Origin of the sequence: Maribacter chungangensis, from assembly GCF_042676845.1 — a bacterium.
GTDB classification, from domain to species: Bacteria; Bacteroidota; Bacteroidia; order Flavobacteriales; family Flavobacteriaceae; genus Maribacter; species Maribacter chungangensis.
In genome coordinates, this window is the sequence record NZ_JBHTHY010000014.1 from 288358 (window position 1) to 346028 (window position 57671).

Sequence of the window (57671 nt, forward strand, 5' to 3'; positions counted from 1 at the left end):
GGCCCTGGAAATACCACCGTAAAATATCCTTTACCTCGTAAAAAAGGTGAGACATCCACTTTGGACATGACCTTACTTTTCTTTGGGGATTTTAATGAAGAAAAAATAATGACGGGTATGGATCTCCAGTTTTACTACAATTCATGGTCTCTCTGGAACAAGTCTTTACAAGCGAAGCAACTAGTACCCGTAGTTATGGATACGCTAAAAAAATGGTATCCTGGCAATGATTTTTTAAAAGTACCCATAAAAGGCGATAGCCTTTATCTTTTAGTAAAAGTAGACGGTAATCGGCGAATTACTATACCACCAATAACAGACCAAAGAATCGTTACAGCTAAAATAGATGACCTTAGATATGTCTTGGAAGAAAAATAAGAGATCAATAGGATTGTCCTATCGACCTACACTACTTTTATCCCTTTTGATTAGTACTGTTCTTTTAAGTTGTTCGGATAAAAAAGAAATGGGGACATCCGCTGTGCCCTCGCCCGTTTTTAAATTAAGAATGGCCTCGGAAACAGGTATCAATTTTCTTAACGAGCTTACATACGATAATGAATTCAATGTATATAGATATCGAAATTACTACAACGGCGGTGGTGTGGCCATAGGCGATATTAATAATGATGGCCTACCCGATGTTTACTTTACGGCCAACGAAAAACAGAATAGGCTTTACTTGAACAAAGGGGGTTTTACCTTTGAGGATATTACCGAAAGTGCCGGTGTGGGAGGAACACGGCCATGGTCTACAGGGGTAAGTATGGTAGACCTCAATGCAGACGGATATCTTGATATCTACGTCTGTAATTCCGGAGACCTAAAAGGGGAGAACAAACAGAACGAACTTTTTATAAATCAAAAAGACGGCACCTTTAAGGAAATGGCCAATACGTACAACCTAGATGATAAAGGGTTTTCTACACATGCCTCTTTTTTTGATTATGACAAGGACGGTGACCTAGATGTATATATCCTAAACAACTCCTACAAGGCCATTGGCGGATTTAACCTTAAACTGAACCAGCGCCAAAAAAGAGACGTTCTTGGTGGAGATAAGCTCATGGAAAATGTGGACGGAAAATTTGTTGATGTCAGCGAAAAAGCAGGGATTTATGGTAGCGTTATCGGCTTTGGACTTGGGGTTACCGTTGGCGATGTTAATAATGACGGATGGGAGGATATTTATGTTTCCAATGACTTTTTTGAACGTGATTACCTGTATATAAATAAGCAAGATGGCACCTTTTCCGAGCAGTTGGAGGATCAAATTGCATCTACCAGTGTAGCTTCTATGGGTGCGGATATGGCAGATATCAACAATGATGGTTATAACGATATTTTTGTAACGGAAATGCTGCCCTCGGAATATAAAAGGCTAAAAACGGTAACTACCTTTGAAAACTGGGACAAGTATCAACTCAACCTAAATAGTGGCTATTATCATCAATTTACCCGTAATACTTTTCAGCTGAACCAAAGGGATAATACGTTTAGCGAAATTGGGCGACTCAGTGGTGTTGAAGCTTCCGATTGGAGCTGGGGGGCACTTTTTTTTGACATGGACCATGATGGACATAAAGATCTGTTTATTGCTAACGGAGTCTACCAAGACCTTACCGATCAAGATTACCTGTTATACCTCTCCAATGCAGAAATTCTCCAGTCCATGATCAGTAATGATACTGTAAATTATGCAAAACTGATAGACATTATTCCCTCCAACAAGGTTAAAAACCATGCCTATAAAAACCTTGGGGATTTAAAATTCAAAAAATACGAGGCGTCAGGACTCCTAAAGGAAAGTTTTTCCAACGGATCCGCCTATGGCGACTTGGACAACGACGGCGATTTGGATTTAATCGTAAACAACCTAAACATGGAATCCTTTGTGTATGAAAACACAACAATGGAAAGCCCGGAACACTTTTATTTAAAACTGGACCTAAAAGGTGAACTCCAAAACACACATGCCATAGGTTCCAAAATTGAAATACTACCCTATAACATTTCCATAGAAAACCAACCCGCAAGGGGCTTTCAATCCAGTATGGATGTTCGCCCTAATATAGGCCTCCCGTCGGACAAACCGGTATCGGTTAAGGTTACATGGCCATCGGGCAAGATTACCCAATTGAAAGACGTAGTCGTAAACCAAACCTTGCAACTGCATGAAAAAGACGGGCTAAGCTTAGAAGTGCCGTCCCCAACATCCACTAAAAAATTATTTGAACGCATATTCCCGGATTGGGATTACGTTCATCAGGAAAATCGCTTTGTAGATTTTGACCGAGACCGATTATTGAATCACATGGTCAGCACAGAGGGCCCAAAAATGTCCATGGCCGATGTAAATAACGACGGACTACAAGATTTTTTTGTGGGCGGATCCAAAAACACTCCGCCAAGTCTGTTCTTAGGGTCGGCAAATGGTTTCGCACGTTCAAAAACAAACAGTTTTGATGTCCATAAAAATTCAGAAGACACGGCCAGTCTGTTTTTTGATGCTGACAATGACGGTGATGTAGACCTCTATGTGTGCAGTGGCGGCGTAGAATACTCCCAATTCTCCACCGATTTTTTAGATCGTCTATATTTTAACGATGGAAAAGGAAATTTTGTTGATTCCAAACAACAACTACCTCTTAAAAGCAGCTTTCACAGTACGGCGACCGTGCAAGCTTCGGACATAGATGCGGACGGTGACCTAGACCTTTTTATAGGAGAGCGTGCAATACCTTTAAAATATGGAACACCTTGCTCCGGTTTTATATTAGAAAACGATGGCAAGGGAAATTTTACTGAAAGTACCAAAGCATTAGCCCCTGAACTTGAAGGTATAGGTATGATTACGGACGCTACGTTCCAAGACCTTGATGGAGACGGCGATGATGACCTAATCATAGTTGGGGAGTTTATGGGTGTTGAACTGTTCAGAAATGACGGCGGGACCTTTACAAAACTGGAGGACACCGAGATTAGCAACTATAAAGGCTGGTGGAACGCCATTACTACAAGTGACTTGGATGGAGACGGCGACCTAGATTTCGTTCTTGGCAACCATGGTCTAAATAGCCGTTTTAAGGCCAGTAAGGAACGGCCCATCACCTTATATTCAAAAGATTTTGATGGTAACGGTTTTATGGATCCAATACTAACGTTTAGAAATAGTGACGGTAAAGATTATCCTTATGCCTTACGTCATCACCTCATAGAGCAGATAAAATCCCTTTCCAAAACATTTCCCAGTTACGATTCTTTTAAAGATGCATCTATAGCTGATATTTTTAGTCAACAAGAACTAAACGACAGCCATCAACTTAGTGCCAACATGTTATCGAGCGTTGTTTTGATAAACCAAGGCAACTTTAATTTTGCATTACAAGAACTCCCTGTAGAAGCACAATTTTCTACCGTATATGCAATTCTGGCCCATGATTTTGACCGTGACGGTGATAACGATCTGGTTCTTGGGGGCAATCTATACAACGTTAAACCAGAAGTAGGCAGGTATGACGCTTCCTACGGGCTTTACTTAGAAAACACGGGAAAGGGCACATTTAGAACATCTAAATCTCAAAGCGGTTTTAAACTCAAAGGAGAGGTGCGGGATATGCTTCTGGACAATAATCAATTCATAGTTTCTCGCAATAGGGATTCCTTGGCTATTTTTAAGTTTTAATCATGAAATACCTATTACCCATATCTTTTATTATCCTTCTCGTAGTGGGATGTAACACACAAACAGAGGACACCGCTGCACTTGAAAAAGCCGATATTTATTTTAAAGAAGTCCCGTCGGATAGCACTGGAATTGATTTCTCCAACGATTTAACACACTCTGGCGACCTCAACATTATTGAGTATCTCTATTATTACAATGGCGGAGGCGTAGCCCTAGGCGACATAAATAATGATGGGCTAGATGATATCTACCTAACCGGTAACCAAACTACGGACCGTTTGTACTTGAACCTAGGTAATTTAAAATTTAAGGATATTACAAGTTCTTCAGGGTTGGATACAGCCACTTCATGGTCTACTGGTGTAACTATGGAGGATGTAAACAACGACGGCCTTTTGGATATATACGTATCTAAAGTAGGTGCTTACAAAGACCTTAAAGCTCACAATCTTCTATATATCAACAATGGGGACAATACATTTAAAGAAAGTTCAAAGCGTTATGGACTTGATTTTTCGGGTCTCTCTACACAAGCCGCATTCTTTGATTATGATAAGGACGGGGATATGGACATGTACCTCATGAACCATTCATTACATACACCTAGAAGTTACGGTAAAATTGAACTGCGCAACGTTCAGGATTCCATAGCGGGCGATCGGCTTTTTGAGAATAAATTAAACGAGGGAAAACAACATTTTGAGGACGTTACCCAGGAATCCGGAATCTACAGTAGCGCCCTTGGATACGGCTTGGCATTATCCATAGCCGATATTAACCAAGATGGCTGGTTGGATATTTATGTAGGCAACGATTTTCATGAAAACGATTATCTATACCTTAATCAAGGTGCCACATCCAGTTCGGGTATTGTTACTTTTAAGGAAAGTGGTTCTGAACTAACGCACCATACAAGTCGTTTTACCATGGGTGTGGACATCGCGGATCTTAACAATGACCTGCTACCGGATATTTTTTCCTTGGACATGATGCCTTTTGATGCTGAAATCTTCTTAAAATCTGGAGGAGAGGACAGCGATAATGTTAATTTAATAAAAAAAAGGTTTGGTTTTGGTGAACAATATGCCCGCAACACCTTTCAATTGAATACCGGAAAAGGCGCTTTCAAGGATGTAGCCCTAATGACCGAAACCCATGCCACGGATTGGAGCTGGTCTCCCCTAATACAGGATTATGACAACGACGGGAACAATGATATTTTTATCACCAACGGAATTTACAAAAGGCCAAATGACCTAGACTACATCAATTATATTTCTAATATTGACTTTGCCCAATATGAAAAAGATAAGCAAGATGAGATTGAAAAAAAACTCATCGCCCAAATGCCCACGGTAAACATTTCTAATATTGTGTTTAGAAACCAAGGCGATTTTAATTTTGAACACTTAACCACAACCGCTGGCCTACAACCCTCTTATTCCAATGGAGCGGCCTACTCAGATCTGGATAATGATGGTGATCTGGACATTGTGGTAAACAATATCAACCAAACAGCGTCTCTTCTAGAAAACCAAAGCAACGATAAAACGACTCATAGTTTTGTTTCATTAAGGCTGGTAGGAAACGAACGAAATAAAAATACACATGGGGCAAAAGTAACCCTATTTGCAGAAAACCAAAAGTGGGCCAAGGAGCTTACCGTAGTTAAGGGATTCCAGTCCTCCTCCACACACCGGTTACATTTTGGATTGGGTAACATTACAAGCATAGATTCGGTACAAGTTACTTGGCTAGACGGCAGCACACAAACAGAAAAGGGAATCAAAATCAACCAACGGCAAGAAATAGTAAAAAAATCAGGACTCCCACAAACCGTTACGCATCCTAAAAATAAAAAATCCCCGTACGCCTATTTTAAATTTACGCATTTAGAGAACACCTACCGGGACTATGAAAGAGAAGTTCTAATGCCGGAAAAACTATCTTCCGAGGGGCCTGCTCTGGTAAAGGCGGACTTTAACGGCGATGGGCTAGAAGATCTTTTTATAGGCGGGGCAAAATACCAATCTTCAGCGGTATTCTTTGGAAAGGCCAATGGCGAGTATGAAGAAGATAAAACAAGCATTATAAGAAAAGACATTATTTATGAAGATGTAGATGCAACGGTCTTTGATCTAGAAAACGATGGAGATTTAGACCTATATGTTATGAGTGGGGGCAACGAACTTACAGAAGGCCATCCCAATTTGGAAGATCGTATTTATGTGAACAACGGTAAGGGTATATTCACACGCTTACCAATTCCACTGATAAAAACAAACGGCGGCAGCGTATCCGCCGCGGATTTTGACGATGATGGCTACGACGATTTGTTTATAGGTAACCGATCTATGCCGGGCGGCTATGGCCTATCGCCGTTCAGCTATATTCTAAAAAATGACGGCACCGGGAAGTTTTCAGTACTACAACAGGAACGTGTGGGCATGGTAACGGATAGCCAATGGGCAGATATCAATGGAGATAACCTCCTGGATCTAGTCATCGTAGGAGATTGGATGCCGGTTACGGTACTGATCAACCAAGGTAACGCAACCTTCTTGAACGAAACCGGCAAATACGGGCTGGAACATACCCGCGGTATGTGGAATACATTGGAGATTACCGATCTGGACACTAATGGCCAACAGGATATTTTGGTCGGAAATGTAGGAGAGAACTTTAAATTAAAGGCCAGCCTAGCACACCCCATAAAACTCTATATTGATGATTTTGATGAAAACGGCCAGCCAGACCCCATTATCATGTATAACTTTTTTGGCCAAAATGTTCCGTTTGCCTCCAAGGACAAACTCATGGCGCAGTTACCGGAACTGAAGAAAAAATTTCTAAGCTACACGGACTTCTCTAGAATAAAAAACATCACGGACCTTACTGGAAAGCAAGAGAAAGACATATTGGAAATCCGAACCCTAGAGGAGTTACGTTCTATGGCCTATATGAACATAGGACCCCAAACAAAAGCCATACCCCTGCCCAAAGAAGCCCAAATGAGCTCTATAAACGACTTTGAGGTATCGAAAAACGGAACCGTGCTTTATGTAGGCAACTATTTGGACTATACTACGGAATTAGGTCAAAGTGCTTCCAATTCGGGTGGCTCGCTTATATTGAACACCAAAGGGGAACTAACTGCCGGGGAGTCCCTTCCTTTACCAAAAACCTTAAACGCAAGACGTGTTACATCCTTGGGAAATGACCGGTTTTTAGTTTTAGTGAACGATGACAGGTCTTTTTTGATTACTTTGGAACTTGACTAAAAAGCACAGAAACAATACCCCTTAACGCTAATCCTCTGAAACATCCATAGTGCAATACATAAGGCCTCGGCAAAAGTAAAACGTAATTTTCACAATTTAATCCAAAACATTTTAGGGACAATAAATACTTCCCAAAGTAGCCCCATGCTTGGATTAAGTTCTATGTTCACTTTAAAACGTATACCTCCCGTATCAAGCTGTTAAGACCTTGTTATTATTGTGGTTAAACATAAAATTAGCGTAATTTTGTTTTCTGGTTATTGAACGCAATAAAGAACAAAGTACGTGGTGATAGCGACCTTATCATCTTGACCCTATTAATTTGTAAGAGAATGAAACGAATATGTATTACCCTGATCATCTTAATTGGAATAGCTTCCTGTAAAAATGGAGGAAATTCCAAAGTAGAAGATATTAACATAAGTCCCGAAAATCTGCACGCCGTTGTAGACAAGGTAACGCAAATCATGATCCATGATATTTTCTCCCCTCCCGTGGCCAGTAGAATCTTTGCCTACCCTAATGTAGCGGCTTACGAAATTATTGCGCAAAACAACCCAAAGTACACATCGTTGGCCGGCCAATTAAATGGCTTAACCCCAGTGCCAAAAATGGATACCATTTCCGATATTAATCCTACCTTATCGGCGCTTATTGCGCATATGACCATAAGCAAGCAATTGATTTTTTCAGAAGATAAATTCGAAGTTTTACAAGACAGTCTTTACCTAAATTGGCAAAACACCAATGCGGAGCAATTTGAGGCTTCTAAAAAATACGGACTCTCCGTTGCAGCACATATAAAAGAATGGATGGACAAGGACAATTATAACCAGACCCGAACCATGCCTAAATTTTCGGTAAACACGGACGACGAGTCCAGATGGCAACCGACACCACCGGCGTACATGGACGGTATTGAGCCACATTGGAACAAAATACGTCCGTTTTATTTGGATTCCGCAGCCCAATTTAAACCTGTACCGCCTCCGCCGTTTTCACTGGAAAAAGACTCCGATTTCTATAAAGAACTTATCGAGGTATACAACATTAGCAATGAGATTACCGCCAATGGGGATGATTCCGAAGAAATACAAATTGCGCAGTTTTGGGATTGTAACCCTTATGTATCGGTTACGCGCGGTCATTTAATGTTCGCCACCAAAAAAATTACACCGGGTGCCCACTGGATCGGCATAACAAAAATTGCTAGTAGAAAAACCAACAGCGACTTTGATGAAACTTTATACGCTTATACCAAAACATCATTGGCGCTTTACGACGCCTTCATCAGCTGTTGGGACGAAAAATACCGCAGTAACCTTATACGTCCGGAAACTTTGATAAATCAGTACATAGACGACAGCTGGGTACCCATTCTCCAAACCCCTCCGTTCCCGGAATATACGAGCGGCCACAGTGTGGTTTCCGGAGCTGCGGGCATTGTCCTTACCGATATTTTTGGCGATAACTTCGCTTTTGATGACGATACCGAAGTGCCGTACGGACTACCTGTTCGCAGCTTTACGTCTTTTAATGCAGCGGCTGACGAAGCCGCCATAAGCAGAATGTACGGCGGTATTCATTATAGGGCTGCCGTTGAAGTTGGCGTAGACCAAGGCAGGCAAGTTGGTAAGCTACTTCTTCAAAAAATAGAAATGCGTACCGATGGTTAATATCTGCTTTTTTTAAAAAGTCCTTTTAAAAATGATGTCGAAACCGAAAAGAGCCGAGTTGTTCTAGCGGCTTACTGGAAACGACCAACCCTAATGAACGTTCATTAAAAAAGTAGCCAAAAAAATTTATGCGTTATGGCGAAATCACTCTGTATTTTTTCCCTATTTCTAATGCTTTCATGTTCAAATTTTGGACAATTGAAATACATTACAGGTTTCCCCTTCGCATTGGACGAAGTTTCGGGTATCTTACATACCCAAGATAGTACGATATGGGCGCTCGAAGATGGTGGCAACAAAGATGAAATCTATAAAGTAGATTATAAAGGAAAAATTCTTAAAACCCTTGAGATTAAAAATGCCAAGAACAAGGATTGGGAAGATATGACCAAGGACTTTGATGGCAATGTATATATCGCCGATACGGGCAACAACGATAACGAAAGAAAAGATCTTGTCATCTATAAAATTCCAAATCCGGATAAGGAAAAGGATGACAAAATCAAGGCTGAAAAAATCGAATTCCACTATCCTGAACAGAAAAAATTTCCACCAAAAAAAGCTAGCCAGTTCTTTGATGCGGAGGCGATATTCCACACAGGAAACAGATTATACTTGGTAACCAAAAACAGGGCGAAACCCTTTAATGGCCAAGCATTTATCTACAGCCTTCCAGATAGGCCAGGTAAGTACACAGCCGATTTGGTTGGAACAATTACCGTTTGTCCAGATAGCAAAACCTGTCAGATTACAGCAATTACCATTTCTCCTAACAAGAAAAAAATTGTGGCCTTGGGATACGGTAAGCTATTTGTGTTCACGGATTTTGAAATCAACGATTTTTCTAAAGGTACCATGGCTACCATAGACCTCGGTACCAGAACGCAGTTGGAATCCGTTTGCTTTATGAACGATACTACATTGCTATTGGCAGATGAGGTATCCCATGGTAGCGGCGGCAACCTGTACCGTTATAAATTATCGGATCAACAGTAAGAACTATCAAAAGGCAAAACCCAATCCAAAGGTAAGCCTGGGCCCTTCTACACTATTAAAAACAGCTAGGTTGGCCGAGAGAATATCCGAAGCGTTTACAAAAAAACCTCCGCCATAGGAGGTATGCCATAGGTTTGAAGCATTATTGGGCAACCACACCCTACCGTAATCGTAGCCCGCGAACATACCAAAGGCAGTGGGTATAATCCTTGTTTTCATTTTACGTAAACTAAAGCGTATGTCCGTATTTTGATAGTAAGCTGTTTTACCATTAAACCGTTCGTTTCTAAAACCGCGTAAGCCATCGTCCCCTCCAATACTTGCCGCTTGGTAAAATTCGTATCCGTTCCCGATATTAAAATGTCCTTTCCATTTCGTAGCCAAGACCAGTCGCCCATTCGGTATTAGTTTGTACGTAAAGGACAGACTGGGAATTACGTATCCAAAATTCTCACCATCAATACTTAAATTATCCTTTACGCCAAACTGGATAGAAGTGGACATACCCATGGTGGGAAAAGCAATATTGTCCTTGTTTTCGTAAGTATACCCGCCATGGACACCAATAAAATTATTTTGTGTTTCTTCTCCGTTTTGCTGATAAAAGGTAGTTACAAAACGATTGTTGGTCTCCTCAACTTCAATAGCTTCATAAGAAAATCCAGCTTTAAATTTTGCCCCTAGTTTTCCTCGCCAGATCAAAGCGGGTGAAACTTCAAAACTCTGGATTCTCACCCGATTAAAATCCATCCCCAAATCGTCATCTAAATTCTCCGTATCATTACCAAAACCAAAAAAGTTTCTGGCAAAATTTGGACTTGTAAACCTTGAATCGACTACCAAATTCCAATTTTCAAATAGTTCTGCAAATTCTCCCGAATAAGAAACATCAAAACCGCTGGTAGCAAAATAATAGGATGCTTGTACGGTATGTTGCCGTGTAAACGGATTTTGCCGAAAACCATTATAGGTATAGGTATTGGAAAATCCTAACTTTATACCATCGTCAGGATTAAAACCTACTGTTGGTAATAATTGATTGGTACTGTTCCGTATGTTCTGAGGAATATAGGTGTTTACGTTGTAGTCATCGGTTCTTTTTACTTTGGCTCCGTTCAATTGCTTAAACGTATTGGGTTTGCTCTTATGATCATAAATGGCTATTCCTTTTCCATTTCTTATCTCATACACATCATTGTTCTGGCCTCCTATCAAACGTACTTTTATTCCGTTATGGTTCTGAGCGTTTTCCACTTCAAAAATATCATCATCATCTAGCCCATAGGCCCAAATTTCTTTTGTTTCGGCGGCATCAAAAATTTTACTAAAAAACTTCTTTTTCTTTTTTCCGTCGATAATCCTGAAAACCTCAACCTTTGTCCTGCTGGCATCCAACCGCTCAATCTCGAACCAATCGTCCTTGTCCGTTCCGGTAACCACGGCATATTTGTTCAAAATAGTATAATAGGCATGAGCCGTACCATCGATACCTGCCAATCTGGACAGTAATATGCGTTTGATTTCGCCCACGGTTTCGTCCTTTACTTCCTCCGGGAAAACCGCCAACGCTTCATCTATGGCTTTCTCATCTAAATTATCCTGTAGGTAATTTGCCTCTTTTATCCAATCTTCTTTAGTGGTTCCAGATAGCAAAGCCAAATCCAGTACATAGGTTTTAGGGGAAGAATTAAAGCCTTTTACACTTCTTATTTCTTCGTTAAAACCTTCCATAAGTCGTAAACCGGGTATGGCTCTTGTTGCAAAATTCATGAATGCACCATCACCCATCTTGGAGAAGGCCTGATCTCTATCCCTAGGTACCGGTCTGTATATAATTTTCTTTCCTTCTTTAAATTCTGCCCATCGCCATTGGTCAACATGCCGATCCCAATCTCCGATTACCATATCAAAAAGTCTGGCACGTATATATGCTTTGGAATCTACAGCGTACTTTTCATCGTCCCGTAAATCTTCCAACATACTATTCGTACTCTTTAAATCGTTGGAAAAACCAAAACTGGCCAAGTCACCATGGCCATCTCCGGTATGCTCCTCTATCATATAAAGTTCATCCCCAAAAATATCGTTATAGTTTCCAAGCGTATTTTGTTTGGGAACATAATATAGGATAGGATTGGTGTGATAAATACCCACCGGATCAGAAAGCTTTCCAATAACAAATGGCGCATAAGGGTGAGAGCCTGTGTAAAAATCTTCCAAAATCTCTTGTGTGTAGGTGTCCTTAAGGTCGTCCAACACATATTGATCTTGAAAGGCCATGGACTGCAAATAGAGTTCGGCACTCTTTCGTAAAGCCCGCATAACATACTCCTTCCCTTCCTTATCCCGTAAACGAAGTGATTTGGATTGATGCCCTCCACCTTTTTTTACAGGGGTCAAACCCCCGAACAAAGTGTCCAACCGTACTGTTGGCGCAGTCACCTTTGTTCCATAAAACTTACGATACCGCTCTCCCCATACCCATTTAAAAAAAGCACTTTTATCTATTTCATCATCGGAATACACCGAAGCTGCTACTTCTTTGGGAAAATCCTCCTCATACAATTCTGTTATATTTTTAGTGTCTTTGGGCAATACTTCGGAGGAGTATAAAAATGTCTCTTCTTCCTGTTCGTCAACACCAAAAAAGCGAACCCTGGAAGAGCCATCGGTATAAATCTCTAAGGTAGCGTACCCCATCATACCCGTAGAAAATTTACTCCCGTTCAATAGTCTTGACACTCCTCTTTTAGCCCCTGAACCACTCACAATTTGAGGGATGTTGTTTTCAACGATATATTGAAGGGTATGCTCATGACCCGATGCAAATATAACGTTGTCGGAATATTGTGCCAATGTAATTACCCGCTTAGACAATTCCCTATAAAGCTTATTCTGCAAATCGGCATTTGACGCGCCGGACGTTCTTCTTAACACGTTCACAAACGTACCCAGCACAGGTACAGGGACTGCCATTTTTGTAGGATAAAACTGTTGTTTTAATGAATATTGCCCGCCATGGGGACCATAACTGGTCATAGGGTGGTGAATAGCTATTACCGTTGTTCTTTGTCTGTTGTCCTTAATCGCGTCTTCCAATTCCAAAAAAAACGCTTGCCTACTTTTTATAGCACACTTATCATTGATATTTGGTCTTTTGTCCCAATTGGTAACATACCACTGTGAATCTATTACGATAATAGCCAATTTATCGTTCACTTCTACGACCTCGATAGGACAACCATTCTCGGGAAGAAATGAATCCTTATTCCCCAACATTTCTTTAATATAATTTTCTTGTCGTTCCAAGCCCACTAAACCTTCGGAGTACCAGTCATGGTTTCCTGGTATAAAGAGTGGTTCACCTTTAAAATTTTCCAATGTTCTAAGCTGTGCATCAAGATGGTTTTTAGCTTCGATATATGCCTGGGTAGAATCTATTGGATCGGGCAACCCGGCAGGGTAAATATTATCGCCCAAGAAAATTGCGGTACTGCTCTCATTGGCAGTATCCAGCCGTTCTTTAAAAAGTTTTAGAGCAGGGTTCATGCCTCCAATAGGGGACAAACCGGCGTCACCTATCAAATAAAGTGTGTGCAGCACTTCTTTGTCCTCTACCCTATCGGCTATTGGCCGTGCTTCACTATATTTAGTCGTGTAAGTAGCACAACTGGCCAATGCCAATAGTAGTGCCAGAACACTGTACTTTTTTTTCATATCGATGTTCCTACGTTTAAATTTTCGTAATTTGGAATTTTATTATACAGTATGTCGGATATCTTAGAGAAAACTAAAAATTTTGTAGTAGAATTATTATCGAATAATTTAAGCCAAGATTATTTGTACCATAATTTACGGCATACCCAACGTGTGGTTAAAAGTACTAAAGAATTATTGAACTCCGAATCTCTAACCGATGAAGAAAAAGAAGTCTTAGAATTGGCAGCTTGGTTTCACGATACAGGATATACCAAAGGTAGCAAGGACCACGAAACGAGCAGTAAAAAGATTGCCGAAACCTTTCTAGCTCAAGAAAAATACGATGCTTCAAAGACACAAAAGGTTGGATCCTGCATTATGGCTACCGTAAGATATGCAGAACCGACCAATGTACTCGAAAAAATTATACGAGATGCAGACGCATCTCACTTTGCCCAGAAAAGTTACCTTGAAACCTGTGAGCTACTGCGAGAAGAACTTAGTCTTTTAGGGATTGCCTCGTATACACACAAGGAATGGCTAGAGGCCAATATCAAAATGTTTCGGACGGAACATCGTTTTTATACGGATTACGCCAAAGAAAACTGGGAACCCGGAAAAGAAAAGAATTTAAGGCGCTTGATAAAAGAAAAAAAATCGGAAAAGGACATAGCAAAAAAAGAAGCGTTAAAAGCTAAATACAAAAGCGAAAGCCCGGATAGAAGCATACAGACCCTTTTTCGGGTTACCATCAAAAATCATATTACCCTGAGTAATATTGCCGATACCAAGGCAAATATTTTATTGTCCGTAAATGCGATCATTATTTCCGTTGCCATTTCCAACCTTATACCAAAACTCGACAATCCTTCTAACGACTATCTTATCTATCCAACTTTTATATTTATCCTGTTCAGTGTGGTGTCCATGGTATTGGCGGTCTTGGCCACGAGGCCTAACGTAACCAGTGGATCATTTACGAAAGACGATGTTGCCAAAAAGAAGGTGAATCTATTGTTCTTTGGGAACTTCCATAAAATGAAATTACCCGATTTCGAATGGGCCTTAAACGAACTTATAAAAGACAAGGACTACATTTATTCTTCCTTGACCAAAGACCTGTACTTTTTAGGACTTGTGCTGGACAGAAAATACAAATTACTGCGTTGGACGTATACCATTTTTATGATCGGCATGGTAGTTTCGGTCTTGGCATTTGCCGTATCCTTAAAGTTTTTTGGGCCGGATAGGATGATCTAAGGACTTTTGAACCTCACTATTCCTTTAGCGTATTTATTAAATCTTGGTAGGTGTAGGTCTTTTTGGCAGATCTATCCGTCTTATACAAAATTTCCGCGCGTATGGCCTTTAGACCGGATACGCCCTGCAAGCCTTCCAGCTCCACAATCTCTACATTATCTGTAAAATAGCCTTTGTATTTTAGAAATTTTATATATCGTAGATATTCCAACTCATCCTTTTTTTGTGAGTAAACAATGGTCATTTTACCAGCTTGGGTGAGTCGTTCATCAGTACCCTTAACAAATGATTTGTCTATCCTCTTTTTTATAACCTCATAACGGGCATTATAGGTACCGTCTACATCAAATTGTTTTTCATCCATTCTAAACCGTATGGATAGCGACGTGTTATGCACTAATATTAGGGAAGCCGTATCCAATGGAACGGACAGTTGTGGTTTTAAGCCGTAATGCTCATTTTCCATATCGCACATCACCTGCAACTGCCAAAGTCTGAGGTTGTGCAAATACAACGGGGCAAAATCCTTTTTTCCGGAAATAGCATCACCGATGTACATATTATGTTCCACGCCATCGGTTTTGTACCGTTCAAAATAGTGTGGAAACATGGCCTGCGCTTCCTCCTGCTTACTATCGATCACCGTAGCCAATTTTTTATTGATCAACATTACGCTCTCATCATAGTTCCTTCTATGATCATAATAACTATCGGTTCCCATATCTATTTTAGACCTGTAGGAAAGAATAAGCTTGTCCAGCTCCGGGTCTGTTTTTTTTAAATGCGAAAAAATGGGTGTAATCTCATCTTTTACAAACTCAAAAATCGCCTGCTCACTATTGGTGTACAACATTTCTTTTATACTTTCCAAGTGATTGTTCACGCGAAACATTAATTCCTCATAAATAGGAAGTCTGTTTTTGGCATATACCTGTTTTAAGACATCATAGATCATGGATAGTTGGATCATCAGATCTCTTTGTATGGCATTATTTCGTGCCTTGGAAGAATCTTTTATATCTATTTGACCGTACAGGGGGAAAACGTTGTTAAACACAATTTCCTTAAAGGAAGGTTGCTTGCCCTCCAATTGGTCCTTAATAAACGATTTGGCTTCTTCTTGAAACTTCCAATACACGGAAGAATGTACCGAAGTGCACTCATTCTGTATAACGGCATCTATCAGATTTTCTTCCTCTGTTTTGCTTCGTACAACCGCGGCAACGATATAGGGCATAACATCGTCCAGCTTTTTTGCATTTACCCCGTTCAGTACATTTTTAGTCGTAGAAACTACCTCTAGGACTCCCAGAAGTTCTCCATTAAAGGCAATTGGGGCAAAAATAGCACTCTTATACCCTTGTTTCTTTAAACTTTTATAGGGGTCTATCAGGTTGAATTCCTCTCCATATTTTGTTACATCGGAAATGGTAAAATACGTATGTTCCTTTATCAGTTTTGCGTAGGACTTTTGACATAAGGCCTTGCCACAACTTTTCACTTCTGACCCATTAAGTATAATACTACCAATATCTTTACCGTAAACAGGCTGAAATTGATCATCCTTAGGGTCGTAATTAACGAAGCCAATTTTGATATCGGGTACTCTAAAAAAGGAACTAAAGGTATCCTGCAATTCTGAAACAAAATTGGTGCTTCCTCTTTTATCACTGGAAATCAATTTAGACTTCATCTCGGAAATCGTATGTTCGGAGGTAACGTCGAACATATTGGAGATGACAAAACCTTTGGTGATAAAACTATCCGGTGGTATTTTGTCCATCCATAAGGCTACATCATTGGGGTGATCAAGCAGCTCGTCTACATCGTTTTGGCTTATCTCCTTTACTTTGTCCGTAGGTATGATTTCCAGAAAATCGGCATTGTACAAGATTCGATAATGTTTCATTACCCCGCTCGCATCTGGAATGTCGTAAAAAAACGGCCTACGGAAATCGAGTTGATACCCATAGTGAAAATTAAGGATTACGATACAGGCTAGAATATAATCGATACCTATTTCTTGGTTTCTGATTACAGGAACAAAGTCCGGCCCGGCATCGTTGATTATTTCTTGGAACCTATTGGTGGTATTAAACAATATATTGTAATATGGTAAAGCAGCCGCCTTAATTTCATTATCACTTAACAAGGGTGAAAAAACATCCTGTAAAATAAGACTTATGACCTCCCTATGGGTATCCAAGAGACTAACATCTTCAAAACCATCTCTAAGTTCCGGGAATGGTTCCTGTGCTTCGAGTATTTCTTTGGCTCGTTTGGCCAATAGTTTATCGTCCCCAGTTTTAAGCGCATCGTACTTTTTTAATAGTTTGTCAAAACTAATAATCGGTTTTAATGGCATTATTTTCTCATTCCCTTCCATCTTGGCCTTTTCTGTCGCTAATTTGACTATAAAATTACAAAACTATGAACAGCTATTTGTTAAAAGTTCTAAAGCCATATTAGACACTTTTTCGGATATTTATAAAAAATCAGAAAATGTCGTCCGCCAAAAGACTTTCAAAAGCATACAAGAACGCAAAACGTATTACTTTCGATGATAATTCAAAATTTATACTCTTCAGCGATTGCCACCGGGGCGACAATAGTTTTGCCGATGAGTTCGCCAACAATAGAAACATCTATTTTCATGCGTTGAACCATTACTACAAAGAAGGTTTCCACTACTGCGAACTTGGAGATGGGGACGAGCTATGGGAAAACCATAGTTTTGAGTCGATTTTTCAAGCCCATAAAAATGTATTTAAATTACTTCGTGAATTTCATCTAGAAAAAAGGCTGCACATGATATGGGGCAACCATGATATGGTATACAAAGACAAATCTTATGTAGACAAACACCTTAGCAGCTATTTTGAACCAATAGACAATACGGACAAAAAACTTTTTGAAGGCATTACCTATAGCGAGGCTATTGTTTTGGAACACCATAAAACGGGACAAGAACTACTATTGACCCATGGACACCAAGCGGACTGGTGGAACTATACCTTTTGGCGCTGGGGCCGCTTTCTGGTGCGTGTATTATGGAAACCATTACAGGTCTGGGGAATTGCGGACCCCACAAGTCCCGCAAAAAATTACACCGAACTTATAAAGATAGAACGCCGAATAAAGAAATGGATCGTACAGAACAATTTTTTAATTACTATAGTGGGGCATACGCATAGACCGCGTTTTCCAGAACCTGGAGCTATTCCCTTTTTTAATGACGGTAGCTGTGTACATCCAAGAAGCATTACGGGAATTGAAATAGAAAATGGACAAATCTCTTTGATCAAATGGCAAATAGATACTACTACGGACGGAACCCTAAAAGTAGTTCGGGTTCTTTTGGAAGGACCACAATTGATTTCCGACTACAGCGAAAAAAAATGTTTAGTAAAAACGTGACTCAATTTTATATTCAAGAAACCACAAAAGTTTTGGACACCTTTAATGCATTACAAGACAGGTAAAGGCATTTTCTGCTAACTATTGAGATAAGGCCAGCTTAAATTTTAGGCTACCCTTTGTATTCGTTAAAAATCAAACACAACACTTCAAAATTTAAACCCTTCTAAAAGTTCTTTTGTTTTTTTAAAGGAAACCCTACTCCTGCATCAATACTATTATTATTTCTAAATAGTCAGAAAATGAGTGACTTATCAAATCAAAGTGTTTCTAATTTTATAATCATCCTTTTTCCTTTTTAGGATATGCTAGGGTGAAATTCTATTTAATTAACCTAAACTATTTACAGATGAAAAAATTAATAGCAGAATTTATTGGCACATTCTGGCTCGTACTGGGCGGATGTGGAAGCGCGGTACTAGCCGCCGGATTTCCCGGACTGGGAATTGGTTTTGTTGGGGTATCGCTTGCCTTTGGTTTAACCGTTATTACGATGGCTTATGCCATAGGTCACATTTCTGGTTGTCACTTGAATCCCGCGGTATCTATAGGACTTTGGATGGGTGGCCGTTTTGAGGGAAAAGACGTTTTTCCCTATATTGTTGCCCAAGTATTAGGTGCAATTGCCGGCGGTCTTATTCTATATTTAATCGCCAGCGGAAAGCCAGGTTTTGAACTAGGCGGCTTTGCGTCTAACGGTTACGGCGAAAACTCCCCAGGAGGATATGGCATAATCTCAGCACTGGTAATCGAAGTAGCGATGACCTTCATTTTTTTGTTCGTTATCCTAGGGGCAACACATTCAAAAGCACCTAAAGGCTTTGCCGGTTTGGCAATTGGCCTCTGTTTAACACTAATTCACCTTATAAGCATCCCTGTAACCAACACATCTGTAAACCCAGCGCGTAGCACAAGCCAAGCACTAATTGCCGGTGGCTGGGCTATAGACCAACTCTGGTTGTTCTGGGTAGCACCTATTGTTGGTGCTATCTTGGCAGGCATAGTATACAAAATACTATCTCCGGAAGTAACGGATTAAGCTGTTATATTACATTAGTATTTCCTACGCATCCTGTGTTCAAAACATAGGATGCGTAATTTTTTATGGTATCTTAGAAGTCAAAATAATCAACCTTAGCTTTATATGCCACTGCTTATCGTTATCTCCGGGATACTTTTATTGTTTCTCCTTATCGCAAAATTTAAACTAAATCCATTTATCACCTTTATCATTGTTTCCTTGTTCGTGGGTATTGCAGAGGGTATGGAACCGGTAGCGGTGGTAGATTCCATTCAAAAAGGTATTGGAAATATTCTTGGTTTCTTGGTCATTATACTTGGTCTTGGCGCCATGTTGGGAAAATTGGTGGCCGATAGTGGCGCGGCCCAACGCATCACCACCAAACTGGTGGCAAAATTTGGCAAAAAGAACATTCAATGGGCGGTAGTACTTACGGGGTTCATTGTGGGCATCCCTATGTTCTACTCCGTAGGTTTCGTTATTTTGGTTCCTTTGGTTTTTACCATTGCCGCGGCTACCGGCCTGCCATTGTTGTATGTAGGATTGCCCATGCTGGCCTCACTCTCGGTTACCCATGGCTATCTACCTCCACATCCGGCACCAACGGCAATTGCTGAAATTTTTCAGGCAGATATCGGCAAAACCTTATTTTATGGGATATTGGTTGCCATTCCGGCGATTATCGTAGGCGGCCCTTTACTTTCTAGGACCATGAAAAACATTAAAGCTACTCCGTTAAAGGAATTTATTAACCCTACTATTTTAAAGGAAGAGGAAATGCCGGGAACGGGCATTAGTATTTTTACGGCATTATTACCCGTAATCCTCATAGGGATAGCGGCTATAGGAAGTTTGTTATTACCCGAAGGTTCAACCATAGGGCAGGTACTTTCATTTATAGGAAATCCGGTTATCGCCATGTTGATTTCCGTATTGGTCGCCATATATACCTTAGGACTGGCAAGAGGAAAAAAAATGGTCGAGGTGATGGATTCCGTTGGCACAGCCATTACTGGAATCACCATGGTGTTACTCATTATTGCGGGAGCCGGTGCCTTAAAACAGGTGTTGATAGATAGCGGAGTGAGCGAATACATTGGGGAAATGTTAAAAGGCTCCTCCATTTCCCCACTGATTTTGGCTTGGCTCATCGCTACGGTCATACGGGTATGCGTAGGTTCTGCCACCGTAGCAGGACTCACAGCTGCAGGCATCGTACTGCCTTTGGCCACCGGCGCTAACGTAAGTCCCGAGCTTATGGTATTGGCGATAGGATCGGGAAGTTTAATGCTATCACATGTTAATGACAGTGGTTTTTGGCTGTTCAAAGAATATTTTAATTTATCCGTAAAGGACACCCTTAAAACCTGGACCGTGATGGAAACAACCGTTGGTGTGATGGGATTGGTAGGTGTACTTGTTTTGGATGTGTTTATATAAAAGTCCCCGGCCCTAACTTAAGGAAAGGAGTTTCTTTGTTGCATTATTTAACTTGAATAATTGCAAATTGATACTATAAATACCATGCGTACAGATGAATCGATGGGAAAATTGCCCCCCTCCTTGGGAGAAGCTAGGGGAGGTCTTTCAGAATTGCGAAAAGTACCATCCCCGACCCTAAACTGAGAAGAGAAGTTAGTTTATCGATTTATTTAACTTTGAACCTGAAACATTGAACTTTGAACCTGAAACCTTGAACCTAAAAACCCTAAACTATGAACCCATCAGAAAACATAAAAAAACTTGGACTTATCCTCCCTCCTGCACCACCGCCGGCAGGCCTATACAAACCCGTACTTGTGGTAGATAATTTCCTTTATGTTTCCGGACAAGGATGCCTTCGTACGGACGGCACCCTTATTGTAGGACGCGTTGGAGATACCTTGACCTTAGAGGAAGGGAAAGCAGCTGCACGCCAAACTGCACTTACCATGTTATCAACTATTACCTCACACTTCGGAGAGCTGAACCGTATCAAACGTCTCGTTAAAACCTTGGGAATGGTAAACTGTACACCGGATTTTGGTGACCACCCGTTGGTAATTAATGGGTACAGCGAACTTATGGCAGATGTTTTTGGCCCGGAACATGGCGTTGGTGTTCGCAGTGCGGTAGGTATGATGCTACCGGGTGGCATAGCGGTGGAAATCGAGGCGATGTTCGAACTACATAAATAAAAGAGCATGAAACAAGACCCATGGTATAAAGTAACGAATACCGATACCGTAATCTCCCCCTCATTAATGGTATATCCGGAACGTATACAGTACAACATAGATACGATGCTGCGCATGGCCGGTGGTCCTGAGAACCTAAGACCACACATAAAAACACATAAAAATGCGGAGATTATTGCTATGCAGCTCAAAAACGGGATAACCAAGTTCAAGTGCGCTACCATAGCAGAAGCAGAGCTTTTGGCAGATTGCGGTGCCCCGGATGTCCTCTTGGCCATGCAACCCGTTGGCGCCGATCAAGAGCGCTTTATGACGTTGACAAAAGCCTATCCTACGATAACATTTGCCACCCTAGCAGACAACCTAACAACCGCAGAAGAGTTAGAAGCACTGGCAGCACGGCACAATCTAAAAATACCCCTATATATTGATCTGAACGTGGGTATGCACCGCACCGGTATTGCACCGGGCAGAGAAGCCTTGGAACTTTATGCGGCTATTACGGAACATACCAACTTGGAAATTATGGGCCTGCACGCTTACGACGGACACTTAAGAAATCCGGACGTAGCAATCAGAAAAGTCGACTGTGATAAAGCTTTCCAAACCGTGCTCGACCTTAAAAACGAAATTCTAGAGGCCGGACTCCCAGAACCTATTCTTATTGCAGGGGGCTCTCCCACCTTTCCGTTTCATTGCAAAAGGGAGAAGGTCATTGCCAGTCCGGGTACCACCTTACTTTGGGATGCCGGCTATGGCGCACTGTTCCCCGAAATGGATTTTCTTCCTGCAGCGGTCTTGTTTACCAGAATTATCAGCAAGCCAAAAGCAGGAATCTTGTGCTTTGATCTAGGTCATAAATCCATTGCTCCGGAAATGGCTTTTCCAAGGGTTGAATTTCTTACCTTGGAACACGGGAAACAAATAAGCCAATCGGAGGAGCATTTGGTGGTAGAGCATGACAACCTTAAAATACAGAACGTAGGCGACGAACACTACGCTATTCCCAAACACATCTGCCCAACTGTGGCGAAATACGATAGGTTGCTGGTGGTGGAAAATGGCGAAATAACACAAGAATGGACCGTGGTTGCCCGCAACCAAAAACTCACGATTTAAGCATGTTTATTTTTGATGCACATTTAGACCTGTCCATGAACGCCATGGAGTGGAACAGAGACCTTAGATGGTCCGTAGAGGCCATACGAAAAAGCGAAACAGGAATGACCGACAAACCTGATCGCGGTAACAACACCGTTTCTTTTGATGCCATGCGAAAAGGAAATATAGGGCTGTGCGTCGCCACACAAATAGCACGCTACGTGCATAAGGACAATTCCTTGCCCGGTTGGCATTCCCCGCATCAAGCTTGGGCACAGACACAAGGACAATTGGCGTGGTACCGTGCAATGGAAGCCGAAGGACATCTTAGACAGATCACCAATGCCCAAGAGCTTACAACCCACTTAACCGCTTGGAAAAATGACAAGAAAAATACGCCCATAGGCTATATTCTAAGTTTGGAAGGGGCAGATTCTATGGTGGACCTGGACTATCTAGAAAAATCTTATGAACAAGGGTTACGTGCCATAGGCCCGGCACATTATGGTCCCGGCACTTATGCCTTTGGCACGAATTCCGTAGGGGGCATAGGAACAAAAGGCAAGGAACTGCTAAAGGAAATAGAAAGGCTTCAACTCATCTTGGATGCCACTCATCTCTGCGACCAGAGTTTTTGGGAAACGATGAGCGTTTATACTGGTCCCGTTTGGGCCAGTCATAATAATTGCCGGACTTTTGTAGACCATAACCGTCAATTTACAGATGAACAATTAAGGGAGCTTATCGCCAGAAAAGCGGTCATAGGCCTGGTCTTCGATGCCACGATGATCATACCTAATTGGCAACGGGGTGTTTCGCATCCTTCCAATACGGAGGTTACCTTAGCACATGCAATTCAAAATATTGATCATATTTGTCAATTATCAGGAAATTCTTTGCATGTAGGAATCGGTAGCGATCTGGACGGTGGTTTTGGGAACGAACAAGGTCCGTCCGATATGGATACCATAGCCGATCTGCAAAAAATTCCCCAACTACTCGCAGCAAAAGGGTATACCCCTAAAGATATTGAAAATATCATGCACAAAAATTTCATTCGTTTTTTAACCGATACATGGGCATAAAAAGAAGAACTTTCATACAGACTTCGGCCATGGCCGCGATGGGCACCTTGCTTTGGAACTGCAACGATGCCGATAAAATTCTTTTGAAAAAAGGGCAAACCATTGCATGCTTGGGCGACAGTATTACCGCAACCCCAAATGGCTATGTGCAAATGTTACAGGATTATGTAGATACCAACCATCCCGATCTGGAACTTACATTTTTAAACTGGGGCAAAAGCAGCGAAACCATTACCGGACTTACAGAAAAAGAGCATCCTGGACCACGACCCTATCTTTTTGAGCGGCTGGATGGTCTCTTAAAAAGCACCCAGGTAGATATCCTCTTTTTCTGTTATGGTATTAATTGCGGTATCTACGGAAAACCTTCACAAACACTCTTTGATAGTTACACCATTGGTATCTATACGTTTTTGGAGAAGATAAAGCAGAAAGGTATTAAAACCATATTGTTAACGCCACCACCTGTGGTTTTGGAAGCAGTAAACGATGACAGCGTAGCGGTAACGACCGATTTTGGATATCAGCATCCATATCCCAAATACCAAGAAGAAGTACTTCAGGAATTTCGTGAGATCGTACTAGCTATTTCACATGAGACCGTACTAGGGAAAATAGACATTCAAGCGCCCTTATTGCGCCATAAAAACAAGTGCTATTTAGATGACCCTATTCACCCGAACAAGAACGGACACCAGCTGATCACGAACACCATCGTAGAAAATTTAACAATTTAACAAGCCCTTAAGTCCCTGTGGCAGGGTATTTGTTATCTTTATTTGAATTTTACAGGGCTGATGAACAATTACACTTTTTTATTCTTATGCTTCTTGTTATGTGGTATCTCTGCCATAGCGCAGACCGATCTACCTACTCAAAAACCGTTGAAAATTGGTGTTGTTAAGAAAGAAGATCCTAAAGGCGATACCAAAAAAAGTCCTTTACTAAATATGCCTTCCCTGATAAAAGAGCCCGTATCCCTAGATTTGGACAAGCCCAATCCTGTTAAAATGTTACCGGACGAGGAATTGGTACAAGCAGGTGCCGGTTTAAAAATAGACCCAAGAATAGGCCCTGGTGAACGTTTGGGCGGATCAGGACAGTATTTTCCGGACCAATATTTAGGTGATGTGCGTAGTGAAGGAGATTTTATAGGTATCGTTTGTAGGGATCACGAATACGTAGACGGTGATCGGGTAAAAATTTGGGTAAACGATAAAGTGGTAGAAAACAACCTTCTTTTAACGGCAGGTTTCCGAGGAATAAATGTTGACCTGCAATCCGGTTTCAACAAAATTGAATTCGAAGCGTTGAACCACGGTTCGTCTGCTCCAAATACGGCTCAAGTGGATGTTTATGACGATAAAGGAAATCTACTATATTCCAATAAATGGCTGCTATCTTCCGGCTCAAAGGCTTCGCTGATCGTTACGAAAGATTAGTAATCAGGACTTGCCCTTTTTAGTAGTATAATTTCATTTTTCACCTCGGTCTTTTTAATTGCTACCTATTCAAATTAAGATTATTATGAATGCGTATATTCACATCCAAATTCATAAAAGTTTTGCGTTAAAAATTTTAAAAAAATAAATAATCCTCATCGTGCAATGTTCTGGTAGTATGAATCCAGCAAAACCCGTAATCTGTCTTAACGCTGCCCTGGCACGTAGGTCTCCTTGGCCCTTTTAAGCACATCTTCCTTATAATACGCGGCCTCCTTCCAATCTACATCTAGATATTTTTGGGTCTGGTCATCAAAATGAGGCGAATTTGGATTTCCGCTTTGTCCGCCAGCCAGAATGGTTTTGGCTTTTACCTTTTCTCCAAATTCAACGGCCGCAACAAAACTATTTCCTCGTGTACCGTAAAGTTTTTTAGCACCCTCATTGGTATATCTGGCACCATAAGCAGCTAAGGCACCCCAAGTACCGGATGCAAAACTTACAGGAACACTTGGTTTGCTATCATCGAATTGCTGACGGATGTCCCCGTTCAAACGTTGGTATCGGTTCACTTCTCCCCAAGGGATGTTCCATGTACCAAAATCATTTTCCAAAACTTCAACTGCTTCTAAGAACAACTGTAATTTACCAACATAGTCACCTCCTGTACTCGACCAATATTCTAAAAGCTCCATAGAAGACATTCCTATTGGTCTTGAAATTCTTTCATAAACCAAACTTCCATAATAATGACCTAATGTCATCGCCACGGATTCTTTTGAAGTTCTAAAATCCCATTTTCTAAGAACTTCGATTGGTTCTCTCAACTTATCATTTCGAGTAACATTTTTATCAAATGCTTCTAACAAATCAGGAACTAATACCTCAAAAGCAGGTAAATAGGGGTCATGAGCCAAATCGATTAAACCATCCAAAGTGATTTCTTTTGCATCTTTCAATAACGCGATGGCATGCACACCTCTAAAATTCTCCTCATCTTTGGACATATAATAGGGATAATCCTCCTTTTTAGGACTAAATTCCAAAGCAGCCGTATAGGGTGTTGAATTACAATTTTGAATCCATCCGTTTTCTGGGTTTAAAACAAGAATATTCTCATCTACGGTATGTAAGCCTTGCCAATCGGTTTTTGGATTCCAGCCTTCTACAGGTTGGGAATAATCGAAAGAGACGTCGCGTTTAGGCACAAAGTTTCCATGAAAATAAGCGATATTTCCTTCTGCATCGGCGTACACGGTATTGTTACTGCTATTGGTACGGATATCCATCATCTCACGAAATCCCTTATAACCCTCCTTTTTGGTGCGGACAAAAGATTGCTCCAAAGCTTTTACGGGTTCCCACATCATGGCAGAGGCGGTCCACTTGCCATCTTCTATATGGGTAATTGGCCCGTGATGTGTTCTGTAGGCGGGGAATATTTTTTCTTTGACGCCTTCCTCGCTTTTATACTTCAAAGTGATTTCAGAAACGGCAACAGGTCTTAATTCTTCTCCGTATTGATAGAAGATGTTCCCATCCAAACTACTTATAATTTCCTTGAACTCATCCATAACATCCGTATACGTTGATGTATGCATCCAACCCGTTTTCTCGTTAAAACCTTGGTAGACAAAAAACTGTCCCCAAGTTACCGCTCCATAAGCATTCAGACCTTCTTCGGAAACCACATGCACCTCGCCCCGAAAGTAAAAAGAGGTGTGGGGATTGATCAACAACATCGCATTCCCGGATTGGGTCAAATCGCCAGAAATGGCAATCCCATTGGAACCTTGTGGCTCTGCTAGCTCCTCTTCTTTTTCAATAGCTATCAATTCGGACTCCGGAATTTCCATGTTGCCTTCATAAAAGGCTTTAATCTTACTGGTTCTGATCCGTTCTATATCGCCTCCAATACTTCCCTCGCTAAAGTACATGGGCATCCAAGGTTCAAAACGGGTGAGTAATTTTGGCGTGACTTCCGGATGTGTTTCCAGATAATAATTGATACCATCCGCAAAGGCATCGCACAATTGTTTGAGCCAAGCCGGACTTTTCTCATAATTGGCCTTCGCCTCATCCTCCGTCATAAAAAGCTTTGCCCGTAAGTCGCTGTACAGCGCATCTTCACCTTCCACTTCCGCCAAGCGTCCCGTAGCCCAAATATAATTTTGTTCTACCCGATTAAAATCGTCCTCACACTGCGCATACAGAAGGCCAAATACCGCATCGGCATCGGTTTTTCCGTAAATGTGGGGCACGCCAAAGTCATCTCTAATAATGGTTACGCGTTCTGCTTTTTCCGCTAGTGACAATGTAGTATAATCGACTGGAACCGTAACTTTTGGTTCTGCTTTGCAGGAAATAATAAGAAGGGCTAAAAGGAGATAAACAATACGAATCATAGGTGTTATTTTACCCCATGAAGATACAATAAACTGCTTAGCAGCAAAGCCCAGAAGGTGATAAAATTATGCGATACAAATTAACTTACCCAAGAATGATATATGTTAAGGAGCTAAAGGTTCTCAAGTATTTTGACTACCAGCTTCCACTGGAACCACCGCCACCGGAACTGCCTCCACCACCGGAAAAACTACTGGAACTTCCACTACTTGAACCGCTAGAACCGAAAGAATGGGAACCTGAAGATGAGAAGGTTTTTCTAAAATAACTTTTATCGTTCTTTAGTAAAGAAAGCTTAAAGGTATCCTTTCCAAAATACTTTATTTTAATGAAAGCTATTAAGAGTGCTATCCCAAAAAGAGGAACTAGAAACCATAAAAGTAATAACGGCCTATCAAACGTCTCTTCATAAGGCAAATAAACTGCTTCGAAAACAGTTAGACCAGCTATGACAGGACCTAGGATAAAAAGTAACCCAAACAATGAAGACAGGGCCATACCTAATATCATGAAAATGGCAGGCAATACACCTATTTTCCCAATCAATAGCCCCCTAAAAGTTTCGATTAAACTTTTATAGGACTTATAGAAGTAAAATCCGCCAACTCCCAAAAAAACCGATAGAAATAAGGATAAAACCACATAACCGATCCATTGATTTTTAGTTTCAATACTTTCTATTTCCTCTCTAAACTCCGCTAAGGCCTCGGGGTTATTCAAAAAATCAATCAATTGATCCGTGGCTGTAGAAATACCCTTATAATAATTCTCTTCCTTAAACTTGGGAATCATGGTGTTTCTAATAATTCTAGAAGCGACCGCATCGGTAATATAGGGCTCTAGACCATAACCAACTTCGATCCTAACCTGCCTGTCCTGCTCCGAAAAGAGTATTAGCAAGCCATTGTCCTTACCTTCTTGTCCCAATCTGTTTTGGTTAAAAAGCCCGTTGGCGTAACTTTCAATGGTTTCGAAACCCAATTGCTCAATGGTCACCACCACCAACTGATTGCTAGTTTCCGTTTCAAAAGTCGTTAATTTTTCTTTAAGTTGAGCAGTTTCGCTAGTGGTAAAAATACGGGCACTGTCCGTTACGATTTCTCCAAGCTGCATGTACTGCAACTGCGCATGGACCAGCCCTGAAAGCAACATAATAAAGACCATTAGGAAGTTCTTCATCGTGGTATTCAAAAACTGGGATTTAAAATTGTTCCGCACTGTTCAGAATTTGGATTACAGGTATATACATTTTAGTAACGACAAGTATTCTCTTTAATTTCAACTAACTTGCAACTTCTTTTGAAACAAGGAACATGGTAGAGAAAAAAGTAAGTATTTTAAGTGCGTTCAAAACGATTATTTGGCCTAGAAGAAATCTGGTTTTTATTGGATTAGTGCTCATTGTAATCAGTAAGGCCGCAAGCTTTGTGGCACCCTTATCACTGGAATATTTTCTGGATGATATTATCCCGAACAAAGATCTTGACCTTTTAAAACTTTTGGTTGGTGCGGTTATTTTGGCCATCACCGTACAAGCTATCACCTCATTTTTACTGACTAAGATTTTAAGCGTACAAGCGCAGTTTTTAATTTCCGAATTACGCGCCCAAGTGCAAAAAAAGGTACTTTCCCTTCCCATTAGTTTCTTTGACAATGCAAAATCAGGCGCCTTGGTCTCTAGAATTATGAGCGATGTAGAAGGCGTTAGAAACCTTATCGGAACCGGCTTGGTTCAACTTGTAGGGGGTTCTATTACGGCTGTTGTATCGCTAGTGCTTTTATTGCGGATCAGTTGGTCCATGACGCTCTTTACGCTGATACCCTTAGCCATTTTTGCCGTTGTCGCCCTAAAAGCATTTAAATTTATACGGCCTATTTTTAGAAACAGAGGTAAAATCAACGCCGAAGTAACAGGCAGGTTAACAGAAACTTTAGGTGGCGTACGCGTCATCAAAGGATTTAACGCCGAGGCTCAAGAAAACAAGGTTTTTGAGCTTGGGGTAGCCAAACTTTTTGAAAACGTTAAAAAAAGTTTGACCGCTACCGCGTTTATGACCAGCTCTTCCACGTTTTTATTGGGTATAGCTACCACAGGGGTTATGGGTCTTGGGGGGTACCAAATAATGAGCGGTAGTTTAACCACGGGCGAATTCTTCACCTTTACTTTTTTGTTAGGTTTGATGATCGCGCCTATTGTTCAAATGAGCAATATTGGAAGTCAGTTAACAGAAGCCCTTGCCGGACTAGACCGAACCGAAGAGCTCATGAACAAAACACCCGAGTCGGATGAAGAAAACAGAACTATAGTTTTGGACGACATTAAAGGAAATATCGTGTTTGACGATGTATCCTTTGCTTATGAAGAAGACAAAGAGGTGTTACATAACATCAGTTTTGAAGCAAAATCCGGAGATGTTATTGCCTTAGTAGGCAGTTCGGGTTCTGGAAAATCTACCATTGCAGGTTTAGCGGCCACTTTTTTAAATCCGCAATCCGGAATGATATCCATTGACGGAAAAGACGTGTCCAAAGTGAACCTGAACAGTTTTCGAAAAAACCTTGGTGTGGTTTTACAAGATGAGTTTCTATTTGAAGGAAGTATTCGTGCCAACATCCTATTCCCAAGACCTAATGCATCCGAGGAAGAACTGCAAGCAGCAGTGAAAGCCGCCTATGTAAATGAGTTTACGGACCGTTTTGATGATGGATTGGATACGTTGATCGGGGAGCGTGGGGTTAAACTTTCGGGCGGACAACGACAACGTATTGCTATTGCACGAGCAGTGCTTGCGAATCCTAAAATTTTAATTTTAGACGAGGCCACTTCAAACCTAGATACGGAGAGCGAGGCCTTAATTCAAAAAAGTCTGGCTACTTTGACCAAAGGCAGAACCACTTTTGTTATTGCCCACAGGTTGAGTACCATTCGTAAAGCAAACCAAATATTGGTTATTGAAAACGGACGTATTGCCGAACAAGGTACTCATGATGAGTTAATTACAAAGGAAGGCAGGTATTATAATTTGTTTACGTACCAGGCGAGGATTTAAGGGAAATGCCGTTAGGCCCAAAACGTGGAGGATATCCTTTTAAGGCACATCCGGTAAAGTCAAAAAACACTTTCCCTACAGTTCCTCTGGCGCCAATTCCACCGCCAACCCATCCATCTCCTCGGAGATATGCAGCTGGCACCCTAACCGAGAATTATCCTTTACATTAAAGGCCTCGGATAGCATTGCCTCCTCGTCATCCGATTTTTCCGGAAGCTCGTGCCCGGATTGCACATAGCATTGGCAAGAAGCACACATGGCCATACCACCGCAGATACCTATGGTACCTTCAGGAGCTAATTCGTAAGCCCTTACAAGTTCCATTATATTCATGTTCATATCTGTAGGGGCATCCACTTCGTGCGATACTCCGTCCCTATCGGTAATTTTTATTTTGATGTCGGTCATTACTTTACACTTGCACCTTTTAGCATTGTAGCCCTTCGACTGCGCTCAGGATGACATTTTACTTTAATTAATTACTTTTACAACTGCCTTAGGAGCTTCCTTTTTACTTCCATCAAAACCGGTAACACCACCCACGGTAGTGTATTTCATTACATATTTTTTATCCGGAAAAATACGTTGGTAGGCGCTTTGGCACATTAAGGTAGCTTCATGGAAACCGCAAAGAATCAACTTTAATTTTCCAGGGTAGGTATTTACGTCTCCAATGGCATAGATTCCAGGTATATTAGTCTGGTAATCCAAGGCATTATCCACTTTAATGGCATTTTTTTCTATTTCGAGTCCCCAATCGGCAATAGGGCCTAATTTTGGGGACAGACCGAATAAGGGAATAAAAAAATCAGTTTCCAACATCACATCTTCCGCTGCGTTTGCTGTTTTGCGTATAATGACCGATTCCAATTTTTTTTCGCCTTGCAGTCCTACAATTTCGCCAGGCGTAACTAAGTTAATCTTACCGATATCTTTCAAATGTTGCACTTTCTCAACGGAATCCAAAGCGCCCCTGAATTCGTTGCGTCTATGTACCAAGGTTACCTCGGAGGCGACATCGGCCAAGAAAATACTCCAGTCCAGAGCAGAATCGCCACCACCGGCAATGACCACCTTTTTGTTGCGATATACTTCAGGATCCTTGATCATGTACGCTACACCGTTATCCTCGTACTTTTCCAAATTTTCCAACTGAGGTTTTCGCGGTTCAAAACTACCCAATCCGCCCGCAATGGCAACTATAGGTGCTTGATGTTTCGTGCCTTTGGATGTGGTCACTATAAAAGTACCATCCTCTAATTTTTCAATTGTTTCGGCTCGTTCGCCCAAAGTAAAACCAGGCTGAAAGGGTTTTATCTGCTCCATTAGGTTATCCACCAAATCGCCGGCGAGTACTTCGGGGAAACCTGGAATATCATATATCGGCTTTTTGGGATAAAGCTCGGAGCATTGCCCACCGGCTTGTGGCAGGGCATCTATCAAATGACATTTTAACTTTAAAAGTCCAGCTTCAAAAACGGCAAAAAGACCCGTAGGTCCCGCACCAATTATTAGTATATCGGTTTGAATCATCTAAAATTTCTTTTGAAAACACTGCAAATATAGTATAGGCAACACCTAGCATTGTATGATATTTGTCAGGTTTGTATTAGGCAACATTAACAACCTCTTCTATTTGAGGCGCATATTTTTTAATGGTCATTTCTACACCGCTTTTAAGGGTCATCTGGTTTACGGTACAACCAATACAGTTGCCTTCCAAACGCACCTTTACGGAATTTTCGTTATCTATGGATATGAGGGTGATATCACCACCATCACTTTGTAAAAAAGGACGTATTTCCGCAAGGGCCTTCTCCACGTTGTTCTTAAGCTCATCTGAAGTCATTGTAACCATAATTACTTCTTTTTAACGGCGGAACAGCCCGCCATAGTTGTTATTTTAATTGCCTCTGTAGGTGGGATATTCGTATTTCTGTTCACAGTTTCCTGAACCACGTTCTTCGTAATGTTTTCAAAAGCCAACTGAACCGGGGTACCTTCTTGCAGTGCTGCCGGCCGGCCTACATCCCCCGCTTCACGTATGCTCTGCACCAAGGGAATCTCTCCTAAGAATGGTACTTTTAAGTCCTCCGATAGGTTTTTAGCACCTTCTTTACCAAAAATATAATACTTATTTTCCGGAAGTTCCTCAGGTGTAAAATAGGCCATGTTCTCAACAATGCCCAATACGGGAACATTTATAGAATCTTGTTGGAACATCGCCACCCCTTTTCTAGCGTCGGCCAAGGCAACCTCTTGCGGTGTACTGACCACTACGGCACCGGTCACCGGCATAGCCTGCATAATGCTCAGATGTATATCCCCGGTTCCGGGAGGCAGATCCAACAGCATAAAATCTATTTCTCCCCAATGCGCATCAAATATCATTTGATTCAATGCTTTCGAAGCCATAGGACCCCTCCAAATTACCGCTTGGTCCCTTTGTGTGAAAAATCCAATTGAAAGTAATTTTACACCGTAGCTTTCTACAGGTTTCATCCTAGATTTACCGTTTACGTTTACCGCCAAAGGTTTTTCTTGTGCCACATCGAACATAATAGGCATAGAGGGCCCGTAAATATCCGCATCCAAAAGACCTACTTTAAAGCCCATTTTCGCTAAACTAACCGCCAAGTTTGCCGTTACCGTAGATTTGCCCACACCCCCTTTACCGGATGCTACCGCAATAATATTCTGTATTCCTGGAATGGGCTTCCCTTTTATTTCGTTCGTCTTGGGTTTGGCCGCCGGGGCATCGACCTTTATATTGATTTTGATCTTAGCCTTTTCGTAAACCTCTCTATGGATGATCTTTAAAATCTCGACCTCGGTTTTTTTCCGGGCTTGCAGACTAGGGTTCGCAATCGTAATATCTAACTCTATCTCATCGCCAAAAATCTGTATGTTCTTTACGGCGCCACTTTCTACCATATTTTGGCCTTCCCCTGGAACGGTGATTAGTTCCAACGCCTTTAAAATATCCTTTTTATCTAACTTCATTATATATACTGATTCTAAACAACAAAGATAGCTTATACGGCTGAGATTAAGAAGGTATGGTATTGAAAAACAAGATAGGTTTATAGGGTTTGGTTATTTGAATGCATGCGTACCGACAATGTTCATGTATTGATGATTTGTCCTAATTTTATAAGAATTAGGACAAATCATCATATTTAAATATTACACCTTCCTCCCGTCCAACAAGTTGATGATACGAGAGCCGTAAGCCGCATTTTTTTCGGAGTGTGTTACTTGGATAATGGTGACACCATCTTCTTGGTTAAGTTTTTTAAAGAGTTCCATAATTTCCTCGCTCTGTTGGGAATTCAAATTTCCTGTCGGCTCATCGGCCAATATCAATTTTGGATTTGCGATTAAGGCCCTAGCAACCCCAACAAGTTGTTGTTGCCCACCACTTAACTGCGCCGGGAAGAGATCTTTTTTTCCTACGATGTTGAATCTATCCAACATATCGGCCACCATAGCCTTACGTTCGGAACCTTTATATTTTTTGTACAACAAGGGCATTTCCAAATTCTCTTGCACTGTTAACTCGTCCAATAAATGATAGGATTGAAATACAAACCCAATATACTCCTTGTACAAGCTGGCCCGATGTTTTTCCTTTAAGGCATGAACGGATTCATCTAAAAAATGATATTCGCCCTCATCAAAAGTATCCAGCATACCAATGACGTTCAATAAGGTGGATTTCCCGGAACCCGAAGGTCCCATGACCGAAATAAATTCCCCTTCTTCCACCTGCAGGTTGATGTCCTTTAATAAAAAAATACGTTGGCCCCCCGAGTTGACCCATTTAAAAATATTGTTTAATTGTAGTAGCATTGTTGTTTTTTTTATCGTTTCCTTTTAAAAGAAAGGAGTTAACATTAGATTTTATATTAGTTGTGCTCTGTATATTCTATTTATTCGGAATCCATCTTTTACACATACAGAGTTCATTCTTTCGTTATCTTACTGGAACCAGAAGATTTGTTATGTATTTTGTTCGGATTACCACGGTACATAATATTACTGGATCCGGAAGACCTTGATTCCATGCTTTTATTGGCTGTTATACGCATATTGGACGAACCGGAAGACCTAATATCGACCCTATTGGCTATAAGTTCAAAAGCGTTTAGGTTTGAGGAGCCGGAAGCTGTAATGTCCAAGCTTTCAGCGGTGCCGGTCAGGGCAATATTACTTGATCCGGAGGAAATAACCGTAACAGCATTTGCTTCAACGCTCAGTTCCGCATTTCTAGATCCCGATGTATGCACTTTAAAATCGTCGGATTTCAGAGCCGCCGAAGACCTTAATGTGCCAGAACCGGACAGTCGAACGGCATCTATTTCTTCAACAGGAACGCTTATAAACACCTTTTTACCTAAGGAAGGCCTCAATTGTGTATTATTTCTAGATTTTATGGTCAAGGTGCCGCCGTTGACCTCGGTCTCAATATATTCCAGAATATTATCCTCGCCGGTCATGGTGATCTTGCCCTCTGCCCCATCAATCAGTTCTACCTCGTAAAAACCACCTATGGCAATACCGTCATAGTCACCCGTTTGTCTTTCGATCGTGACCACATTGCCATTCCCTTTTATTTTTTTACCGCGTTGGGCGTTTACTGCCGTAAAGACGGCGAGGCATAAGAGTACTACTATTTGTTTTTTCATGACTGCTATTTTTCGATTGTTCTTTCTTTAGCTGCTCCCTTTACAAAAGGGAGGTGTCAGCTCGCTGACAGAGGCCAGCCCGACAAGTTGTTCTGGCGGGGATTATGCATTGGACCCCTCTTTTATTCTTGTTTCAAATTGATGTTATTTCTCATATAATTCCGCCGACCCAACTACTTATTTTGGAAGGGCTTGCGCCGTTATCCCTCCGTCTTTTTTATTATCCTTTCAACACCTAGCATAGCATTCCCCCTTTGGGGGCTAGGGGGCTTGGGCTTTATTCATCCCGCAAGGAATCCACAGGATTCGCAACCGCCGCTTGAAAACTCTGCCAGCTTACCGTTAACAGCGCAATTAAAAGTGCCGACACCCCTGCTAGCACAAAAACCCACCAGCTAATAGTTGTTTTATAGGCAAAACCTTCTAGCCATTTATTCATGGCATACCATGAAATAGGAACGGCAAAAACAAATGCCAAGGCCACCCATTTCACAAAATCTTTGTTTAAGAGTGTAAGTACTTGTGGTATGCTTGCCCCGTTGACTTTGCGAATACCGATTTCTTTTTTTCGTTGCACTACCGTGTAAGATGTAAGACCGAAAAGCCCCATTGAAGCAATAAGAATAGCTAAAACCGTAAAAATCTGAAAGGCAGATCCAAAAGCTTTATCCTCTTTATACTGCGCCTCGAACTTTTGGTCTAAAAAAGTGTAGTTAAAGGTGCTTTGTGGAAAAATCCGAATCCAATCCGATTTTATTTGTGCAATAGAAGATTCAAAACCTGATACCGAAGCAGCTGCCGGATCTAACTTTACTAATAGGTTGTTTACATCCTTCTGGTACCGAATAATCATAGGTAAAAGCGGACTTTTTAATCCAAAATGGTAATAATCCTTAATTACACCCATAACCTTCCATTCGTTATTTCCCCAAAACTCTAGATTTTTATTTATAATATCTTCTGGAGATGAAAATCCCATGTTTTTTAGAAAAGTTTCATTTACGACCACTTGACTACCTTCCCGATCTGATGAAGGCAGAAAGGTGCTACCGGCCAAAAATTCAATATCCACCAAATCAAAATAATCGGGTTGAACGTGGTATGTATAGAATATTTTGTCATTCTCTTGTTTGCCATTAGGCAACGTTAATCCCCTAGTAGAGGATAGGTTATCAAAACTATCGCCAGGATAACTTTGAGCAATGGCAACACTTTCAACAAAAGGGAGTTTTTCAAGTTCCGATTCCAATACTTTAAAATCATTGATCAACAAAGAATCCGCCTTCGCGGTTACCACTTCGCCTTTCAATGCAATCACCTGATTCAAATTGGTGCCTATAGGCTGACTTTCCAAAAAATTGATTTGCTTGGTGACCACAATGGTGCCAATCAATAAAACAATTGTTGCTAAAAACTGCGTCACCAGCAGCCCTTTCCGAATGGCCAAGCCCTGTGAGGAAGTCTGTATTTTCCCTTTCAAGGCTTTTGCAGGAGAATAACTACTGAGTAGAATCGCAGGATACAAACCAGCCACGATCATTCCCAATAATATAAAAAGCAAATAAGGTAAAAAGGTACTAAAATTTGATAGGCCTAAACTTAGTTCTTTGCCAGTAATATTATTATACAAAGGCAATAGTATTGCCACTAAAATCAATGAAATTGTAATAGCAATTATATTTAGCAGAATGGACTCGATAAGCGATTGAATGACCAATTGTGATTTTTGTGCCCCTGAAACCTTGCGTATCCCCGCTTCTTTTGCACGCTCCATAGATTTGGTCGCAGAAAGATTGACATAGTTTAGCCACGAGAGAATAAGAATAATAAATGCAATGGCAGTTAGGAACTTAATTCTGGTTACACTACCATTTGCAGAAACCTCATAAGGTTTGTCCGAGTACAAATGAATATCTTCAATAGGTTCAATATTGTGTTGTTCCTCCGTATCTTCCTCTATGTCGCTATCGATTATTTTTTGGCGTAAAAGAGCTGCATTGGCATTTGGGTCTAGTTTTAGAAACGTATAGTAATTATTCGCGTTCCAGTTGAGTTCATGCGCCCGAGGCCCCCATTCTGTCCATGTTTTTTCTGTCTCATAAGAAATTAAGAACGAATTTCTGTAGTGGGCCGTTTTTGGCATATCGGCCATTACGCCAGTAACCGTAAGAGTAGCTTTTTCACCATCTCTAAAGGCAGAAATTGTTTTTTGCATCGGATCTTCCGAGCCGAAAAGTTTTTGAGCAAAAGATTCTGAAAGGACAATGGAATAAGGTTGGGATAGGACATCCTTCTTTTCCCCTTTCAGTAACGGATACTTAAAAATATTGAAGTAGCTTGGATCTGCCAAAGAGCCTAAGGGTTGCTCTAGTATTCTATCACCCAATTGAAAAGTCATCTTTTCAAAGTAGAACAAGCGAACATAGTCCAACACTTCCGGGAATTCCTTCTGTAGGGAGGGTCCCGTCAAATTATAGGTTTGTGCATCTCCTGCTACAAACGTATCGCCCTCCAAATAATCCATATAGGCCCTGTACACATACTCCGAACCTTCAAATTTATCATAGCTCCGCTCGTAATTCACATAGAGCATAATCAGCACAAACGAAGCAATACCAATCGCCAGACCAAATATATTGATGAAAGAATAGAGTTTATTCTTTAATAAATACCGTGTTGCGATTTTTAGGAATAGTTTGAACATGTTTTTTTATTTTCTTTAGCCTACCCTCTACTAAAACCTATTATTGTGCCACATTTCATTGTTTTGATTACTAGTATATTATGAAAATTAAAATCAAAAAAGTGTCAAAAAAATGGACAGTCTTTGTATAATATGTTTACAAGATGTTATTCCGTACGTAGACTCTTTATGGGGTTAACCCTATCCACTACGATTGTTCTTAAGCTGATAATTGTCAAAGCAATTAGGAGCATAACCAATCCGCTTATAATAAACACCCACCAACTCATACTTGTTTTATAAGAGAAATCTTGAAGCCATTTGTGCATTCCCCACCATGCAATGGGTGCTGCAATTACAAAAGCTATACCGACCACCACTAAAAATTCTTTACAAAGTAGCAGGTTCAATTGTGCCAAGGATGCACCTAGAACCTTTCTAATACCAAGTTCTTTAACTCTTCTTTGGGTGGTATAGATTACTAGTCCTAAAAGCCCCAAACAGCTGATGAGTATGGCAAGACCGGTAGCCCATTGTAACAAGGTGGATACTTTACGTTCTTGGGTATAGAATCGTTCTATCGTATCTTCCATGAACCGGTATTCAAAATCGGAAGAAGGATAGATGTTTTTCCAGATAGTTTCAATTTGGGCAATGGTTTCGGGCCATTGGGCACTATGCTCGGCAGGGAGTTTAAAGTGTACAGTATTAAACTGGGAGCGTTGACTTCTGAACGCGTCCCCCGTAAATGCCATGGGTTCAATACCTGTTTTGAGAGAACGCTGATTAAAATCTTTCATTACCCCGACGATAGGGTGCTTCTCCTTATCTGCTTTTATACTTTGGCCAATAAGCGCTTCGGGATTTGTAATTCCCAATTGCTTCAGATAGGTTTCATTGACCACAAACTCCCTTATGGTATCGTTAAGAGGCAGTCTTCCTGCTAAAAGCTGAAGATTATACATTGAAAAATAATCCTTATCCCCATAAATTAATTGCAAATCGGTATTCACTTCTTTAGCTCCATCTTGAAACAACACACCTATAGAATGTGTGCTAAAAGACGCTGGAGGTTGCCCACCCAATGTTACTTCCGAAATTAATGGCAATTGTTCTATTTCTTTGATAATGCGCACCTTTTTTTCCATGGAAGGTTGACTCCAAGGCGTTCTGAAAAATGCAAGCGCCTCTGTTTGGAAACCCATGTCTTTTTTCATTACATAATTCAATTGTTTTCCAACCAATAGGGTGGCAATAATAAATACTTGGGCAATGGTAAACTGAAAAACAGTGAGATATTTTCGTAGTCCAGCTCTTTGATCACTTTTTATTCCCTCAATTTTTAAAACGGATATCGGTTTGTAGCCTGAAAGGATTAGAGCAGGATAAAACCCAGAAAACAAAGTAACTACTAGAAGTAACAATGCAATTCCAATAATAGGAAGTGGATCGGCATACAGTTCTAGTGTAACACCCGCTGGAATGAACTCACTGAAAATTTGAAGCAACCAATGTGAAAGACCTATCGATAAAATACCCGCACCCACTGTGAGCAAGAAGGTCTCACCCAAAAATTGAAAAATCAATTGTTTTTTAGAAGAACCTAAGGTCTTACGTATGCCTATTTCCTTTGCTCGCTGGGAAGCCTGTGCCGTATTTAGGTTTATAAAATTGATGCACCCCAATAACAACAAAAACAAAGCAACAAGCGCTAAATTTCGCAAAACGGATAAACTAGCGCGCGATTCGTTAAAGTCAAACGTGTAGTAATTTGGATCAAAATGCAAGTCCGCCATTGGCTGCATATAAAAAGAATTGGAACGGCCAATAGCAACCATTTCCTTTTCTTCATGCTCTTTGGAAAGGGCATCAAGTACTTTTTGAATTTGACCGGTATCGCTTTTCGCCGCAAGTTTTATGAACAGTTGTGAAGCAGAATTGGTATTGTGCCAATGCGCATCTGTAACAGCACTGGTCATATCTTGTAAATCTGCCGTTTTCAAAGAAATGAACTCTTCGAAAACCAAATCTGAACGCCGTTTAAAATTGGCTACAACCCCAGTGACTACTGCAGAAATAGTGTCATTATACATCAAAGTTTCCCCTAAAACCTCATCAAACTTTTGATCGGGAAAATAGGTTGCAACCTTAGCTTCTGAAAGAACTACCGTATTAGGTTCATTAAGGGCATTTTTTTGAGAACCTGCGAGCCATTGATAATTGAAGGTTTTAAAATAGTCGTCATTAGCATATATCACAAAATCAGGACGTTTAAAAAGCAAACCCAATTTTTGGTTCTCAACCTTTAAGGGATAAGCGGTTAAAAAAGGTGCTACCGTTTCCAACTCGGACATGTTTAAATCTGTCAATGCTTCACCCAATCGCACGGTTACCCCAGAATTGTAAAAATCACCCTCTGGATTGTTAAACTGTGTAGTGACCCTAAAAATCCGACTACTTTCGTTATGAAATTTATCAAAGGTCATATCATAATAAATAATGGCCCCGATGACAAAAGCAGCACTTAAACCTATGGATAAGCCCACAATATTTATAGTAGAAAAAACCTTATTCTTCCAAATACTTCTGACAGCTGTTTTGATGTAATTTTTGAACATGATTACTATTTTTTAATTGATGAATCAACTACTCCGTCCTCAAACTCTTTACCGGGTTTACCATCGCAGATTTCACCGCTTGTATACTTAAGGTTGCCGAGGTAATGACAAAGGCGATGAGAGCCGCCAGGGCGAACATCCACCATTTAATATCGATGCTGTACGCAAAACTGCCCAGCCACGCATTCATTACATACCAGGCAATGGGGAAGGCGATCAACGCCCCGATACCTACCAAGATGATGTAATCTTTAGATAAGAGTACTGCTATTTTTAGGACTCCCGCACCCAAGACCTTTCGGACTCCTATTTCCTTTATCCTTCTTTTTGCCATAAAGGAAATAAGCCCGAACATGCCCAAACAGGAAATAAAGATGGTCAATAAGGCAACGATATTTACCGTTTTCAGCATGCCCTCAATGAGGCGGTACTGGCCGCTTACTTTATCGGTCAAGTAGCCATGGGCAAAGTTCTTTCTAGAATCAATTTTGGCAAATGTCGCCGTCATCATATCCTGTACCGCTTTCTCCTGACCTTCGACCACACGGACGGATAGGTAGCGGTGTGCAGCCAAATCGTCTTTTTTATTGTAGTAATGCACCAAAGGTTCTACTACATTCTGTAGGTCTTGGTAATGAAAATCTTCCATGACCCCAACAATACGGTGGCCCTTAGAATCGTTGTTCTTCCATTTAAGGCGTTTTCCATCAATAGAGTTCCATCCAAAGGCCTCCATGGCACTTCTATTGATAATCACGGAGCGTTCCTCCCCATTATCCAAGGCACTGTCAAAATCCCTACCTTCCACTATCGGTATTTTAAGGGTTTTAAGGTAGCTATCATCGGTATAAGAACGACGAATGCGCACATCGGTATCCGTATTGGCATCGTAAAAACTGGTGTAATTAAAATAATAATCAGATGGAATGGCCTGGCTCGTGCTTACATTGGTTACATAGGGATTGGCTTTTAAATCGTTCAATAGCGCATTAAAGCGAGAGCTGGCGGCATCCAAATTTTTATAATCCAGGTCGATGTTCCCCACGATTACGTGTTCACGATCAAAACCCAAATCGGCATCTTTCATAAACCCGATCTGACTGTTCAAAATAATGGCGACACAGATAAAAAGTATGGCGATGGAAAACTGAAGAATAATGAAGGCGTTTTTAAGGAAGAAATTTCCTTTTGCACTATCGATCTTTCCCTTTATACCTTGGGAAACCGGCAGGGATACAAATCGTAAAGCAGGTAATACACCCACCACAAGGGTTACGGCTATTCCTAGAGCAATGGCACCCAAGACCACTGGATAATCATTTGTAAAGCTAAAATCGATCGTGCCAAAATCGGCACCAAAAACACCGTTCAACTGGGGCAATAGCACACCGAGGAAGAGTCCGCCAGATATTACGATGGACAATAAAACTAAAACACCATTTTCCAAACAAAATTGGGTAATGACCCCTTTTTTGCTTCCGCCCAGTATTTTCCGTACCGCAATATCCTTGGTTCTCCTGAACATGGTAGACGTATTCAAATTCAGTAGGTTTACCAGTACTAAAAGTAACACAAAAAAAGATGTTGCTATGTTGCCGCCAATAATGATACCGACCACAGGTATCGCATCCGTCCTCATTTTTGAGTGGGGCATTAGTTCCATTCGCGAAATAACGGCGGGGTCCGAATAGTTGTCCTGAACCAATTGATTAATCCTGCTTTCTAATTGCCCAACATCGGAATCTGGGCGTAACTTTAAAAATATAGGTGAAAAACTATTGCCCCAATTGGTTTGTTGTTTGAAAATAGGATTGTCCTTTAACAAAGTATTTGGCAACAAAACACCCATTCTAAAAGAAGAATAGGGACTTATAGGTTCTAAAACACCCGTTATGGTCAGGTTTAGTGTATCTGCAGCTATCAGGGATTTTCCAACCGGGTTCGCATCACCAAATAATTGTTGGCTTACCTTGTCCGTCAAAACGATAGAATACTTTTCCTTTAGTGCGGTACTTTGATTTCCGTGTTTTAATGGTAATCCAAAAACCTCAAAAAACTCTGGATCGGCATAGTTAGGTTCTTTTTGAAATTCGGCATCCCCTACTTCCAGCCAAATATTGCCCCATCCGTGTAAGTGGGTACCTGCCATTACCTCGGGCGAGGAACTTAGTGTTTTATCCAGTAAAGGATAAACGACCTCATTATAGTCGTTCCCATCGGCAAGATGGGTTTTTACATAATAAATTTGTTCTTGGTCTACAATGTTGTCATCGGCCACATAATAGGCGTACGTGGAGAACATCAACGTTAAAACACTTCCTATACCAATGCTCAGACCCAAAAGATTAAGAAAAGAAAGCATTCTGTTCTTCCAAAGGTTTCGAAACGATAATCTTAAATGGTTCAGTAGCATCACTATGTTCTTTTACAATTACCTAGATTGAACTTCCATGCGGTATCCATAGTTACAATGCCCTACGAAAGCTATTCGTTTAGGCGAAATAAATATCGGGGCAACTTAGGTGGGTCCTATTGCCCGTTATTTAGAAATCGATCTTCATGCCATAATTACAAAGCATTGAAAACGTGATATTTAAATAGTTATACTGGTTCAATTTGATATCTCATTGTAAAATTTATGGACAGTTTTTGTAAAAGAATTTTACAATACAAATACGAACTATACCTGTTAGTTCTGAAAAAACAAAAATTAGATTTAAACTACGCCTACTATCAAATAGGATTAAATGATTTGTAAACCCTAAATCTTAAGCCTCAACATCAATCCAAAACCATTTAAATACAACGTTTAAACTATCTCAAATCAGACTCCATTTTTTTAATTTCTGTTTTTGAGCTAAATCTGGTGAACATAGTTTACTGTACATTTGCGAAAAGAGAATATGGGTTCATATAAAGCTCCAACTTGTTTTGAACTGCCAGATTAAGCGGCTTATGGAAGGTACAAATAATTTTTACGAGCGGTTACCGAAACATTCCGGACCATTGCATAAAACCATTTCCAGATTAGATCTGTTCAATAGCGTTCCAAACGACTGGTATGTTGTAATGGCAGATGTACAGAACAGCACAATAGCCGTTGAAAACGGATTACATAATGAAGTAAATCTTGCAGCCACAGGAAGTATCATTGCCGTACTAAATGAAATCAAAAAACAGCCAAAAACATATAAAATTGCCTACTTCTTTGGTGGTGACGGCGCAACATTTTTAGTGCCTCCAACATTAATTGTGCACGTAAGTACCATAATTGAAGACTATCGCACACACGTAAGTGAAAATCTATTTTTGAATTTACGTGTGGGACGTATGCAGGTGATCGATATTGTTAACACAGGACACACCATAGCGGTTGCGAAACATCGGGTGACCGAATATCTTACCATACCCGTAGTACTGGGCACAGGTCTTAAGTATGCAGAACAAGTGATAAAGGATTCCTTTGTGCTAGAAACCACACATAAAACACTTGCAACCCCTGTTAACCTGATGGGTATGGAGTGCCGATGGGATGAAATAAAGCCTAGTGAAGATGTTAATAAAATAGTATGCCTGCTGGTATCCTGTGATGATGATTCTATGCAACCTGCCGTATATTCAGGTGTGCTGATGAAGATTCAGGAAATATTTGGCACCATGGTAGAAAGACGGCCCATATCTAGAACAAAACTAAAATTGGACGCTTCTATTGCTAAACTACGAAAGGAAATGAGTGCCCGTATTGGGAAATTTAAACTCGGTTATCTCCTAAAGAATTGGTTTTATACGTATCTCGGAGGTTTTTATTTCAAATATTTTGAAGAAGGAAAGCGGTATCTGGATAAAATAAGCCTTCTATCGGATACGCTTATGATAGATGGTACTATAAACACTGTTCTAGAAGGCGGTACGCCTGAAATTGAAGCTTTAGTGGAATACTTGGATGCGGTAGAGCAGGAAGGGAAACTGAATTATGGAATTCACGTTACGTACGCATCGGTAATGAGTTGTTATGTGCAAGATCGTAAGGACAAACACATTCACTTTGTAGATGGAACCGAAGGTGGTTATACATCTGCCGCGCTTATGTTAAAGAAGAAACAAAAGCTTATATAAACTCAAAATCCATAGCTATTTAGATATAATACCAATTTAACTTCCAGATGTCGCATAAAACAAGTTTCTTTTTTACTCATTTGTCGTCATAAAATAGAACTATAGCTATTGCTATGCTTAGATTTCATTCCTAAACTGAGAAAAAAATAATTCAAATTTTAAATACGACATTCAAAACTTAAATTGGTATAAGTATAAAAGTGTAAATCACTGTTTTTATTTAGCGCAATGAATACGCATCTTAGGCTATATATACTTTTAGAGTACCCCTAACCGGTAATGGGATTCTTTACTCCGTACGTAAACTTTCAATAGGGTTTTGTTTTGCGGCCTTAATACTATGCCAACTCACCGTTAGCATGGTTATGAGTAGAATTATACCACCCGCTAATGGAAATATCCATAAACCAAGGTCTATTTTATAAGCGAAACCTTCCAGCCATTTATTAGCAGTTACATAAGCAATTGGTGTAGCAAAAACAAAGGCCAGAATCACCCATTTCAAAAAATCCGTATTGAGCAGTACAAGAATTTCAGAAATAGAAGCTCCATTTACTTTTCGGATTCCAATTTCTTTGAACCGTTTTTGCGCAATCATTAATGAAAGTCCCAATACGCCCATAGCACAAACAAAAACCGCGATCAAGGCAAAAATCAGAATTAATTTTTTCTGTAAGAGTTCCGTTTTGTAAACGTTTTTGTAGAGGCTGCTTACTTCAAAATACTGAAAGGGATAACTGGGGAACAACGTTTTCCAAGTATCCTGAATATTTACCATGGCTTCTTTTCGAAAGGATGGTCTATAGGAAATAGCAATATTTTCCAACCAACTGTTTTCCCGTTTAAAAAGTGCCAAGGGCTCCACCTTTGTCTGTACTCCGGAAAGATGGAAATCTTCCACCACACCAATAATTTTTCCACTAGGAATCCGAACACCTTCCACCGGCGAGATCAGGGCAAAATCCTTACCGATCACCGCATTGGCATCTTGAAAACCTAAATACCGTAATGCCGTTTCATTTATAAGATACTCCCCATTACCTTCCTGATCTGTATTGTTTTCGGTAAAGTTTCTACCTCCTAAAAAAGGTAGCCCAAACACATTTGCAAACGAATAATCACAGGAAAAAACACCAATATACTTTGTGTCCTTGTTTGGGACATCCTTCATTGTAAAAGCGAACATATCATTTGTTTCGCCACCAGGAGGCGCCATCATAGCCGATACGGAACCGATAGCACTTTTACTAAGAAGTTCGGATTTAAATACTTCAAAATCTTTCTGTACCGCTGCGTGAACATAAGGTATCACTATTACATTATCTTCATCGGCCCCCATAGCATTGCCAAGCGCATAATCCGTTTGTCTTGAAATAACAAAAACACCTACGAGTAACACAATAGCCAAGGTAAATTGAGAGACCAATAGCACCTTATGCGTTTTCGCCGTGCTTTCTCCCTTAATTCTTTTTTCTAGGGTGAAGTTTTGAAATCGGTTTTTAACCACAGGCTGCACACCGGCCAGCAAACTTAGTAGGGAAAAGATCAAAAGAATAATTAGTACAAACCATTCGTTCCCGTCCATTAGATTAAACCGATACCGATTAAAAATGAATTTATTTAATTGATGCGAACATAACAGTACAACAACCAAGGAACTAAAAACTATAAGAGTACTTTCCAAAAGGAAATAACGCAGCATAATCCGTTTAGAAGATCCCAATATCTGGTTCAAGGCCAAAAATTTTCCGAGATACCCTGCCATTCCCAAGTTTAAACTCGTAAAATTACTCAGGGAAATAAAGAGTAGGATTAACCCAGCTACACCTAGCAAATATATATTGGTCATACTACCGTTAGGTTCGATCTCACGTAGTAAGTTCGATTTCAAATGAATGTCCTTCAGGTTCATGGTATGGGCCTGCATTTTTGCTTCGTCACCTTCTTCTATACCGTAATATTCATTTAATTTTTGAGAAATTTTATCGTTTAAGTTTACAGCAGTTGTCTTTTCCTTTAAAAGTAGGTACACATAAGCCCAACCGGCAATCACATCTGACCCGGGCATGATCAACAAATCTGGATGGATATGGCTTTCCTGAGGAAAATCTTCCATAACACCGAAAACCGTAAAATTTGTCTCTATGGTATTGTAATGACCGGGAGGCAAGGATATGAGTTGCCCCATTGGATTTTCATCACCAAAAATCCGATTGGAAAGAGATTTTGAAATTACCGCAGAACCCGGTTCGGCCAAGGCCCTATTATCGTTGCCTTCAATAAAAGTGACATCAAAAATCTCCAAAAAAGTATCATCTACCGCAAAGGCTTGGCTTATAGCAAAATGCTGTTCCTCTTTTAAAATAAGCTTGTCCCGTAATGGCATTAAACGCACCGAAGTTTCCAATTCGGGAATTTGCTCCGTGATTTCAGGAATCATTTTAGCATCCGAGATACGCGCAAATTGATTCCCTTCAAATGCCTCTGGGTGTGTGGTTGTTAACCTATAAATCCGGTCCGCCTTTGCGTGTGCGTTATCATAGCTTAATTCGTTTTTTAGCAATAATGAAATGAAGAGGACACCACATAAGCCCAATGACAGGCCCACCAGTTTTATGCTATTTAAAAAAGGTCGTTTTTTTATGTTTCTGAGCGCATATTTTAAAAGCATAGGTCTTTTTTTGCTGTTTTGAATTTAAGGTTTTTTATCGCTTATTTGAATTTTTAAATCCCAACCTTTCATTTTTATTTTGATACGCAGTACATAGTCAAATATGGCGTAATTTACTTTTACTTAATTTAAAAGTCCCCTTTTTAAAGCTCCCCTCTTTGAAAAAGAGGTGGGGGGGGGGGGGATCCGCCTTTGGCGGAGAAAGGGAGAGATTAGCGTTAAAAAAGAAATAATTCCATTCGATAAGTTAGTTCTGTATTATTAGTAATCACTTAATCCCTCCGTCTTCGCTAAAGCGAATCCACCTCCCTTTCAAAAAGGGAGGAGCTTTTTTCTACTCTTTTGTTTTATTATCCTTAAAATTCTCTCTGATTTCCATTAGAACTGATGGTAGATTATCAAAGATCATTTTATTCTCAAAACGTATTACAGTAAAACCCTCTCGGTTTAGGTAAGCGGTTCTCTTTTCGTCATACTCCATTGCCTTTCATTTTGATGAACTTCCCCATCCAGTTCTATAATCAGTTTATCGGATGCTAAATAAAAATCTACAATATAATTACCTATACTGTGCTGCTTGGCGAATTTCTTTCCATCAAGTTGTTTCGCCTTAAGCCTATTCCATAAAAAAGCTTCAGCAGGCGTTAGGTTTTTTCTTAACTGCCTTCGGGAGTTCAAGAGTTCCTTTCTATTGTGTAATTGTATTTTCTTCATTATTATTCCTACTTTTTTTAAAAGCTCCCCTCTTTTTCAAAGAGGGGTGTCCGCCTTGGCGGACGGGGAGATTAAGTGTAAAATTTTAAATCAGTTTAGTTTTATTTATTGAAACCCGATTACATAATCCCTCCCTTAGCAAAGCTGACACTAGTGCCTTCCTACCGCTCATACTTCGTTCAAAGGAGGTTAGTGAAAAATGGAGGTGCTTTTAAAACACGTATCGTTCAGCATACTAGTTAGTGTTCCCCCTTTGGGGGTTAGGGGGCTTTTTACTCAGTCCTCAAACTTTTGACCGGATTCTGTTTCGCTGCTTTTATGGCTTGAAAACTTACCGTTACTACCGTTACACCCATGGCACCTAGCATTGCTAGCACAAAAATCCACCATTTTAAAATCACGCGATACGGATATTCCTGTAACCATCCGTTCATGACATAGTACGCTATAGGCACCGCTATGAAACAAGAGATGACCACCAATTTTATAAAATCCTTGGAGAGCATGTTCCAGACATTAAATACGGTTGCGCCCAATACCTTTCGGACTCCTATTTCCTTGGTCCGTTGTTCTGCCACAAAGGAAGTCAATCCAAAAAGCCCCAAGCAACTAATTAAAATCGCTAAAGCAGTAAAGATTCCGGACAGGGTTCCAATGCGTTCTTCCGAAGCAAATTTTTCTCCATACTGGTCATCTACAAATTGATATTCAAAAGGGATAGCTGCAAAATGCTCCTTAAATACCCTTTCTACAATGGCCAAGTTCTGACTGGCACTCTGCTTTGGATTCAATCGTAAATTGTAATAACTACCATTATCGTTACGGTCATACACGTACATAGCTTGCTTTACCGGTTCGTAGGGAGACTGTGCGATCATGTCCTCTACCACTCCAATTATCTTTAATGGCGGGTTGGGGTCTTCATCGCTATCATCCTTCAATAATTGTCCTACGGGGTTTTCCATCCCTAAGTATTTTTTAGCCGTTTCGTTGATCAGGACCCCAAGGGAATCCGTCGCGAAATCCCGAGAAAAATCACGCCCCTCTATAATTTTCAAACCTAGTGACCTTGCATACTCTGGGGAAACTTCGGTCCATGCCAAATCTTCCTGAAACCCTTCTGGTTTACCTTCCCAGACAAATCCACTTCTGTTGGACCATATTTGTGTGGTAGGACTACTAGAAGTAGACATTTCAACTACGGCTCCCGACCCTATAAATTCGCTCCGCATTAGATCGGTCTTACCTACAAAATCTTGACTAAAGGTCGGTATTTGTATCAATCCTTCCTTATCATATCCGACCGGACGGTTCTTGGCATAATTTATCTGTTGCATAACAATAACGGTACCTATAATAAAAGCGACGGATACCGTGAACTGTACGACCACAAGTATTTTTCTTGGTAGTCCTGCATATCGCCCTGCTTTAAATGTTCCTTTTAGTACGTCTACAGGTTTAAAAGAAGATAGATATAGTGCAGGGTAACTACCTGCCAATAGCGCCGTAAAAATGATGAACGCTACGGAAATCATCCAAAACGAACCGCTTTGCCATGGGAAAGCAATCTCTTTTCGGGCAAGCTCGTTGAACCCGTTAAGGCATACTAACACTAGGAGCAGTGCTATGATGTATGCCAACACCACCACCAAGAACGACTCGCTTAAAAACTGATTTATTAATTGTCCTTTACTGGAGCCAATAGATTTTCGGATACCCACTTCCTTGGACCTTTTCTCGGAACGAGCGGTACTCAGGTTCATGAAATTTATACAGGCCAATAACAGTACAAAAGCACCAATGATCCCGAACAGCCAAACATATTTTATACGACCGCCCACTTGTTTTCCATTCTCAAAGTTGCTTCGTAAATGCCAATCTTCCATGGGAAACAAAAACAATTGGGGATTAAACTCCGCTGCATCCTCCGATAAATTCTTCTTTACATCTTTAATAGTGGCGGTTACTTTAGCGATACTCGTATTATCCGTTACTTGCACGAACATCTGAAAGGAATTGTTACCCCAGCTATCCTCCGCATTTCTAACCCATTCCCGCGTGGCCAAATATTTTTCCCATGGGATAATAAATTCAGTGTCGCTAAACGCGTTATTGAAAGGGATGTCGCTATAAACCGCACTGACGGACAAGTCAAATTCATTGCTCACCTTCACAACTTTTCCTATAGGGTCTTCATTACCAAACAGGGCGGTAGCGGTAGATTCGGACAACATGATGGAATTGATTTCTCGAAGTCCGTCTTTTTCTCCTTTTATTATTTTGAGGTTAAAAAGTTCAGGTGCTTCCCGTTGCATATAGTTCCCGGGTCTGGATAAACTTTTCTCTCCATACTTCAAATAACTGTCATTGGTCCAAGAGGCCATTATAAGGTATTTGAAATTGTCGCCATAACCATCCCTTAAACCCTTTTCCAATGGTCTTGGGATAGCGGGGCCGGTTCCTGTATTTCCATTAAAAGTTTGTGACTGAAAAATCTGGGCAATTTTATCCTTTTGGGGAAAGTAACTGTTATAGGAAAGTTCATCTTGAACCCATAAGCCAATGATAAGGGTAACGGCCATACCCAATGCAAGTCCACCAATATTGATGAGCGAATAGCCCTTATTATTCAATAGGTTACGCCAAGCAATTTTTAGATAATTTTTGAACATGATTGATTTTTTTGATTGATGATTGATGTTGCTCGTAACTAAAGACTCACTATTTATGAAAACGTTTCAGTTCTAAGCATAAATTTTCTGTTTTTTTAATTTCAGTCCGATAATCCTTTAAGAGTTTTGTGTTCGTGTATTCATTAACAACTCACTTAAAAATCTCCTTACCTGAGTTGATATCTCGAATTAAATTATCGATGTACCCCACGAAATCCTTATTCTTTGTCTTGCTTTTGGCAGATTCACAAAATTGAAGTGCTTTCTTCTTGTCACCCTTGTAAAAATGTCCACTTACCATCCCTAAGTGGGCGTATACATCGTCCGGATTTTTCTTTACGTTCGATTTAAAAATTGAAAACGCCTTTTCATGTTCGCCCTTTAGGTTTAAATCGATGCCATAGTACACCAAATCTTCCGAAGACCCTAGTGGAAATGCCTTTTCCATGGCGACATCCGCTTCATCCTGTCGGCCCAATTTTGCTAAGAGTCCGGCATAGGTAGACAGCGTTTTAAAGTTTTCTTCTCCAAAATAAGTATTGATGGAGCGATCAGCCCATTCCAAACCTTCCTCCAAATTGATGTTATTTACCAAACAATAATTGGCCGCGGTATGTAGGTTTTGCCAATAGCGATAAAAGATGCCTGAGTTGACCTCTCTTCTGAAAGCCTCCATTTGGGTTTTGTGGATATCTACCGAGACCGTAAACGGAACCCTTAAGAATTCCCAATCCATCGCCACCACAGCACTATTATCGGTTTGATCTCTAAAAGAGTAAGTAAGCCGTTCTACCAGCTTACTTAACTTTTGGGTAGGAACATCCACTCTAAGCGCATCGTCTCCTTCTTTGTAATAAAAACTGCCCCAAGCAGTATTGAATTTAGAGAATATCAAGGTTGCTTTGTCCGGGGCCATTGCTATAAAAAACCCGTATTTACCTTTAGCCAAGGGTTTTCCTTCAATAAAAACATCGGCAGAAAATTCAATTGTGGTATTCTCGTTGGCACCTGCACGCCAAGGTGCTGCCTTGCTCGTTCCGTATTCCAAATCATTAAAACCAAAAGGTACCAACTGTCCCCAAATTTTTCCTTCCCGTCCATTGACCGCGGGTCTGGAATAGTCTATAGTTACCGCTGTAATACCAATATTTTCGGAAACCATGGCTTTTTTATTCCCATCTCTTGGTAGCGTTATCTGTGCCTGTATTCCCCAAATAGAAGATAAAATTAGGCATGTCTGTAAGACTATATTTTTCATGGTTAAAAATTTAACTCCATTTTTGTTGGTAATGATTACCACTATTTTTTCACTCCGTCCGCAAACTCCTCACAGGATTCACGATAGCCGCTTTTATACTCTGGTAGCTTACCGTTAAAATGGCGACACCAACCGCCAATAATGCCGCTAGGGCAAAGACCCACCAAGCAATCTCTATTCGATAGGAGAAATCTTCCAACCATTTGTTCATTACAAACCAGCCCAAGGGCAAAGCGATCAAAATCGCAATACCCACCATTTTTAAAAAATCGGTGGTCAGTCGATAACTGATTTGACCTACACTAGCCCCCAAGACTTTTCTGATTCCGATTTCCTTTGTACGCTTTTGGGCATTGAAAGCGGCCAATCCAAACAGTCCCAAACAAGCTATTAAAATCGATAAGAACGTGAATACCGTAAATATTTTACCTAACCGCTGTTCTGTATCGTAGGTAGCGTTGAAGGATTCGTCCATAAATCTATAATTAAAAGGTTGGCCCGGTGCCATTCTATTCCAAACACTTTCAATATTCGCCAGTGCTTCCGAAAAATTTCCTGCTTTTAATTTTACTGCAATATTCCCCGTAGAACGGTCCAGAAAGAGTCCTAATGGTTGAATGTTCTCCTTTAAAGATTCATAATGAAAATTCTTGACCACGCCAATTACCGTGAAAAATTGAGGCTCTGTTAGTTCTATATCTTCCGAAATGCGCATTCCTAACGCTTCGGTTGCACTTACCCCAATAATAGGTAAGGTGGCTTCGTTTATAATAACCGAAACAGAATCGCTTACCATTGTTTTATCAAAATCACGCCCCGCTATAAGAGCCATATCCAAAGTAGAAATGTAATCATGATCAACGCTCCAAGTTTGTATATGAATTGCATTTTCCTGGTCCATGGCCCCTTCCTTAAAATACGAACTATTGGACCGCCATGATGGCGTGGGCAAAAATCCGCTGATCGTAGCGTTCTCTACCTGACTCAAATCCTTAATCTCCTCCTTAAATGCCGTAATTTGATTTCCTAGGGAAAAGGTATCATCCAAAATAACCGTTTGATCTTTTGTAAAGCCAAGATCCTTACCTTGTATATAGTTTAACTGTTGAAAAACCACTAAGGTTCCTACGATCAAAAACACGGAGATACCAAATTGAAAAACAACCAAAGCATTTCTAACGGCACCTCCCCCAACACTATTTTGCCCTCCACCTTTAAGGGTTTTTACCGGCATAAAGCGCGACATGAAAAAAGCAGGATAGCTACCGGAAAACAAACCTAATAGTACGGTCGCACCTAGAAGAACCATCCAAAATAAGAGATTACCATAAGGCAGGGTTATTTCCTTTCCTGCAAGTTCATTAAAATACGGAAGCAACAGGGCACTTAGAGAAACACCGACTATGAGGGACAAGACAGAAATCAAGACCGATTCGGTAAGGAATTGCCACACCAACTCTCGCTTATTGGAACCCAAGGTTTTCCGAACCCCTATCTCCTTTGCCCTTTTTAAAGAATAGGCGGTGGACAGGTTCATAAAATTAACACTGGCAAGCACCATTAAGAAGAGACCAATAAAAGATAAAATATATACGTTTTGAATACTACCGTTAGCACTCATTTCTTGATCTCTACGAGAATATAGATGAATGTCGGTCAAAGGCATGGTATGATAGCGGATGTAATTCCCCGATGCAGCAAAAGACTCACCGGTCATTCCGGGAAAATATTGCTGTGCCCATGGTAGCATATAGTCATCGAGCATACCTTGTAAAGGTTCTTGGAACTCATTTATATCGGCACCTGGCACCAACTTTATAAACGTAACAAAATTGTTTCCTCCCCAATTATTTTCTTTGGAAGCGGGGTGTCCTTCCATGGCCATAAAAACTGAATAGCCTTTAAGTACGGATTTTTTTGGCAGGTAATCTATGACACCAGTGATAGTGTACGTATCGGTATTATTGAGTAACAATCGTTTTCCCAAGACGTCTTCCCGACCAAAATGTTTTACAGCGGCAGCTTTGGTTAGCACCAGGGTATTGGGTTCCGTAAGTGCATTATCGGCATCACCGCTTAATACTTCAATTCCAAAAAATTTGAAAAAGCTGGCGTCGGCAAAGGCAACACTAATTTCTTTAGCGTTAGCTTCCTCACCTACCGGCCTTACGAGCGCAGTGCCTCTGGTACGTAATCTAACCGTTTGTTCTACTTGAGGAAAGTCATTCTGCATAGCGGCTGCCATTGGTGCAGCAGCTTCGGCCGCTCTCATTTCCGCGCCTCCAAACTTAATGTCGGTATCTATACGGAAAATTCTTTCGGAATCTTGGAACATGGTATCATGACCCACTTCATCAACTATATACAGTGCAATCAGCAACGCACCGGTGATACCTATGGATAGACCAAATATGTTGAGAAACGTAAAAAAGGATTGCTTTTTAAGGCTTCTCCAAGCGATTTTTAGATTGTTTTTTAACATGATGATTTAGTTTTGATTGACCGATGCTTGATTTTTTTATATTTCTTGATATACCTGAACAAACCCTTGTTTTGCATTTAGTATTAGTACTGTAATCGTTTTGTCTCGCAAGCGTTTTGCCCTTTGAGACTCAGGGGATTTTCATTCCGTTCGCAAACTTTTTAAAGGTTTTATCAATGCGGCTGTTATGGATTGATAACTGATGGTAGAAATAGCAATGACCATGGCAATGCTGCCTGCAATCAAAAAAATATCCCACCCAATACTCACCCGATACACAAAATCCTCTAACCAACGGTTCATCATATACCAACCCAATGGGATGGCCATAACAATGGAAATTAAAATGAGTTTCATAAAATCCAATGTCAATAACCGATAAATACTTTTAAAGGGAGCACCTAAGACCATGCGAATACTTATCTCCTTTTTACGTTGTTCCACCATAAATGCGGAAAGAGCAAATAAGCCCAAACAAGCTACCAAAATGGCAAATAGTGCAAAGCTGTTGAAGATACTGCCCATTCGTTGTACATCTGCATGCATTTGGGTAAACTCCTGATCCAAAAAACTATAATTTACGGCCTGGTTAGGTACATTTTTATTCCAAACAGCCGCTATGGAAGCTAAAGCTTCGTTGATGTTCCCTTTATCTAGTTTTATGGAAATCGACCCAATGTCCTTCCCGATAACTAATGATAATGCCGATATATCCTCTTTTAACGACTTAAAATGAAAATCATCTACAACACCAATGATCGTCCAGTCCCTGTGATTATTATTTATCTGCTTGCCCAAGGGATCTGTCAATCCCATTTCTGAAACCATTTTTGAGTTAATGATAATAGAGTTTGTAGAATCCGAAGCGAATTCCTTAGAAAAGTCCCTACCCTCTTTTAATAGTATGCCTAATGTTTTTAAATAATCATAGTCTACCTGCCAAATTTGGGCGGAAACACCCTTAGTCTCGTTCCCTGTGTTGGCCAATCTAAATGTATTCCCATTTCTTTTGCCACCATCTACAGGTAAATAATTGGTAACAGTTGCATTTTTTAGTTGTGGTAGTTGCAAAAGCTGTTCTTTAAAAGAACTGGTATTGGTACCCAAAACGCCTGTTCCTTCCAAAATTACCACCTGCTCTTTGTCATATCCCAATTCCTTTTGCAGGATATAGTCCATTTGCTTATAAATAATCAAGGTAGCAATAATCAAAACAACGGAAGTCGTAAATTGAAAAACCACTAGACCGCTGCGCAGTCTTCCGCTTTTGCTCCCAATACTAAGGCTTCCTTTTAGCACATCTACCGGTCTAAAGGCCGATAAATAAAAAGCGGGGTATAAGCCTGCTAAGTATCCGACCAAAAGTGAAGCTATAAGCAATATAGGTATGAACCCCCATGCCATCCAAGGCATCGTTATGGTCTTGGCGGCAATAGTGTTAAAAGTCGGAAGTAATAGCCAAGCGATAAGCACGCCAAGCACAAAAGAAATCCCACTAAAAATCACGGATTCTGTCAGAAACTGGGAAACAAGATTGTATTTAAAGGCACCAACGGTTTTCCGAAGTCCAACTTCCTTTGCCCTGTTGGCAGATTTTGCGGTAGATAGATTGATGAAATTTATAATGGCCAAGAGCAGCACAAAACCGGCAATGGCAGCGAACAACCAAACAAAACGGATATCTCCATGCTTTAGATTATCGGCCATTTTAACATCGGAATATAAGTGTATGTCGGTTATGGGCTGTAATTTATATTCTAAGGTCTTCAGAACTTCGATAAAATCCGGTGCTCGGCCTCTTTCCTTTTGAGCCGGAATAAAATAATCTTCTATTATAGAGAACATCTTCTTCTCCAATGCAGGAATATCTGAATTTGAATCAACCAACACGTAGGTAAAATAATTTGTACTCGTCCAACTATCGTTAGTATCGACAACTGGTAAAATAAATTCATAATCCAAATGAGTATTATGAGATGACTCCGCCATCACTCCCGTAACTGTAAACGGCTTGCCTGCATCGTTATCCAAAATAATGGTCTGTCCTAGGGCATCGCCGTTCTCAAAGTACTTTTCGGCCTTAGATTTGGAAATAACGATACTTCTTGGGTTGATCAACGCTTCTTTGGTATTACCCTGCTCCAGTTCAACCTCCAAAATATCAAAGGCACTTTGATCGGCGTAAATAAAACCTTCTTCAAAAGTATTCTGTGATTTTCCTTTCAACCTTATACCGCGTTTACCGGCACCAAAGAGTTCCGTAGTATTTACTTTACCTGCTTTTAAGATTTCCGGAAAATTGGACTGTAAGGCTTCCGCAAAAGGCAACTGAAAATGAGTGCTTTTCATAACTTCCCCATTCAACATGCCTTGCATGACTACCCTATATATTTGATTTTTCTTAGCGTAATGTTGGTCATAACTTAGCTCATCGCGAATAAATAAAGCTATTAATAAACAAGCAGCGATGCCCATAGCAAAACCGCCAATTTTGATACTAGTGAAGAGTTTATCCTTTTTAATGCTCCTCCAGGCAATTTTTAGATTGTTTTTTAGCATGACTGCTCAGTTTTTGATTGATATGATGAATTCTTTAAGAATCGATTATCATGCCACTCATTTAAGTAACTAATAATGAAATAGTTATGATAATTTCAAAAAACCGAAGTGTAAAAATTTTTAACACACCTTGTCTACTATTTTTACAGCAGTAGATGGTGTTTGTGCTGAATATGTTATTATATCCTTTTTTTTAAGCCCCCCTCTTTTTAGTTGCAATCTTCCTCACATAATCCCTCCGTCTCGCTGAAGCGAGCCACCTCCCTTTGACAAAGGGAGGAGCTTTTCTTACTCTTTTGTTTTATTTTCTCTGAAATTCCCTCTAATCTCCATAAGTACAGATTCCAAATTATCAAAGACCATTTTATTCTCGAAACGAATTACCGTAAAACCTTCTTGGTTCAAATAAGATGTTCTTTTGTCATCATATTCCATGGCCGTTGCGTTTTGATGTACCTCGCCATCGAGTTCTATAATCAATTTATCGGAGGCCAGATAAAAGTCAACTATATAATTGTCGATACTGTGCTGTTTTACGAATTTCTTTCCATCAAGCTGTTTTGACTTCAACTGATTCCAAAGAAAGGCTTCCGCGGGCGTAAGGTTCTTCCTGAGTTCCTTTCTGGCTTCCAAAAGTTCCTTTCTGTTATGGATCTGTATTTTCTTCATGATGTTGTTTTTTTAAAAGGGGAGATTAGTGCCAATATCTATTCCTTAGTTTTTAGTTTCAACCCTTGTCACACAATCCCCGCCAGAACACTCTGTCGGGCTGGCCTCCGAACCGCAAAGCGGCCCATCTGCGCCTTCCTCTAACTCATACATTGTTCGTCGAAGGCAAGTGAAAAAGGGAGGCCCTTTTCTTACTCGGTTCTCAAACTCTTTACAGGATTGGCAATAGCTGCTTTAATTGC

Annotated in this window: 38 protein-coding genes (2 of these 38 only partly in view); 16 read left to right on the forward strand and 22 right to left on the reverse strand. The window is 40.5% G+C overall.

The window, feature by feature from the left end:
• The 5 genes from ACFQZJ_RS15520 to ACFQZJ_RS15540 all read left to right on the forward strand — a co-directional run.
• Window positions 1-378: the 3' portion of a hypothetical protein gene (locus ACFQZJ_RS15520; RefSeq protein WP_379935788.1), read on the forward strand. It extends 213 nt beyond the left edge of the window; 378 of the gene's 591 nt are visible here — the last part of the coding sequence; its start codon lies off the left edge, out of view; its stop codon occupies window positions 376-378.
• Window positions 347-3685 carry a VCBS repeat-containing protein gene (locus ACFQZJ_RS15525; protein ID WP_379935789.1) on the forward strand — a complete coding sequence of 1113 codons (3339 nt, stop codon included), beginning with the start codon at window positions 347-349 and terminating at the stop codon, window positions 3683-3685. Before ACFQZJ_RS15520 ends, ACFQZJ_RS15525 begins: the two co-directional genes overlap by 32 nt.
• A 2-nt stretch (window positions 3686-3687) precedes the next feature.
• Window positions 3688-6969, forward strand: coding sequence for a VCBS repeat-containing protein (locus ACFQZJ_RS15530; protein WP_379935790.1), 3282 nt, complete (start codon window positions 3688-3690; stop codon window positions 6967-6969).
• A gap of 332 nt (window positions 6970-7301) precedes the next feature.
• The gene (locus tag ACFQZJ_RS15535; RefSeq protein ID WP_379935791.1) at window positions 7302-8645 is read left to right on the forward strand and encodes a vanadium-dependent haloperoxidase; all 1344 of its coding nucleotides are present in this window, start codon (window positions 7302-7304) and stop codon (window positions 8643-8645) included.
• A gap of 135 nt (window positions 8646-8780) precedes the next feature.
• The gene (locus tag ACFQZJ_RS15540) at window positions 8781-9641 is read left to right on the forward strand and encodes a hypothetical protein (protein ID WP_379935792.1); all 861 of its coding nucleotides are present in this window, start codon (window positions 8781-8783) and stop codon (window positions 9639-9641) included.
• A gap of 6 nt (window positions 9642-9647) precedes the next feature.
• Here the strand turns inward: ACFQZJ_RS15540 and ACFQZJ_RS15545 are convergent, their stop codons facing one another.
• Entirely contained in the window at window positions 9648-13358 is a 3711-nt protein-coding gene (locus tag ACFQZJ_RS15545; RefSeq protein WP_379935793.1) for a metallophosphoesterase, read from the reverse strand.
• A gap of 51 nt (window positions 13359-13409) precedes the next feature.
• On the opposite strand from ACFQZJ_RS15545, the gene ACFQZJ_RS15550 reads away from it, so the two are divergent.
• Window positions 13410-14600, forward strand: a complete 1191-nt coding sequence (locus ACFQZJ_RS15550) for a Pycsar system effector family protein (protein WP_379935794.1) — start codon at window positions 13410-13412, stop codon at window positions 14598-14600.
• Between the two features lie 16 nt (window positions 14601-14616).
• Here ACFQZJ_RS15550 and ACFQZJ_RS15555 read toward each other — a convergent pair whose 3' ends face one another.
• Entirely contained in the window at window positions 14617-16986 is a 2370-nt protein-coding gene (locus tag ACFQZJ_RS15555; RefSeq protein ID WP_379935795.1) for a GAF domain-containing protein, read from the reverse strand.
• A 116-nt stretch (window positions 16987-17102) separates the two neighbouring features.
• On the opposite strand from ACFQZJ_RS15555, the gene ACFQZJ_RS15560 reads away from it, so the two are divergent.
• The 8 genes from ACFQZJ_RS15560 (at window position 17103) to ACFQZJ_RS15595 (ending at window position 24843) form a co-directional block, all read left to right on the forward strand.
• Window positions 17103-18017: a serine/threonine protein phosphatase gene (locus tag ACFQZJ_RS15560; protein WP_379935796.1), complete on the forward strand. Its 915-nt coding sequence runs from the start codon at window positions 17103-17105 to the stop codon at window positions 18015-18017.
• Window positions 18018-18366: 349 nt separating this feature from the next.
• Complete coding sequence (gene aqpZ, locus ACFQZJ_RS15565) at window positions 18367-19056, forward strand: aquaporin Z (protein WP_379935797.1); 690 nt, start codon at window positions 18367-18369, stop codon at window positions 19054-19056.
• A gap of 105 nt (window positions 19057-19161) precedes the next feature.
• Complete coding sequence (locus ACFQZJ_RS15570; RefSeq protein ID WP_379935798.1) at window positions 19162-20478, forward strand: gluconate:H+ symporter; 1317 nt, start codon at window positions 19162-19164, stop codon at window positions 20476-20478.
• A gap of 275 nt (window positions 20479-20753) precedes the next feature.
• On the forward strand, window positions 20754-21215 hold the full coding sequence (locus ACFQZJ_RS15575) for a RidA family protein (RefSeq protein WP_379935799.1): 462 nt from the start codon (window positions 20754-20756) through the stop codon (window positions 21213-21215).
• A 6-nt stretch (window positions 21216-21221) separates the two neighbouring features.
• A complete protein-coding gene (locus tag ACFQZJ_RS15580) occupies window positions 21222-22334 on the forward strand; it encodes a D-TA family PLP-dependent enzyme (RefSeq protein WP_379935800.1) in 1113 nt (370 codons plus the stop codon).
• Window positions 22335-22336: 2 nt separating this feature from the next.
• Window positions 22337-23401 carry a dipeptidase gene (locus ACFQZJ_RS15585; protein ID WP_379935801.1) on the forward strand — a complete coding sequence of 355 codons (1065 nt, stop codon included), beginning with the start codon at window positions 22337-22339 and terminating at the stop codon, window positions 23399-23401.
• Window positions 23392-24138 carry a GDSL-type esterase/lipase family protein gene (locus tag ACFQZJ_RS15590; protein ID WP_379935802.1) on the forward strand — a complete coding sequence of 249 codons (747 nt, stop codon included), beginning with the start codon at window positions 23392-23394 and terminating at the stop codon, window positions 24136-24138. The genes ACFQZJ_RS15585 and ACFQZJ_RS15590 overlap by 10 nt, the downstream gene beginning before the upstream one ends.
• A gap of 60 nt (window positions 24139-24198) precedes the next feature.
• The gene (locus tag ACFQZJ_RS15595; protein WP_379935803.1) at window positions 24199-24843 is read left to right on the forward strand and encodes a hypothetical protein; all 645 of its coding nucleotides are present in this window, start codon (window positions 24199-24201) and stop codon (window positions 24841-24843) included.
• 206 nt (window positions 24844-25049) lie between these two features.
• On the opposite strand, the gene ACFQZJ_RS15600 is transcribed toward ACFQZJ_RS15595, so the two are convergent.
• Both ACFQZJ_RS15600 and ACFQZJ_RS15605 read right to left on the reverse strand, forming a co-directional pair.
• Window positions 25050-27248: an acylase gene (locus ACFQZJ_RS15600; RefSeq protein ID WP_379935804.1), complete on the reverse strand. Its 2199-nt coding sequence runs from the start codon at window positions 27246-27248 to the stop codon at window positions 25050-25052.
• Between the two features lie 136 nt (window positions 27249-27384).
• Entirely contained in the window at window positions 27385-28428 is a 1044-nt protein-coding gene (locus tag ACFQZJ_RS15605) for a TPM domain-containing protein (protein ID WP_379935805.1), read from the reverse strand.
• Between the two features lie 134 nt (window positions 28429-28562).
• Between ACFQZJ_RS15605 and ACFQZJ_RS15610 the strand changes: the two genes are divergently transcribed.
• Complete coding sequence (locus ACFQZJ_RS15610) at window positions 28563-30299, forward strand: ABC transporter ATP-binding protein (protein ID WP_379935806.1); 1737 nt, start codon at window positions 28563-28565, stop codon at window positions 30297-30299.
• A gap of 75 nt (window positions 30300-30374) precedes the next feature.
• Here the strand turns inward: ACFQZJ_RS15610 and ACFQZJ_RS15615 are convergent, their stop codons facing one another.
• From ACFQZJ_RS15615 to ACFQZJ_RS15655, 9 genes are all read right to left on the reverse strand, one after another.
• Complete coding sequence (locus ACFQZJ_RS15615) at window positions 30375-30707, reverse strand: 2Fe-2S iron-sulfur cluster-binding protein (protein WP_379935807.1); 333 nt, start codon at window positions 30705-30707, stop codon at window positions 30375-30377.
• A 63-nt stretch (window positions 30708-30770) separates the two neighbouring features.
• Window positions 30771-31832, reverse strand: coding sequence for an NAD(P)/FAD-dependent oxidoreductase (locus tag ACFQZJ_RS15620; RefSeq protein WP_379935808.1), 1062 nt, complete (start codon window positions 31830-31832; stop codon window positions 30771-30773).
• Between the two features lie 76 nt (window positions 31833-31908).
• The gene (locus tag ACFQZJ_RS15625; protein ID WP_379936124.1) at window positions 31909-32148 is read right to left on the reverse strand and encodes a NifU family protein; all 240 of its coding nucleotides are present in this window, start codon (window positions 32146-32148) and stop codon (window positions 31909-31911) included.
• An 11-nt stretch (window positions 32149-32159) separates the two neighbouring features.
• A complete protein-coding gene (locus ACFQZJ_RS15630) occupies window positions 32160-33302 on the reverse strand; it encodes an Mrp/NBP35 family ATP-binding protein (RefSeq protein WP_379935809.1) in 1143 nt (380 codons plus the stop codon).
• Window positions 33303-33485: 183 nt separating this feature from the next.
• Complete coding sequence (locus ACFQZJ_RS15635; RefSeq protein WP_379935810.1) at window positions 33486-34151, reverse strand: ABC transporter ATP-binding protein; 666 nt, start codon at window positions 34149-34151, stop codon at window positions 33486-33488.
• Window positions 34152-34264: 113 nt separating this feature from the next.
• The gene (locus ACFQZJ_RS15640; RefSeq protein ID WP_379935811.1) at window positions 34265-34987 is read right to left on the reverse strand and encodes a head GIN domain-containing protein; all 723 of its coding nucleotides are present in this window, start codon (window positions 34985-34987) and stop codon (window positions 34265-34267) included.
• A 277-nt stretch (window positions 34988-35264) separates the two neighbouring features.
• Window positions 35265-37691 (reverse strand): ABC transporter permease, encoded by a 2427-nt coding sequence (locus ACFQZJ_RS15645; protein ID WP_379935812.1) that lies wholly within the window; start codon window positions 37689-37691, stop codon window positions 35265-35267.
• 146 nt (window positions 37692-37837) lie between these two features.
• Window positions 37838-40288: an ABC transporter permease gene (locus tag ACFQZJ_RS15650; protein ID WP_379935813.1), complete on the reverse strand. Its 2451-nt coding sequence runs from the start codon at window positions 40286-40288 to the stop codon at window positions 37838-37840.
• A 28-nt stretch (window positions 40289-40316) separates the two neighbouring features.
• Window positions 40317-42701 (reverse strand): ABC transporter permease, encoded by a 2385-nt coding sequence (locus tag ACFQZJ_RS15655; protein ID WP_379935814.1) that lies wholly within the window; start codon window positions 42699-42701, stop codon window positions 40317-40319.
• A gap of 542 nt (window positions 42702-43243) precedes the next feature.
• Here ACFQZJ_RS15655 and ACFQZJ_RS15660 point away from each other — a divergent pair.
• Window positions 43244-44404 (forward strand): DUF3095 family protein, encoded by a 1161-nt coding sequence (locus ACFQZJ_RS15660; protein WP_379935815.1) that lies wholly within the window; start codon window positions 43244-43246, stop codon window positions 44402-44404.
• Between the two features lie 289 nt (window positions 44405-44693).
• Here ACFQZJ_RS15660 and ACFQZJ_RS15665 read toward each other — a convergent pair whose 3' ends face one another.
• The 9 genes from ACFQZJ_RS15665 to ACFQZJ_RS15705 form a co-directional block, all read right to left on the reverse strand.
• On the reverse strand, window positions 44694-47075 hold the full coding sequence (locus ACFQZJ_RS15665; protein ID WP_379935816.1) for an ABC transporter permease: 2382 nt from the start codon (window positions 47073-47075) through the stop codon (window positions 44694-44696).
• A 334-nt stretch (window positions 47076-47409) separates the two neighbouring features.
• Complete coding sequence (locus tag ACFQZJ_RS15670; protein ID WP_379935817.1) at window positions 47410-47556, reverse strand: DUF559 domain-containing protein; 147 nt, start codon at window positions 47554-47556, stop codon at window positions 47410-47412.
• The gene (locus ACFQZJ_RS15675; RefSeq protein WP_379935818.1) at window positions 47523-47789 is read right to left on the reverse strand and encodes an endonuclease domain-containing protein; all 267 of its coding nucleotides are present in this window, start codon (window positions 47787-47789) and stop codon (window positions 47523-47525) included. The genes ACFQZJ_RS15670 and ACFQZJ_RS15675 overlap by 34 nt, the downstream gene beginning before the upstream one ends.
• Window positions 47790-48061: 272 nt before the next feature.
• Entirely contained in the window at window positions 48062-50461 is a 2400-nt protein-coding gene (locus tag ACFQZJ_RS15680) for an ABC transporter permease (protein ID WP_379935819.1), read from the reverse strand.
• A gap of 151 nt (window positions 50462-50612) precedes the next feature.
• Window positions 50613-51719, reverse strand: a complete 1107-nt coding sequence (locus ACFQZJ_RS15685) for a DUF2911 domain-containing protein (protein WP_379935820.1) — start codon at window positions 51717-51719, stop codon at window positions 50613-50615.
• Window positions 51720-51768: 49 nt separating this feature from the next.
• Entirely contained in the window at window positions 51769-54201 is a 2433-nt protein-coding gene (locus ACFQZJ_RS15690; RefSeq protein WP_379935821.1) for an FtsX-like permease family protein, read from the reverse strand.
• Between the two features lie 141 nt (window positions 54202-54342).
• Window positions 54343-56760, reverse strand: coding sequence for an ABC transporter permease (locus ACFQZJ_RS15695; protein ID WP_379935822.1), 2418 nt, complete (start codon window positions 56758-56760; stop codon window positions 54343-54345).
• 288 nt (window positions 56761-57048) lie between these two features.
• Window positions 57049-57429, reverse strand: a complete 381-nt coding sequence (locus tag ACFQZJ_RS15700; RefSeq protein WP_379935823.1) for an endonuclease domain-containing protein — start codon at window positions 57427-57429, stop codon at window positions 57049-57051.
• A gap of 191 nt (window positions 57430-57620) precedes the next feature.
• Window positions 57621-57671, reverse strand: the 3' portion of a protein-coding gene (locus ACFQZJ_RS15705; protein ID WP_379935824.1) for an ABC transporter permease. 2328 nt of this gene lie beyond the right edge of the window; only the last 51 of its 2379 coding nucleotides appear in the window; the start codon falls outside the window, past its right edge; the stop codon is at window positions 57621-57623.

What these genes read in the sequence shown, in the direction of transcription:
- ACFQZJ_RS15580 (WP_379935800.1), top strand. Translation starts at nt 21,222, where the DNA reads ATGAAACAAGACCCATGGTATAAAGTAACGAATACCGATACCGTAATC.
- ACFQZJ_RS15695 (WP_379935822.1), bottom strand. Translation starts at nt 56,760, where the DNA reads ATGCTAAAAAACAATCTAAAAATTGCCTGGAGGAGCATTAAAAAGGAT.
- ACFQZJ_RS15645 (WP_379935812.1), bottom strand. Translation starts at nt 37,691, where the DNA reads ATGTTCAAACTATTCCTAAAAATCGCAACACGGTATTTATTAAAGAAT.
- ACFQZJ_RS15685 (WP_379935820.1), bottom strand. Translation starts at nt 51,719, where the DNA reads ATGAAAAATATAGTCTTACAGACATGCCTAATTTTATCTTCTATTTGG.
- ACFQZJ_RS15555 (WP_379935795.1), bottom strand. Translation starts at nt 16,986, where the DNA reads ATGGAAGGGAATGAGAAAATAATGCCATTAAAACCGATTATTAGTTTT.
- ACFQZJ_RS15635 (WP_379935810.1), bottom strand. Translation starts at nt 34,151, where the DNA reads ATGCTACTACAATTAAACAATATTTTTAAATGGGTCAACTCGGGGGGC.
- ACFQZJ_RS15585 (WP_379935801.1), top strand. Translation starts at nt 22,337, where the DNA reads ATGTTTATTTTTGATGCACATTTAGACCTGTCCATGAACGCCATGGAG.
- ACFQZJ_RS15650 (WP_379935813.1), bottom strand. Translation starts at nt 40,288, where the DNA reads ATGTTCAAAAATTACATCAAAACAGCTGTCAGAAGTATTTGGAAGAAT.
- ACFQZJ_RS15540 (WP_379935792.1), top strand. Translation starts at nt 8,781, where the DNA reads ATGGCGAAATCACTCTGTATTTTTTCCCTATTTCTAATGCTTTCATGT.
- ACFQZJ_RS15605 (WP_379935805.1), bottom strand. Translation starts at nt 28,428, where the DNA reads ATGAAGAACTTCCTAATGGTCTTTATTATGTTGCTTTCAGGGCTGGTC.
- ACFQZJ_RS15690 (WP_379935821.1), bottom strand. Translation starts at nt 54,201, where the DNA reads ATGTTAAAAAACAATCTAAAAATCGCTTGGAGAAGCCTTAAAAAGCAA.
- ACFQZJ_RS15615 (WP_379935807.1), bottom strand. Translation starts at nt 30,707, where the DNA reads ATGACCGACATCAAAATAAAAATTACCGATAGGGACGGAGTATCGCAC.
- ACFQZJ_RS15550 (WP_379935794.1), top strand. Translation starts at nt 13,410, where the DNA reads ATGTCGGATATCTTAGAGAAAACTAAAAATTTTGTAGTAGAATTATTA.
- ACFQZJ_RS15600 (WP_379935804.1), bottom strand. Translation starts at nt 27,248, where the DNA reads ATGATTCGTATTGTTTATCTCCTTTTAGCCCTTCTTATTATTTCCTGC.
- ACFQZJ_RS15590 (WP_379935802.1), top strand. Translation starts at nt 23,392, where the DNA reads ATGGGCATAAAAAGAAGAACTTTCATACAGACTTCGGCCATGGCCGCG.
- ACFQZJ_RS15525 (WP_379935789.1), top strand. Translation starts at nt 347, where the DNA reads ATGACCTTAGATATGTCTTGGAAGAAAAATAAGAGATCAATAGGATTG.
- ACFQZJ_RS15675 (WP_379935818.1), bottom strand. Translation starts at nt 47,789, where the DNA reads ATGAAGAAAATACAATTACACAATAGAAAGGAACTCTTGAACTCCCGA.
- ACFQZJ_RS15610 (WP_379935806.1), top strand. Translation starts at nt 28,563, where the DNA reads ATGGTAGAGAAAAAAGTAAGTATTTTAAGTGCGTTCAAAACGATTATT.
- ACFQZJ_RS15625 (WP_379936124.1), bottom strand. Translation starts at nt 32,148, where the DNA reads ATGACTTCAGATGAGCTTAAGAACAACGTGGAGAAGGCCCTTGCGGAA.
- ACFQZJ_RS15570 (WP_379935798.1), top strand. Translation starts at nt 19,162, where the DNA reads ATGCCACTGCTTATCGTTATCTCCGGGATACTTTTATTGTTTCTCCTT.
- ACFQZJ_RS15655 (WP_379935814.1), bottom strand. Translation starts at nt 42,701, where the DNA reads ATGCTACTGAACCATTTAAGATTATCGTTTCGAAACCTTTGGAAGAAC.
- ACFQZJ_RS15670 (WP_379935817.1), bottom strand. Translation starts at nt 47,556, where the DNA reads ATGGAGTATGACGAAAAGAGAACCGCTTACCTAAACCGAGAGGGTTTT.
- ACFQZJ_RS15545 (WP_379935793.1), bottom strand. Translation starts at nt 13,358, where the DNA reads ATGAAAAAAAAGTACAGTGTTCTGGCACTACTATTGGCATTGGCCAGT.
- ACFQZJ_RS15640 (WP_379935811.1), bottom strand. Translation starts at nt 34,987, where the DNA reads ATGAAAAAACAAATAGTAGTACTCTTATGCCTCGCCGTCTTTACGGCA.
- ACFQZJ_RS15560 (WP_379935796.1), top strand. Translation starts at nt 17,103, where the DNA reads ATGTCGTCCGCCAAAAGACTTTCAAAAGCATACAAGAACGCAAAACGT.
- ACFQZJ_RS15680 (WP_379935819.1), bottom strand. Translation starts at nt 50,461, where the DNA reads ATGTTCAAAAATTATCTAAAAATTGCTTGGCGTAACCTATTGAATAAT.
- ACFQZJ_RS15575 (WP_379935799.1), top strand. Translation starts at nt 20,754, where the DNA reads ATGAACCCATCAGAAAACATAAAAAAACTTGGACTTATCCTCCCTCCT.
- ACFQZJ_RS15620 (WP_379935808.1), bottom strand. Translation starts at nt 31,832, where the DNA reads ATGATTCAAACCGATATACTAATAATTGGTGCGGGACCTACGGGTCTT.
- ACFQZJ_RS15700 (WP_379935823.1), bottom strand. Translation starts at nt 57,429, where the DNA reads ATGAAGAAAATACAGATCCATAACAGAAAGGAACTTTTGGAAGCCAGA.
- ACFQZJ_RS15535 (WP_379935791.1), top strand. Translation starts at nt 7,302, where the DNA reads ATGAAACGAATATGTATTACCCTGATCATCTTAATTGGAATAGCTTCC.
- ACFQZJ_RS15595 (WP_379935803.1), top strand. Translation starts at nt 24,199, where the DNA reads ATGAACAATTACACTTTTTTATTCTTATGCTTCTTGTTATGTGGTATC.
- ACFQZJ_RS15660 (WP_379935815.1), top strand. Translation starts at nt 43,244, where the DNA reads ATGGAAGGTACAAATAATTTTTACGAGCGGTTACCGAAACATTCCGGA.
- ACFQZJ_RS15630 (WP_379935809.1), bottom strand. Translation starts at nt 33,302, where the DNA reads ATGAAGTTAGATAAAAAGGATATTTTAAAGGCGTTGGAACTAATCACC.
- ACFQZJ_RS15665 (WP_379935816.1), bottom strand. Translation starts at nt 47,075, where the DNA reads ATGCTTTTAAAATATGCGCTCAGAAACATAAAAAAACGACCTTTTTTA.
- aqpZ (WP_379935797.1), top strand. Translation starts at nt 18,367, where the DNA reads ATGAAAAAATTAATAGCAGAATTTATTGGCACATTCTGGCTCGTACTG.
- ACFQZJ_RS15530 (WP_379935790.1), top strand. Translation starts at nt 3,688, where the DNA reads ATGAAATACCTATTACCCATATCTTTTATTATCCTTCTCGTAGTGGGA.